General features: G+C 63.9%; 36 protein-coding genes and 1 pseudogene. 9 read left to right on the forward strand and 28 right to left on the reverse strand.

Going from position 1 to position 41,361, the window contains the following annotated elements; translation table 11 throughout:
- Window positions 1-428, reverse strand: a pseudogene (locus VHL31_RS02400) (hypothetical protein); the annotation flags it as partial.
- 102 nt (window positions 429-530) lie between these two features.
- Between VHL31_RS02400 and VHL31_RS02405 the strand changes: the two are divergent.
- Entirely contained in the window at window positions 531-938 is a 408-nt protein-coding gene (locus VHL31_RS02405; RefSeq protein WP_329659605.1) for a hypothetical protein, read from the forward strand.
- A 626-nt stretch (window positions 939-1,564) separates the two neighbouring features.
- Here VHL31_RS02405 and VHL31_RS02410 read toward each other — a convergent pair.
- The 20 genes from VHL31_RS02410 to VHL31_RS02500 all read right to left on the reverse strand — a co-directional run bounded on the left by VHL31_RS02410 (window position 1,565) and on the right by VHL31_RS02500 (window position 25,352).
- A complete protein-coding gene (locus VHL31_RS02410; RefSeq protein WP_329659606.1) occupies window positions 1,565-2,365 on the reverse strand; it encodes a class I SAM-dependent methyltransferase in 801 nt (266 codons plus the stop codon).
- Between the two features lie 40 nt (window positions 2,366-2,405).
- Window positions 2,406-3,011, reverse strand: coding sequence for a WcaF family extracellular polysaccharide biosynthesis acetyltransferase (locus VHL31_RS26585; RefSeq protein ID WP_349262343.1), 606 nt, complete (start codon window positions 3,009-3,011; stop codon window positions 2,406-2,408).
- A gap of 199 nt (window positions 3,012-3,210) precedes the next feature.
- A complete protein-coding gene (locus VHL31_RS02415; protein ID WP_329659607.1) occupies window positions 3,211-4,389 on the reverse strand; it encodes a glycosyltransferase in 1,179 nt (392 codons plus the stop codon).
- A gap of 36 nt (window positions 4,390-4,425) precedes the next feature.
- Window positions 4,426-6,252, reverse strand: a complete 1,827-nt coding sequence (locus VHL31_RS02420) for a hypothetical protein (RefSeq protein ID WP_329659608.1) — start codon at window positions 6,250-6,252, stop codon at window positions 4,426-4,428.
- Window positions 6,253-6,356: 104 nt separating this feature from the next.
- Entirely contained in the window at window positions 6,357-7,667 is a 1,311-nt protein-coding gene (locus VHL31_RS02425) for a hypothetical protein (protein ID WP_329659609.1), read from the reverse strand.
- Window positions 7,668-8,470: 803 nt separating this feature from the next.
- Complete coding sequence (locus tag VHL31_RS02430) at window positions 8,471-9,727, reverse strand: hypothetical protein (RefSeq protein ID WP_329659610.1); 1,257 nt, start codon at window positions 9,725-9,727, stop codon at window positions 8,471-8,473.
- Window positions 9,728-10,222: 495 nt separating this feature from the next.
- Window positions 10,223-11,485, reverse strand: coding sequence for a WcaI family glycosyltransferase (locus VHL31_RS02435; RefSeq protein ID WP_329659611.1), 1,263 nt, complete (start codon window positions 11,483-11,485; stop codon window positions 10,223-10,225).
- Between the two features lie 59 nt (window positions 11,486-11,544).
- Entirely contained in the window at window positions 11,545-13,014 is a 1,470-nt protein-coding gene (locus VHL31_RS02440) for an undecaprenyl-phosphate glucose phosphotransferase (RefSeq protein WP_329659612.1), read from the reverse strand.
- A gap of 416 nt (window positions 13,015-13,430) precedes the next feature.
- On the reverse strand, window positions 13,431-14,279 hold the full coding sequence (locus tag VHL31_RS02445; protein WP_329659613.1) for an alpha/beta hydrolase: 849 nt from the start codon (window positions 14,277-14,279) through the stop codon (window positions 13,431-13,433).
- Window positions 14,276-15,100, reverse strand: a complete 825-nt coding sequence (locus VHL31_RS02450) for a sugar phosphate isomerase/epimerase (RefSeq protein WP_329659614.1) — start codon at window positions 15,098-15,100, stop codon at window positions 14,276-14,278. Before VHL31_RS02450 ends, VHL31_RS02445 begins: the two co-directional genes overlap by 4 nt.
- Window positions 15,100-16,176: a Gfo/Idh/MocA family oxidoreductase gene (locus tag VHL31_RS02455; protein ID WP_329659615.1), complete on the reverse strand. Its 1,077-nt coding sequence runs from the start codon at window positions 16,174-16,176 to the stop codon at window positions 15,100-15,102. The genes VHL31_RS02450 and VHL31_RS02455 overlap by 1 nt, the downstream gene beginning before the upstream one ends.
- A gap of 12 nt (window positions 16,177-16,188) precedes the next feature.
- Window positions 16,189-17,325 carry a sn-glycerol-3-phosphate ABC transporter ATP-binding protein UgpC gene (locus VHL31_RS02460; RefSeq protein WP_329659616.1) on the reverse strand — a complete coding sequence of 379 codons (1,137 nt, stop codon included), beginning with the start codon at window positions 17,323-17,325 and terminating at the stop codon, window positions 16,189-16,191.
- Window positions 17,326-17,330: 5 nt separating this feature from the next.
- Window positions 17,331-18,233, reverse strand: a complete 903-nt coding sequence (locus VHL31_RS02465; protein ID WP_329659617.1) for a carbohydrate ABC transporter permease — start codon at window positions 18,231-18,233, stop codon at window positions 17,331-17,333.
- A complete protein-coding gene (locus VHL31_RS02470; RefSeq protein WP_329659618.1) occupies window positions 18,217-19,107 on the reverse strand; it encodes a sugar ABC transporter permease in 891 nt (296 codons plus the stop codon). Before VHL31_RS02470 ends, VHL31_RS02465 begins: the two co-directional genes overlap by 17 nt.
- Window positions 19,108-19,181: 74 nt before the next feature.
- Window positions 19,182-20,444, reverse strand: coding sequence for an ABC transporter substrate-binding protein (locus tag VHL31_RS02475; protein ID WP_329659619.1), 1,263 nt, complete (start codon window positions 20,442-20,444; stop codon window positions 19,182-19,184).
- Between the two features lie 136 nt (window positions 20,445-20,580).
- On the reverse strand, window positions 20,581-21,780 hold the full coding sequence (locus VHL31_RS02480; protein ID WP_329659620.1) for an ROK family transcriptional regulator: 1,200 nt from the start codon (window positions 21,778-21,780) through the stop codon (window positions 20,581-20,583).
- Window positions 21,777-22,739 (reverse strand): ROK family protein, encoded by a 963-nt coding sequence (locus VHL31_RS02485; protein ID WP_329659621.1) that lies wholly within the window; start codon window positions 22,737-22,739, stop codon window positions 21,777-21,779. The genes VHL31_RS02480 and VHL31_RS02485 overlap by 4 nt, the downstream gene beginning before the upstream one ends.
- Before the next feature lie 7 nt (window positions 22,740-22,746).
- Complete coding sequence (locus VHL31_RS02490) at window positions 22,747-23,454, reverse strand: ribulose-phosphate 3-epimerase (protein ID WP_329659622.1); 708 nt, start codon at window positions 23,452-23,454, stop codon at window positions 22,747-22,749.
- A gap of 78 nt (window positions 23,455-23,532) precedes the next feature.
- On the reverse strand, window positions 23,533-24,312 hold the full coding sequence (locus VHL31_RS02495) for an enoyl-CoA hydratase/isomerase family protein (RefSeq protein WP_329659623.1): 780 nt from the start codon (window positions 24,310-24,312) through the stop codon (window positions 23,533-23,535).
- 14 nt (window positions 24,313-24,326) lie between these two features.
- On the reverse strand, window positions 24,327-25,352 hold the full coding sequence (locus VHL31_RS02500; protein ID WP_329659624.1) for a GSU2403 family nucleotidyltransferase fold protein: 1,026 nt from the start codon (window positions 25,350-25,352) through the stop codon (window positions 24,327-24,329).
- Window positions 25,353-25,493: 141 nt separating this feature from the next.
- Here VHL31_RS02500 and VHL31_RS02505 point away from each other — a divergent pair, with 141 nt between their 5' ends.
- Window positions 25,494-26,657, forward strand: a complete 1,164-nt coding sequence (locus VHL31_RS02505) for a dihydrodipicolinate synthase family protein (protein WP_349262344.1) — start codon at window positions 25,494-25,496, stop codon at window positions 26,655-26,657.
- Here the strand turns inward: VHL31_RS02505 and VHL31_RS02510 are convergent.
- The 3 genes from VHL31_RS02510 to VHL31_RS02520 all read right to left on the reverse strand — a co-directional run bounded on the left by VHL31_RS02510 (window position 26,654) and on the right by VHL31_RS02520 (window position 28,452).
- Entirely contained in the window at window positions 26,654-27,034 is a 381-nt protein-coding gene (locus VHL31_RS02510) for a rhodanese-like domain-containing protein (protein ID WP_329659626.1), read from the reverse strand. The genes VHL31_RS02505 and VHL31_RS02510 overlap by 4 nt on opposite strands.
- Before the next feature lie 172 nt (window positions 27,035-27,206).
- Entirely contained in the window at window positions 27,207-28,034 is an 828-nt protein-coding gene (locus VHL31_RS02515; RefSeq protein ID WP_329659627.1) for a class I SAM-dependent methyltransferase, read from the reverse strand.
- 100 nt (window positions 28,035-28,134) lie between these two features.
- Complete coding sequence (locus VHL31_RS02520) at window positions 28,135-28,452, reverse strand: metalloregulator ArsR/SmtB family transcription factor (RefSeq protein WP_329659628.1); 318 nt, start codon at window positions 28,450-28,452, stop codon at window positions 28,135-28,137.
- 89 nt (window positions 28,453-28,541) lie between these two features.
- On the opposite strand from VHL31_RS02520, the gene VHL31_RS02525 reads away from it, so the two are divergent.
- The gene (locus tag VHL31_RS02525; protein ID WP_329659629.1) at window positions 28,542-29,591 is read left to right on the forward strand and encodes an alkene reductase; all 1,050 of its coding nucleotides are present in this window, start codon (window positions 28,542-28,544) and stop codon (window positions 29,589-29,591) included.
- Window positions 29,592-29,599: 8 nt separating this feature from the next.
- On the opposite strand, the gene VHL31_RS02530 is transcribed toward VHL31_RS02525, so the two are convergent.
- From VHL31_RS02530 to VHL31_RS02545, 4 genes are all read right to left on the reverse strand, one after another.
- Window positions 29,600-30,682 (reverse strand): hypothetical protein, encoded by a 1,083-nt coding sequence (locus tag VHL31_RS02530; RefSeq protein ID WP_329659630.1) that lies wholly within the window; start codon window positions 30,680-30,682, stop codon window positions 29,600-29,602.
- Window positions 30,683-30,692: 10 nt separating this feature from the next.
- Window positions 30,693-32,138 carry an MBOAT family O-acyltransferase gene (locus tag VHL31_RS02535; RefSeq protein ID WP_329659631.1) on the reverse strand — a complete coding sequence of 482 codons (1,446 nt, stop codon included), beginning with the start codon at window positions 32,136-32,138 and terminating at the stop codon, window positions 30,693-30,695.
- Between the two features lie 403 nt (window positions 32,139-32,541).
- On the reverse strand, window positions 32,542-33,459 hold the full coding sequence (locus VHL31_RS02540) for an alpha/beta fold hydrolase (protein WP_414653628.1): 918 nt from the start codon (window positions 33,457-33,459) through the stop codon (window positions 32,542-32,544).
- 51 nt (window positions 33,460-33,510) lie between these two features.
- A complete protein-coding gene (locus VHL31_RS02545) occupies window positions 33,511-34,419 on the reverse strand; it encodes a protein-methionine-sulfoxide reductase heme-binding subunit MsrQ (protein ID WP_329659633.1) in 909 nt (302 codons plus the stop codon).
- 293 nt (window positions 34,420-34,712) lie between these two features.
- Between VHL31_RS02545 and VHL31_RS02550 the strand changes: the two genes are divergently transcribed.
- The 6 genes from VHL31_RS02550 to VHL31_RS02575 all read left to right on the forward strand — a co-directional run.
- Complete coding sequence (locus VHL31_RS02550) at window positions 34,713-36,977, forward strand: DUF3141 domain-containing protein (protein ID WP_329659634.1); 2,265 nt, start codon at window positions 34,713-34,715, stop codon at window positions 36,975-36,977.
- Between the two features lie 22 nt (window positions 36,978-36,999).
- On the forward strand, window positions 37,000-37,431 hold the full coding sequence (locus VHL31_RS02555) for a hypothetical protein (RefSeq protein WP_329659635.1): 432 nt from the start codon (window positions 37,000-37,002) through the stop codon (window positions 37,429-37,431).
- A gap of 23 nt (window positions 37,432-37,454) precedes the next feature.
- Window positions 37,455-38,414 (forward strand): phosphate acetyltransferase, encoded by a 960-nt coding sequence (locus VHL31_RS02560; protein WP_329659636.1) that lies wholly within the window; start codon window positions 37,455-37,457, stop codon window positions 38,412-38,414.
- Window positions 38,411-39,601: an acetate/propionate family kinase gene (locus tag VHL31_RS02565; RefSeq protein WP_329659637.1), complete on the forward strand. Its 1,191-nt coding sequence runs from the start codon at window positions 38,411-38,413 to the stop codon at window positions 39,599-39,601. The genes VHL31_RS02560 and VHL31_RS02565 overlap by 4 nt, the downstream gene beginning before the upstream one ends.
- A gap of 46 nt (window positions 39,602-39,647) precedes the next feature.
- Complete coding sequence (gene fabI / locus VHL31_RS02570) at window positions 39,648-40,427, forward strand: enoyl-ACP reductase FabI (protein ID WP_329659638.1); 780 nt, start codon at window positions 39,648-39,650, stop codon at window positions 40,425-40,427.
- A 37-nt stretch (window positions 40,428-40,464) separates the two neighbouring features.
- A partial coding sequence (locus VHL31_RS02575; RefSeq protein ID WP_329659639.1) for an AI-2E family transporter occupies window positions 40,465-41,361 on the forward strand: 897 nt, incomplete at its 3' end.

The raw sequence follows: 41,361 nt of genomic DNA on the forward strand, positions 1-41,361 counted from the left end.
GCCCGGTCGGCGTCGGCGAGATAGCGCAGGATGGTGGACAGCGAGGTGCGCTGCTTGTCCTGGTCATAGGCGAGGATGCGGATCAGGGGGTGGGGCACGTCCAGCGGGACGTCCGGCGGGTAGAGGCACCAGAACGAGCGCTCCAGCTGCTGGGCGCGCTCGGCGCGCCAAAGGGCGCGGACCATGCGGGCGCAGATCGCGGCCTCCAGGACGCAGGCGGGCTGGAAGCGGTCGTGGATGGCCTCTTCCAGTTGCTCGAAGCTCGCCTTGTCCTCGTTGCCGATGAAGGCGAGCCTGGCGGAGCGCAGGCCGAAGGTGCGGGCGTTCTGGGACGAGCGGGCCTTGCCCTCGGGTGTGGTGGGGCCGGTGGAGCGGCGGCCGTTGGTGCGGGACGCTTCGGCCTGGGCTGGGGTGGGGGAGCGGGGCATGGTGGGGCATCCGGCAAAGGACGATGATCCTGCCACAGGAATACTTGGGATCATGGTCCTTGACAACCGTCATGCGTGCATTAGGAGGTTGGGCATCAACCCATGCGTGATGAGGATCATGCCAAGATGCCCTGCCAGGTCAGCAAGCTGAGCCATGCCTTCTGCGTGCAAGGCGGCAACGAGTGGGCCATGTGGGCCTATGGCGACAACTGCCCGGTGGAGGAGATGCTGATGCCGGGGTTCTTCAGCCCGGCGCATACGCTGCTGCGGGTGGGCGACCTGCTGCTGATGGGCAGCGTGCCGTTGCCGAAGCGCTCGGAGGAGCAGTGCCGGTCGGATGGCGGGCGGAAGCTCTTGGCGATGGTGACGGGGATCGAGAAGGGGATCGTCAGACTCAGGGTGCTGATCGACCTGGGTGGGCCGAAGGACGCGGACCTGGTGCAGGGCGCGGGGCTGGCGGCGATGGTGCAGGGGATGATGGGGATGGGCGGGACGGTGGCGGGGCGGTAATAGCGGGCTTCACCGGCCGTGAGGCGGTAGCAGTGTGCACGCGCAAGCGACCATCGCTGATATGATCGAGCGTGTACGGGCTAACCCACGCACAATCCGAGTGGTGGCGCTACCGTACCCGCCGAAGCCATCGTGCATGCTTTCGACGAGGTGGGGCTGTCGGGTCGTATTTGGCACAAGGTAGTGGTTGGTCACATCAGGCATCAGGCATCAGGCAGACAGGCGCCGGCCATGCCGCAGCACCGTCTCCGCCACGGTTGCTACCCAGTGCTGCCGGTCCTCATCGCCAAGAACGATGGCGGCCTACGCGCTGTCGCGACCAGTGACGTGGTAGAAGGTGTCAGGAAGCTACAGGCGAAGCGGACAGACCGCGCCTTGTATCTTCCAAAGGTGATTGATTCGGCCACATAGGTGTACGGAGCTAAAAGAGGCCACGCCGAAGTCCGTTGATGTGCCATGCAGATCTGGACCAGTTCTACTCAGACGGACGGCAGAGCTGCGGCGGTTTTGGTCGGAATGAACTCCGTTCCGGACAGCGGAAGGTTGGGAATGCAAGATCTGACCTCGTCCTCGCGGAAGATTTGCCCTCAGGCAGCCTGACTAGCTGGGCGCAGAATGAACAACGATCATCGTCCCTGGGGATGTAAGGTGCTGGAATGCAAGACTTGGCCCTCAGGACCTGACTTCTGAATAAACATCAGCAGTACACTCTTCATGATGTCGGGCGCCAGTCTTTGATATGAATCAATCAAACTGAAGAGGATCCTTGATCCTCCATGATAGGCTGGAGAAGGGCTTGAGTAATACAAATAGGTCTTCCACAGGTCTTGCCGAAAGGCGTTCCTAATCGCACGCTCGGTATTCATCCGATAGAACTTGGGAAAGACATCAACTTCCTTGCGAGCAGGCTGTAACTTTGAGAGTACCGTTCCCTCGGCCCTAGAGGGAAGTAATCTTGTCCCCACTGCGAAGTATCCCCACTTATTCGGTGTTCGCGCGCAAAACCAACCACGCGGCTTAAGAATTCGATGAACCTCTGCGGCAAAGGCAGTGGGATCGGCAATGTGTTCAAGAACCCAATCGCTTAGCACAAGATCAAATTGCCCCTCGTCAAATGGTAATGCTTCGGAGGGATCGAACACGACTGCTTCATCGATCAGTGGGTTCTCCAACACGGCCTTGTCGACGTCAGCTCCAATAAATCGAGCTACATTTCCGCGGACCCGCAAAATTTTTGACCGAAAGTCATCTTCAAGCGCGTCAGCCATCTGTCCTCGGCCTGCTCCGAGATCAAGCACAGTCCAATGTGGCATTAGCAACGCCTGGATTCTCAAATAGAACTCCAGTGTACCATCGTCTCGAGCGAAACCTCCGGCACTTACCTCAGGCCGAACACGCTGTAGAAAAGTCTCGGTCTCACTCGCCATTGTTTCATGTGCTCCCGTAGGTTCTTGTTCGAAAACCAAATCAGAAAGAACCTGTCACGTTACTTTCTACATTCGGATCGGACGACTTTGCAGGCGCGGAGCGCGGCCTTACTGGCTCCGCGGGAGTTCCCTTGTGGAGCCAGCCGGCCCGCGCATCTCGCGTCACTGTGCTTCTAGCTGACACGACGGCGCCACGACCAATCGTTACCCCTGGCATAACTGTTACATCAAGCGCCAACCATGCCTCATCTTCTACAACGATAGGCTGCTCTTTGATCGGAAAAGCCAAATCGTGGTAGTCATGACTACCTGTGCAAAGATAGGATCGCTGCGATATCACCGCGTTTCGACCGACTGAGATCATACCGAGATTATACAGTACGACGTCATCTCCAATCCAGGAATGGTCACCAATTACTAGCTTCCAAGGATATGTGACCCTAACGGATGGCCGAAGAAGTACGTTCCGGCCGACCTTCGCGCCGAACGCGCGAAGCAAAAATCGTCTCCATCCATAGAAAACCTGTGGGCTAGGATGAAAAAGGAATGTCTCTATAAACCACCAGAGTTGAACAACCCAGCTCGGACGCCCGCGGAATCCTCTAGGCAACTTGAAGATCTGGAGATTCTGAACTTCGTTCTGCATTACATAACCTAGTAGATTAGGTTTGATCGGCAGTTTGTCTAACTAGGGTGTAATTTATTTACACAAACACCTTAGTTTATAAGGAACAGAAGCGTCAACACTTACTTATAAACCAGGAGAAGCTTGGCAGAATGCGAGCTAGGGCATTCTGTCAGTCCGAACAACGGGTGACCACTGAAGTCTACACGTTGATCTGCTGCTAGTGCCTGTTCCCTGCCGTGCGTACTGCTACCGCCTCGGTGATGACGCGTAGAAGATCATGTGCAGATGCCTCAACGTTGAATTTTTCAAGGAAACACTGACGGGCTCGGCGGGACATGTGGAGCTTCTCCTGCGCAGGAAGGTCGACAAACCGCCGAATCAGCCGTTCCACGCCCTCCAGATCATCATTTTCAACAAAGCCACTTCCTGAGGCATCAACCTCGCGCCAGGTATTGACTTTGTTGGTCACAAGCACTGGAAGCCCACACGACATTGCCTCGGCTACGACGATGCCGAAATTCTCTTGGTGGGAAGGTAAAACAAAAGCACTAGCCCCCCGAAAGGCCCCCCATTTGGCAGGACCTGTAAGCATGCCCGGCCAATGAACCCGTTCCGCTATTCCTAAACTGGATGCAAGTAGCTGCAGCTCCTTCTTCCATCCTACTTGATCTGGACCCGCGATCACTAGATCTACGTTCGCCATCCCGGCAGCACATGCCGCAAACGCACGAACTAGTAAATCACACCCCTTCTTTGGATGGATGCGGCTTAAGAAGAGCAGATAACTTCGCCCGCCGAGATTAGGCAGAAGAGCATGGATCGCACCGCGCTGTAGATCCTCGTCGGTGGGAACGTCAGCAGTGCCATATGCTATCGTCCTCCCGTTATACTGATATCCCCAGAAGGACCCTCGCGCTCTCCGTTGCTCTTCTTCAGTAGTAAACAGCACGGCCTCGGCATCCCGCAGAACGCGACCTTCACACGCGAGCCAAAACGCTTGCTTTACCCACCTTTTGAGAGGGTATGCCCTGTTAAACCACGGGTCCAACATCCCGTGAGTGAATACGAAATAGGGCGTCCGAGCCCCGGCGAGTCCTAGCCATGAACCGACAGAAGCAAAATTCCACAGCCCGTGCACGATTACAGCATCAAACTTAGCTGCCTCCACCCTAAGCCACCTTACAAGTGCCGGGGAAAAACGATACAGGCGCGTCCCAGGCCCTAGCGGATGAACACGGAATGGCTGGTTCTCAACCCAAGGGACGCCAGGCCTGTCGAGAGAAGCTATTTGCGTCTCATGTCCAAGATCCCGAAGGACCACGGAACTCCTAAGCATCCCTTCAACCGGACCACCTTCCGCAGGGTCTAGACTTCGTATTACCCGGAGAATGCGCATCAGGACCTGAACCCCACAGAAGGCTGCACTTGAGACTCACTCGTCGAGCAGACTTAAGTCGACGTCGAGAACCGTTTCGCCAGCTTTCAAAAATATCCTTCCACCTCCGAGCCGCGCGAAGCCTGAGTCCAAATAGAACGAACTCTGATCCAAAGAAATCGGAACTCCATCTGCTGAAACATCTGGAACAAACTCGACCCACCCATCGAACAACTCTACAAGCTTATAGCGCGTTTCTATCTTCGCACCCGTCGTAGCATCGAAAGAAGCAGTGCTAGTTTCTGGATCATAATTCAACCGACGAAGATCTAGTTGATCGCAATACCTAGCAAAATCTTCTTCTAGAGACATTTTCTGTACCTCAAAATAAAGCATAGCGCGGGCCGCGTGGATCTGAACGATCCTAAAATCGTCATCTGACATTGACCAGTCTCCCGATGTCAATGCATCGTCAGGTCCTAGCACCCTAACTCCAACAAATGAGGTTCCCTCCCGCAAACATGCAGTGCCGCCCCGAACAACTGCTTCGTCTACCGACCTCGGAAAACGGCATTTGACGAGCTTTAATAGTTTCGAAGCGTTATGGCTGCGCCTAGCAAAGAAGACATTACTTTTAGGATATCTCCAAGGATCACGATCGGGTATCTCAATCAACATAATCGCCTGATTGGCGACCTGAAAGGTTTCTTGGAACGGTGAGGATCTATCGAAACCCCACAGTCCACTCTCATAGTTCGAGTTCCAATACGGCGAATAGCATTCTACCGAGTTATATTCATCAGATGTACGATAAAATATCCCGAACGTCTGATTATGAAGATTGTAGCCGGTAGGATCAAATTTGCCAGCGCCGCTGCCGATTGCATACCCCTTCGTGACATGCATTCGCCCAAAGAGCTCAGTGAATGTGGACTCACCCCACACAGAGAATGCAGGAATTGATTTCGACACTTCATAGTCATTCTCAGGATAATGAGCAAGCGAAAGTACTGAATGGGGAGGAATCCAAGTCGAAAGCATGACTGGTATCAAATGTGAATGGACTGCCGGCATACTTTGTCCACGTCTCGGTAAACCAAAGTAATACCACAAAACTGCATTGCTTGCGGTTAGGCTGGAGCCATTCATTTGTTCTTCGCGGATTCTGGTGATAGGAGGAAGAATTGTTCCTTCGAACGAGGTGACTTTAAGGCCAATCAACCATGCTATAGCGGAGGCCTGAGTGATGCGCCTTAAGGAACGATCTATAGCAAAATCAATCAAGTTTAACATAGGGTTAAAGTTGAGCATTATGTAACTGGGGGAGAACATTTCGTAGCTCCCTCGCTCCGCGAAGGAACGGTACATTTGCTTAAGACGATCACCCACCAGATTCATGACTTCTTCGGAACTAAAGGTCGAGCCCGACTCGCTATCGTGCCATTCCATATCGGAGAACTTCTGTGCCAGTAGATACAGAGAAGTTCCCTGCATTGCTGCGTGATTGACCGTACCATGCCCAAAGAGCCTGCGGGGTACCGAAAGCCCCTTTTTGAGATTTCTGACGTGCCGTTCATCCAGGCAGTGGGGGAACTGGTAAACGTAACGAACCAAGGGCGGCAGGGCGAAAAACTCCACCGTGTCAAAGCCCTCGGTCCCCTGTCGCCCTGGATCAAGAAGATGCGACATGTAGTCCGGATAGGCCCGTGGTCCGCAGCCATGTAGCGCCGTGTACTTCAGTATCTCGTATGGAGTGACGCGATCGTCAGGGCTATCGACAGCAGGCGCTGCACCGTCGGCGGCGAGACGCTGACGGCGTTCTGTTAGCGCTCGTACTTCAGATTTGTCCCGATCTGCGGGATCTAGTTCAAGGAGATAAGTCATAACGGGCTGTCGTGGCTCGGAGGTTATGGCCATAGCATTAGCTGAACCTGCTAGTCCACAGACAAATAAGGAGGTGCAGACAAAGATTATTATGGGCCTTCGCATTAGACCTGTCTCACATGACGCGGCTGAAACGCAAGTAACAGCATGAACAGAACGGAACCAAGGAACCCGATATTAAAATTGTCCGGTTCGCTAAATTGCATCAGCAAGCTAGCAGCCGCCAGACAGCCCGCCAACGAACCTAGATTATCGTGATGTAGAACCGATTTGCGGATTACATAAACGATCTTTGTTGCAACAGCCGAAACTACCACGAGCCCCATGGGAAGCCCGAAGTCTACAAAATACGTCAGAAAGCCATTGTGTATGACGTAGTCCTGGTAGCGGACACTTCTGAATCCTGCTCCGAAAGCTACGAACTCAGGGAGGCGATCGAAGAACGAGGACCAGACCTCCGTCCGACCGGTGAAGCCGGAAGTCACACCGCGTACAGAGGAAGTAAGCTCAAGAGCATCTGTGAACCAAGTAATGATGTAAGTTGAGTAGCCGCTGAAGAGCACGATCAAGATGCCGATAGCAACCACGCCAGACACAAGAACAGCGGACAGAACGGCTACTCGTCGCTGTCGTGCATTGGTAACAGCAACCATGAAGTATAGGAGGAGAAAGAACACCTCACCGACCAAGATTGTTCTTGTAGAGACGATGAATGAAGCGATAGTGCAACCTAACAGGCCGATTCGCGAAATGCGACGAAGACTCAGTGAGTGAAGTGCAAAAGCAACCCAGGCGAACCGAGCGAAGAAGTTAGGATGTATCCCACCGACCCATCGGTTTTCTGGTAGCCCATTGAGAAGGAGCGCGCCGATCAGGCATCCTGCGACCACGTACGAAACGAGTGCCAGCCCCTTCAGTATCTTTGCCCGTGGCAGGTACCAAGCACATACGAACCCCAAATACACGAACATAGTCAGAACAAGCTGGGCCAGTTGCATTGGGGCGGTCGGAACACTGATGTAGATAAAAAGCCAAGCGACTGAATAGAGAATGATACCTATCACAAAGAGGAATTCGCCATAGGCTTGTCCAAAGAGGCGCGATGATCGACTTGCTATTGTCCCAACGCTGCCAAGAAGCAGAGCGACAGTCCCAGCAAGGGTATAGATCATAGAGATCCGCTCACTGCCGCCAAACACAATCGAGCCTAGCTCGGCATCATATTCAGCAGGAGTGATTGCCGACGGCCATATAATCGCAATACTGTATATTGCTAGCATCAAGCTGAAAGTAACAGCGGGCCAGTTGACCCCACGCGCTGAGCCGACGTGACCGTCAGTTTGGTCCGGGCGGCTAGTACTGATGCCGCAGTTAGCTTGTGGGCCGTGCTTATGCCAGGTCGTCGTAGCTCTCAAGACAGGTTTTCCCAGACGTTTGCTACCAGCTCTGCCAGATCGTTAAAGACGCAGCGCAGTTATTGCTTTGATGTGCTAGAATCCAAGGTAGTCAGATGAGGTTGCGTAACGGGCTTAAGGTAATACTCGCCGAAGTCTGTGTTAGTCGCTCATCCCCTTCTCCCTGACAAAAAATGAAAGAGTGCGGTCAAGCTTCTTAACTGCTGCAGCTGGACATCCACTGTAAAGCCAACCGGGCTCTTGGTGAGCTTTATGTAGAACGGATCCTGCAGCGAGAACACTGTAGTCGGGGAGTCGCGAGCCTTTTAGCAGAATGGCCCCGGTCCCAATAAAGCAGTATCTACCGATCGTTATCGGAGCGGCAGACTGATTGGAGGTACGAAGGTCAATACTGTGGGTAAGTAACTGATGCCACCATCCAGCAACTAAGCTGAATTCCCCGATTGTTATACTATCAGTGCAATCGATTAGGTTTCGATTTAGAACTGCTGCGTGAGCGTTGATGATGAGTGACGGAGACCGCCCCGGCTGGCTGCTGAAGTAGTCTGCCCGCGTCTTTGGGAAACCTGTAACCCAATTCAGGCTGCCAAGCCTCGCATGAGATCCGAGTCGAAGTTCCTCTAATCCCTTCACGATGGTCAGATGCCCAATGTAGCTATGGGGTCCCATCTGTAGCCGTTCTGGCAGAACCAGCGAGAAGCCGATCTTGGCCGTGGGATGAAGACGGTAATGAAAAGCAAACTCCAGCAACATCCGCCGGAGGCTCCATGGTAGCAGGAGAGCGAACACGCCGATAAGGACCCTCACCGTGCCACCATCCTTGTGCAGTCGGAACCTCGGGTCAGCCGCAATGATGCAATCGCTGCTGCAGCGGCGTGCCCCAACACGTCGCCGATCATGATGCCAAGCAGGCCTAGGTGCCCAATGAACATATAGCTTGAGATCATCGTTATCGCAGCGGAGGCTAGTGCGCTGGCAGCAGCTGTCTTGTAGGCCCCAACTGCGAGGAGACCCTGCGTAAGGGTCAGAGGGATAGCGCTAGAGAAGACGATTAGAGAGAAGATGGTAAGGACGACGGCACTTTGTTGTAAATCCCCCTCGAAATAGAAAATCGCGACAGCGCCAGAAGCCGCTAAGCACAAAGAACTAGCCGCGGCAAATAAAAGTCCAGTTCGTTGTGTGATTAATACTTCACGAAGGGGATTGAGCGTTCCGCGCAGACGCCGCATCAGATCTGGAAACTCAGCTCTGCGAATGAACGCAAGGATCTGCGCAAGTGCGATTATGACCTGCTTTACATAGATAAACTGGCCAGTAGCTACCGGCCCAAGGAAGGCGCTCGCCAGTAAAAGCTGCAAACGGTACGTGGCTTGACCCGGAAGAGTGGTCACCAGAACTGCTATACCTTCACGAAACGCACGCCCTATGCCTGCCGTCGTTGGCCTTACGAACTGGATGCGGCAGGCAGCAAGATTGACCGCCAGTAACTGAGCCAACGTTGCTGCGCAGTATCCAGCTAGAAGACCAAATCCGAGTATGTACGGCGCCTGATCTGAAGGCTCGTCCGTGGCTAGCAGCAGCGCGATAGCAGAGGAGAGGTATGCCACAGCCACACTTGCGCCACTAAGGCCGCTAAGACGGAGACCGTCCAGTAGGCCAGCGAAATTAAATGACCAAATAATGAGAGTTGGTGGAAGGAACATTAGATAGGATCTTGTAAACGCGTTTCCGAACTGCAGAGCGTATGTACAGGATACAACAGATAGCGCTAATGCCACACACAGTCGAAGAACGGTTGTCTCCCAATAGACCTGCCAAATACGGCGGTTGTTGTGTTTGTCTCGTGAGACGTTTGCAGCAACTCGAGCAAGTGTCACCAGCGAGCCTGACTCCACAACAATCAAAGCGAAGAGAGCGAGAGAGAACGTGACTCCGAACGCAGCAAGTAGATCAATCTTGTTTGAGATAATGAGCCACGTCTGGGCAAGAAAGATTGACCCTTGACCGAGTACAAAGCTGATAACCAGAATGGTCGCATTGAACTTACTGCTTCGCCCCATGCGTGATACTAGTACATTTGTGGGACTGAAAGCCGCAGTATTCGTCAGTGATGTCGGAGGCAGGGGCATGTAGCTCTTTATGCTTTCGAATAAATATCAGCTGCATTAAGAATATCCTGACAGCGTGAAGCCATGGTGTGGTCGCGAACGTTCCGTTTGCCTGAGCCAAAAGGTAAAGCGTTGCGAGGCATTGATTTACATACTGTCCTTGTGTGACCGCTACCTTTAATAATGCGACGGTGACAACCCCTTTGGCGACTAGCACTGTTGTCGAAGTAGTTCATGTGTCGTTGGGTCTGTCTGACGTTACCTAATAAATTCATGTTGCGCCTCCACCAGCTAGAGCATGTGCGTCAACGTTCTAAGTGCGTTTGATCAAACGGAACAATCTTTGTTTCCAAGAGATGTTTGGGTATCCGTCGCGGAGCTTATGTGCTCATCCGGGAGATCTGCAGCTGACAAGCGGTAGAATGTTGGTGTGTCGCGCCTTGTTGCTCAGTTGGAGGGGGCGCTAGACTGTGGGTAAACATTAGCTTGGACAGAACAATTGCTGCCTGCATCCGCTTCCCGTGATTGGTATAGTAATCTACGAATAGCTTTCGCCATAGAGTGGGTGTCCTCAGGCGGAACGACTTGATGTCTCCCGACAGCAGTTGCAACCTCACAGTCCTCTTCAGCCTGTGCTACAACTGGCTTGCCGGTTGCCAGTATTGGACCGAGTTTACTTGGCATTACAAAGTGTGTAACGCCATGTTTTTGTGGCAGCACATGACAGTCGGCCATTGTGAGTAGTTGGATGAACCGAGCTTCGGGCTGTGGGTCTAGCAGCATGACGTTGTGATGCTCCTGGTGTCTCGCCTCGATGCGAGATCTAGCGGGACCGGCGCCGCACAAGATGAAGCGGACGCGTCTCTCATTCTCAAGTAAACGTGCTACGTCGAGGAGACTTTCAACACCTTGCTTCTCGCCCATCGCGCCTGAATACAGGACGATGAAGGCGTCTAGTGCAAGGCCTAGTTCAGCTCGGAGGTCAGAACTATCGACGGCTTTGTATTTTTCTACCTGAATCCAGTTTGGAAAGATTGCGATACAGCGTTCGTCGCGCCCGAAGGATGACAATGCCTTCCGCATGCGATTGCTGAGAGTTGTCACTCGGTCGAATCTGCTAAGGGTCCATCTGTAGAGGGATGCGGCCAAGCGGGCGGTCCTACCATGGCCAATTAAGCCGACGTTAAGCGCTGCGCCGAGCTCAAGGTCCTGAACATGAAGCCAAGCCTCGGCACCAGCGAGACGCGCTGCAAGAAGACCCGCCGGCGCGGCAAGCGAGGTCGGCTCTACCACGAACAGTGTCTCTGGCCGGTGGCGCAGGGCTGCATACAGAACGGCAGGTGCGCTGGAGAGGGTGAAGGATAAAAGGTGGAGGATGCGGGTTTTTGCGGTCGGCTGGTTGGGAACCCAGATTGGACAGCGGATGATGCGGACTCCCTTCCACAATTCGGTCGACCAGCGCCAGTTCGGGCGGGCCGGATCCAGCTTCCAGTGAGGGTAATAGGGATAAGCTGTTACCACCGTCACATCATGGCCACGAGCGGCAAGGCGTGCCGCCATTTCGCCCGTGTACTTGCCGATGCCGGTCAATTCGGGTGCCATGTTGATGCCGTAAATCAGCCACCGGCCGGACGACTTGGCGGCAGCTCGTGCTTCCACACTAGACAAGACGGCATCGATGGTAGGCACGGTGTTCGAAACCGCGTTCATTCACCCTCATTCTTCGATGACTTGAGGCAGACACGCCGCGCCGTGGCGGCGGCCGGCGTTCAGTAGGCCTTGGTGTCTCGCGTAACCAAGCCAACGGTGCGGAGCATGATCCAAAGATCAAACCCCAACGACCACCGCTCGATATACTCCAGATCGTACCTGATCCGCTGCTCCATCTGGTGGAGATCCTTGATCTCCCCCCGTGCGCCGTTCACCTGGGCCCAGCCGGTGATGCCGGGCTTCACCCGGTGCCGCGCCAGGTACTCGTTCACGACCGCGCCGTAGTGGTCGTCATGGGCCACCGCATGGGGCCGTGGGCCGACGAGGCTCATGTCGCCCAGGACGACGTTGATGAGCTGGGGGAGCTCGTCCAGGGAGGACTTGCGCAGGAAGCGGCCGAGCGGGGTGATGCGGGGGTCGTCCTTGGTGGTGTGGGCGACGAAACCCTGGCCAGGGCGGTCGCAGAGGTCGGTGTACATGGAGCGGAACTTGAAGACGCGGAAGCGCTCGCCGTGGAAGCCCACGCGGTCCTGGCGGAAGAAGACGGGGCCCCTGGAGGACAGCTTCACGGCGATCGCGATCATCGCCAGGAGGGGGGCTACCCCGACGAGGAGGAGGGAGCCGAGGATGCGGTCCTCCAGGGACTTCAGGAGGTATTTGCGCTCGTCCAGCGGGCGTTCCTGCAGGCGCAGGGCGGGGCTGCCGCCGAACCAGGCGACGCCGCGCAAGGGGAGGCCGGCGCCGCCGGCTTCGTCCATGCCGGGGAGGAAGTTGACGGCCACCGGGTGGGTGCGAAGCTTGCCCAGGAGGCCGGCCGTGCGCACGGTGGCGGACCAGGGCAGGGCGAGCACGACCTCCTCGATGCGCGTGGTGCGCAAGAAGCCGTCCAGCCAGGCGGTCTGGTCGCGGCGCAGCGGCTCGTCGAGCGAGACTTCCAGGTAGCCCAGGACATGGACGTCCTGGTCGCCGCCGCGCAGGCGCTCCAGCACGGCCTGGCCGTGGGGACCGTGGCCGATCACCAGGACGCGGCGGAGGAGGAAGCCCACGTCGCGCAGGGCGGCGGCGGCCCGGGCCAAGCCCAAGCGCAGGGCCACCAGCATGGCGGCGGTCATGAGGAACCAGCCGAGCGTCCAGACGCGGGACACGTCGCTGGAGACCTTGGTCAGGAAGAGGACGACCAGGCCCAGCGCCACCGCGCCGGCCCACAAGGCCACGACATAGCGGATCTGGCGGCCGGTGCGGCGGAGCTGGCTCTCCTCGTAGAGGCCGGCCAGGGAGAAGGCGTTGGTGGCGAGCAGGGCCACGCCCAGGATCAGGTAGGTCTCGGTCTCGACGAAGCGGACGACGTCGTGGCGGATGAGCGGGACGATCGAGGCGCCCAGGAAGATGGCCAACAGGTCGCCAAAGCGCAGGACCTGGGTGAGAAGGCTCGGGGAGAGGAGGCGGCGGCCAAGGCGGCGCCGCAGCTTGATGTCCTGCAAAACCCGAAAGCCCTCGGGAACCATTGTATCCATCGCACGTTGAGCCATTGTGTGTTTCCGGACAAGCAGGCCATTGCGCCGAACCACGCCGAAAATCCCGAACACAACAGTATGGCCACGCCCTGTGACGTGAAGGGCGAGGGAACAAGACCTATCGGGGCCACTGGCCACGGACCGGCAAAACAGGCCGATGAACCGTCGCAGCTGCCAGTGGATACCCCATTGCAACTTCCAGTAGTCTACCGGGCGGGCGGCGGATGGCAATATCGCGTCGCAGCAAAAGCCGCGTCGTCAATGTCGCAGGTGTAGAGCTGCTACAGAATGTGCAGCCTGCCCGGAAAATGATGACATTCCGTTCATTGTGACTGTGTGATGACCGGTTCGGGAGACAAGACCAGGGTCAGTCGCCGGCTGGAACAGTTCCAGATTGACCGATAAGCTATTGTAAATTTGCTACCGAGGATTTAGTTGGCCGCCCTGATGAAACCGTGGAGGCTTGAGCGGAACTCGGCGGTGTAGCGGCCGCGGTCGATGGCCTTCGGGGTGATCTCGACCAGACGTGCCTGCGGGATGAGCAGGGCCAGGTCGGCGGCGTGCGCCATGGGATGGATGGCGTCCTGGCCGTGGCCGATCACGAGGGTCGGCATGCTGAGGGTGCCGAGATCGGAGGGCGTGATGCCGGGGCCGTCGGCGGAGATGCGGGTGAGCAGCGCGCTGGTGACGTCCAGGGGCTCGCGCGCGAAGAAGCCGCGCAAGGAGGCCAGGTTGTCCGGGGCGTGGGCGGCGAGGTCGCTGGCGGTGGCGCTGGCTTCGAAGAGGCGGCGGGCCTCGGCCGGGTCGTGCTCGGCCAGGAGGCGGCCTACCAGGGCGTTGGGTGCCATGTTGGCGGGGGCCGAGGCGGTGACCCAGGCGGGGCGGGCCAGGACCAGGGCACGGACGAGGTCCGGGCGGGTGACGGCCAGGCGGCTGGCGATGGCCGCACCCATGGAGATGCCGCCCAGGATGACGGGGCGGCCGACCCGCTCCTCGATGAAGGCGGCGAGGTCGTCGGCGAAGGTGGCGATGGAGAGACGGTCCAGCGGGCCGGGCTCGGAGCGGCCGTGGCCGCGGCATTCCAGGGTCAGGCGGCGGTAGGCGGGGAAGTCTCCCTGGGATCTACCGGCCTCCGGCCTGCTTGAGACGGGCGGGAGCACCTCGGCGACCTGGGGCTCGGCACCGCACAGGCCGTGCTGAAAGACGACGGGCAGGCCTGGACCGCCGTCGTCCCAGCAGTTCAGGGCCAGGCCGTCATGGTCGAAGGTCGTGAAGCTCATGCGGCGAGCCGAGCCTGGAGGAAGGCGGCGACGGCAGGGGCTTCGTGGGCGGCGAGCCCGTGGGTGACCAGCGGGCCGTCGAAGCGGATCCGGCGCAGGCCGGCCAGGTAATGGTCGTAGTCGAGGACGCCGGTGCCGGCGGTGGCGAACGCGCCATCGGGCGTGCGGTCCTTGGCATGCGCCATGGCGATGGCGGGGGCCAGCAGCTCGATGGCCTGGTCGACCAGGCGGTGCTGCTCGGGCAACGGCGCTGTCTCGAACAGGTTGGCCGGGTCCAGGACGATCGCCAGGTGCTGGGAACGGAGCTCGTCCAGGAGGCGGCGGGCCTTGGGCGCGCTGTCGACGACGTTGGCCAGCTCCGGCTCGATGCCCACGGTCAGGCCGAACTCGTCGGCGACCGCGACGGCCGCACGCATGCTGTCCAGGAGGTCGGTCCAGGCGGCAGGCAGGGCGTTGTCCGGGTGGTGGCGCCACTGGTCGTCGGGGTCGCGCGTGCCGGTGCACAGGGTGAGCAGGGGGATGGCCAGCTGGCGGGACGCGTCGGCCAGAACGCGCAGGCGGCGGAGGCCGTCCAGGCGGACCTGCGGGTTGGGGTGGATCATGTTGAAGGTGGCCGACATGGCGCACAAGGCGACGCCGGTGCTGCGGCTGGCCTCGGCGATGGCGGCCACGGTGGCAGCGTCGATCCGGTCGGGCAACGAGGGCAGGCCGCAGCAGGCCATGTTGAACTGGGTGGTGGCGAAGCCCGCGTCCTTCACCTGCTGCAGCACCTGGCGAGGGTCGGTGCCGGGGAAGGTCTTGGCGAAGATGCCGAGCTGCATCAGACGGCTCCGGTCGTGTCGGCGAGGCGAACGGGCTTGCCGGTCTCGACGCTGCGGGCGATGGCGACCATGCCCTGGACGGAGGCCAGGCCGTCGATCACGTCGGCGCCGGTCTGAGGCTTCCCGTGGAGGATCACGTCGGCGAAGCCTTCGAGCTGGCGGCGGTAGAAGTGACCGTCCGCACCCAGCACGCGGCGGGTGGTGGCGTCCTTCTCGTGGAAGATCTCGACGTCGGAGGACTTGTAGTACCAGGGGTTCAAGGTCCTGGCGAAGATCGAGCCGTGCTCGCCATAGATGGTGAAACCCTCGTGCCAGTCGCCGCGGATGGCGACGGTCAGGTCCAGGTGACCGAGCGTGCCGTTGGCGAAGGACACGTCGACGAACCAGCAATAGGCGCCGAAGCGCTCGGACAGGCGGGCACTCACCTCGGTGATCTCGCCGGCGAAGTAGCGGGCGGTGTCGAGCAGGTGGCTGCCATGGGCCAGCATGTAGTAGCGGCGCTTGTCGGCCTTGGGGTCGCCCGAGGGCTTCCTGACGTTCCTGCTGGTGACCATGAGCGGCTGGACGGCGTCGGTCATGGCGTAGCGGTGCGTGCTGTCGCAGTACCAGGCCTTGAGCGCCTGGAGCTCGCCCATCTCGGTGTCGATGAAGGCCTTGGCGGCTTCAAGCCCGGGGTCGAAGCGCTTCATGTGGCCGACCTGGAGGGTCAGGCCGGTTTGCTTCACGAGGTCGGCGAGTTCCCGGGTCTCCTCGATGGTGACGCCCAGCGGCTTTTCGCAGAGGACGTGCTTGCCGGCTTCCAGCGCACGGCGGGCGGCGGGGACGTGGAAGGCGTCGGAGGTGGCAATGATGACGGCTTCCAGCTCGGGGTCGGCCAGCATCCGGTCGTAGTCGTCGTACGAGGTGCGCGGAGCGTAGGTCGCGGCCATGCGCTCGCGCAGGTCGTCGGCGACGTCGCAGATGGCGTAGAGCTCGGCGTTGCGGGCCTTCGTGCAGCTTTCGAAATGGGCGGCCTGGGCGATGGGGCCGCAGCCGAGCACACCCACGCGGAGCAGGCGGTCTTCCTTCTTGGGCATGGTCGGATCCGATCAGGCGGCGCGGGAAAGGGCGGGGGCGGCGTAGATGGCGGTGCCGGTCTGGCGGTCGAACAGGACGGCCTTGCCATAGTCGACGTCGAGGATGCGGGTCTCGCCCTCGCGGACCTGCGCGTCGGCGGGCAGGCGGCCCATGATCTCGACGGTGCCGAGACGCAGGGCCAGGAAGATGTCGGGGCCGGTCGGCTCCAGCACGTCGATGGTGAAGGGCAGGGACTGGACGTCGCGGGCGCGGCCGGTGCCGGGCTCGGCGATCCATTCGGGGCGAAGGCCGAGCGTGACCTTCTGGCCGGGCGTGAGCGCGGACGGATCGGCCGTGGCCGGGATCGGCAGGATGGCGGCGTCGCCCTGCACGCCGTCCAGGCGCAGCGCCGTGCTGTTGCCACGGGCGACGATCTCGCCGTCCAGCAGGTTCATGGCGGGCGAGCCCATGAAGGTCGCGACGAAGCTGTTGGCCGGGCGGTCGTAGATGTCGGCGGGCGTGCCGAACTGCTGGAGGATGCCGTCCTTCATCACCGCGATCCGGGTGGCCATGGTCATGGCCTCGATCTGGTCGTGGGTGACGTAGACGATGGTGGCGCCTAAGCGCGCGTGGAGCTTCTTGATCTCGGTGCGCATCTCGACGCGCAGCTTGGCGTCGAGGTTGGAGAGCGGTTCGTCGAACAGGAAGATCTTGGGCTCGCGCACCAATGCGCGGCCCATGGCGACGCGCTGGCGCTGCCCGCCCGAGAGCTGGGAAGGGCGGCGGTCGAGCAGGTGGCCGATCTTGAGGAGATCGGCCACGCCCGCGATGCGCTTCCTGCGCTCCTCCTTGGGCATGCCGGCCATCTCGAGGGAGAAGCCGATGTTCTCGCCGACCGTCATCGACGGGTAGAGGGCGTAGGACTGGAACACCATGGCGATGTCCCGCTCCTTCGGCTCCAGGTGGTTGACCGCCTTGCCGTCGATCTTGATGGCGCCCGAGGTCGAGGTGTCGAGGCCGGCGATGATGTTGAGCAGGGTGGACTTGCCGCATCCCGAGGGGCCGACCAGGACCAGGAAGTCGCCATGGCCGATGCCGATATGGATGTCCTTCAGGACCTCCACGGTGCCGAAGCGCTTGCCGATATGCTCGATGTCCAGGCTTGCCACGTGCCTTATCCCTTGACCGCGCCAGCCATCAGGCCGCGCAGGAAGAAGCGTCCGAGGAAGAGATAGATCAGGATGGTGGGGGCGGCCGTGATCATCGCCGCGGCCATGTCGACATTGTAGAGCTTCACGCCGGTGGACGTGTTGACGAGGTTGTTCAGCGCCACGGTGATCGGCTGGCTCTGGCCGCCCGCGAACGAGGCACCGAACAGGAAGTCGTTCCAGATGCCGGTGAACTGCCAGATCACCGCGACCACCACGATCGGCCAGGAGACCGGCAGCAGCACGCGGAAGAAGATCTGCCAAAAGCCGGCACCGTCCATGCGCGCGGCCTTCACCAACTCGTCCGGCACCGCCACGTAGAAGTTGCGGAAGAACAGGGTGGTGAAGCAGACGCCGTAGACGACATGGACCAGCACCAGGCCCGCGGTGCTGCCGGCCAGGCCGATCTTGCCCAGCGTGAAGGCCATGGGGATCAGCACGATCTGGAACGGGATGAAGCAGCCGAACATCATGGCACCGAACAGGAGGTCGTCGCCACGGAAGCGCCACTTGGTGAGCACGTAGCCGTTGAGCGCGCCCAGCATCACCGAGATCAGCACGGCCGGTACGACCAGCTTGATCGAGTTGTAGAAATAGCCCTTCAGGCCCGAGCAATCGACGCTGATGCAGGCGCTGCCCCAGGCGGAATACCAGGCGTCCAGCGTCACCGCCATGGGCGGGGCCAGGAGGTTGCCGCCGCGGATCTCGTCCATGGACTTCAAGGAGGTGAAGGCCATGGAGACCAGCGGCATGAGGAACACCGCGGCCATGACGATCAGGATGGCGTAGACGGCGAAGCGGGCGATGTCGAATGCGGCGCCGGAGCGCAGTCGCGGCTCGGCCACGGTGTGCTCAGCCACGGCGCTCATTGCGCAGCTCCGAATAAAGGTAGGGGACGATGATGATCGCAAGCGCGATCAGCATGACCACCGCACTGGCGGCGCCCAGGCCCATCTCGTTGCGGGTGAAGGTGGTCGTGTACATGAAGGTGGAGGGAAGCTCGGTGGCATAGCCCGGCCCGCCCTTGGTCAGCGCCACCACCAGGTCGTAGGACTTGATCGCCAGGTGGGACTCGATGACGAAGGCGGTCAGGAACACCGGGCGCAGGGCCGGGATGATGATGCGTGTATAGATCTTGCGGGTGGGTGCCCCGTCCATGCGGGCGGCACTCAGGATCTCCCCATTGATCCCGCGCAGGCCCGCCAGGAACATCGCCATGACAAAGCCCGTCACCTGCCAGACGCCGGCAATCACCACGGTGTAGATCGCCATGTCGGGCTCGACGAGCCATTTGAAGCTGAAGCTTTCCCAGCCCCAGGACTGCATGACCCGCTCGATGCCCAGGCCCGGGTTGAGCAGCCACTGCCAGATGACGCCAGTCACGATGAAGGACAGCGCCATCGGGTAGAGGAAGACCGTGCGGAACACGGATTCCGCGCGGATCTTCTGGTCGATTAGGATCGCCAGCAAGAGGCCCAGCGCCGTCGCAAGAACGATGTAGAGGCTGGCGAAGATGAAGATGTTCTGGACCGCCACGCTCCAGCGGGGGTTCGAGAACAACCGCTCGTACTGGTCCAGCCCGCTGAAGGCGAAGCGCGGGAACATCTTCGAGCTGGTGAACGACAGGATCACCGAGAACAGCATGAAGCCGTAGACGCCGACCAGCACCATCAGCACGCTGGGTGCCAGCACGAACTTGGGCAGGAGCGACCGCCTGCCCGCGGGATTCTCGGTGGATGCCATCGAAGGCGGCCCGTCTCGTCAAAAAGGCACCAGCCCGGATGCTGGGAGCATCCGGGCTGGCCGGTCAAGTCCGCTTACTGGGCGGCCGCGACTGCGTCGACCAGCGCCTTGGCGGCATCCGCCGAGGACTGGTCGGAGTTGAAGTGGTTGGTCACCACGTCGAAGATCGCACCCTGGATCGCCGGGGGCTGGGCGTGGCCGTGGGCCAGCGAGCCCATCAGCGTGCCCTTTTCCTGGGCAGCCTTGATGTCGGCCATCGACTGCTTGCCGCAGGCGTCGAACTTGTCGCCGGGCACGTCGGTGCGGGCGGGGATCGAGCCCTTGGCCAGGTTGAAGGTCTCCTGGAACGACGGCGACATGGCGGCGGACGCCATGATCAGCTGCGCGGGCTTGCGCTCCTCGCCGACGTCGAACATCGCGAAGAAGTCGGTGTTGAACAGGAACGAGCCTTCGGTGCCCGGTGCGGTCGTGCAGAGGATGTCGACGCCCGGCACCTTGCCGGCCGCGATGATCTCGCCCTTGGCCCAGTCGCCCATGAGCTGCATGGCCGCCTCGCCGTTGATCACCATGGCGGTGGCAAGGTTCCAGTCGCGGCCGGAGAAGTTCGGGTCGACATAGCCGCGGATCTTCCGCATCTGGTCGAACACCTGGACCATGGTGTCCGAGCCCAGCGCTTCCGGATCGGCCTCGATGATGGCCTTCTGGTAGAATTCCGGCCCGCCGATGCCGAGCACGACGTCGTCGAAGATGGTGGTGTCCTGCCAGTTCTGGCCGCCATGGGCGAGCGGCTGGATGCCCTTGGCCTTCAGCGCATCGGCGACCTGGTTGAACTCCTCCCAGGTCTTGGGCGGGGTCAGGCCGTTGTCCTGGAAGATCTTGGCGTTCGACCACAGCCAGTTCGGGCGGTGGATGTTGACCGGCGCGGCGACATAGTGGCCGTCATACTTGGCGAAGGCCTGAAGCGGCTCGGGGATGACGCTGTCCCAGCCTTCCGGCTCCGCGACCTCGGAGAGATCGCCCAGGAAGCCCTCTTCGGCCCAGGCGCGCAGCGACATGCCGAGCAACTGCGCGGCGGTCGGCGGGTTGCCGGAGGTGACGCGGGCACGCAGCGCCGTCATGGCGGCTTCGCCGGCACCACCGGCCACCGGCATGTCCTGCCAGGTGACGCCCTTGCTCTCGAGGTCCTGCTTCAGGACGCCCACCGCCGCGGCCTCGCCGCCGGAAGTCCACCAGTGCATGACCTCGACCGAGCCCTTCGACTGGGCATGGGCAGGCACAACGGCCGCAGCGGACGCCATGACGGCGGCGCAAACCGTGCCGAGCAATAGTTTCTTCATGTGGATCATCTCCCCGAACCAGATGTTCCCGCCCATCGTCCGACCATCAGGCGTGGCATCGGCGGCGGCAACTTGGTTTGTTCTCTGTCCAAACAAAACAGCCATGAACGGCGGCGGGCCGTCAAGGAAAATACGGTCACGAGACCTTCCAGCGTTCGCGGCGCCGGCTGATCAAGTCAAGTGATAGCATTTCCTGATGAAGAAGGCATGCGGCCCCGATGGCCGGCCCGTCCTTCGTGTGCCGCGCCAAGGCCAGGCTCGGCACCTGATAGTCCTCGAAGACATGGCGCCGCAGCGCCTCGTGGACCAGATCGGCCACGAACGGGTAGAGCCTGGCCACCGAACCGCCCAGCACGACATGGCCGGGGTCGATCACGTTCGCCACCGATGCGAGTCCGCGGCCCAGCCAGTAGGCCCAGTGCTCGGCGGCTTCCCAGGCGGCGCGCTGGTTGTCCTGGAGGGCCTGGACGAGGCTGCCGATCGTGGCGCCGCTGCCGCCCGCCTGCCGCCAGCGCTCCAGCACGGCCTCGGCACCGACCAGGTTCTCCCAGCGGCCGGGCGGGTCCAGCCGGTGGATGACGCCCGTCTCGGCCACGACCATGTGGCCGACCTCGCCGGAATAGCCATGGCGGCCGCGGAACAGGCGGCCGCCCGCCACGATGCCGGCACCGATGCCGTAGTCCATGAACAGGCAGAGCAGGTCCTTGGTCTCGTCGGACGGACTGGCATAGATCTCCGCGATGGCGAACGCGTTGGCGTCGTTCTCCGAAAGGACCGGCATCCTATCGCCGAACTCCCCGCGCACCAGCTCGGCGACCGGCACGTTGCGCCACCCGAGGAACGGGCCGGTCAGCAGCACGCCGCGATGATCGTGCAGGCCCGGCACGGTCACGCACAGGCCGCGGATCCGGCTGGCGTCCGGCAGGTCGGCGATCACGGCGCGCACGAGCTGGCAGGCCAGCCGGATCACCTCGTCCGGGCGGTTGCCCTCGATGGCGAAGGTGACGCGGCGGCGGGCGACGATCCTGGCCGACAGGTCCATCCCGACCACGATGACATAGCCGACGCCGATCTCCGCCCCCAGGAAGAAGGCACCCTCCGGCCTGATCGAGATGGCGATCCCCGGACGGCCGGTGCGAACGACCTCGCCACGCTCCGCATCCAGGCGCTCGACCACCAGGCCATCGGCCAGGAGCTGCGAGATCAGGCTGCTCGCGGTGGAGCGGGTCATGTCCAGGGCACGGGCGAGATCGGCCCGGCTCATCGTGCCGTTGTGGTAGAGGACCGAAAGGGCGCGTGCTTCGTTGAGGACCCGGACCGCCTGGGGCGTGGTCACGGCAGCTTGGTTCCCGCAGCAGCAAAGGCCAGCGTCGCGGCACCGGCCAACCCGGCATCGCCACCCAGGGCTGCCGGCACCACCGGCACGGCGCGGAAAGGAGCCATGGCCCGGGCCTGGATTTCCGCGGCGATGCCGCCGGCCATCAGGTCCAGCGCAGAACTGACACCGCCGCCCATGATGACTCGCTCGGGCGAGAACAAATGGAGCAGGGAGACGACGCCGATGCCGAGCCAGCGGGCCTCGCCCGCCAAGATCTCGGTGCCCAGCGGGTCGCCGGCACGGGCGGCCAGCGCCACGTCCTCGGCGGTGACCGGCCGGTCGGTGATGGACTGCATGGAGGAAGCGGCGCCAGCGGCCAGGCGCTCGCGCACGATCCGGCCGAGGGCCGTGCCGGACGCCAGGGCTTCCCAGCAGCCATGGTTGCCGCAGCCGCAGCGCGGCCCGTCGGGCAGCAGCGTCATGTGGCCGACATGGCCGGCCATGCCCATGCGGCCATGCATGATGCGGCCATCCACGATCACACCACCGCCGATCCCGGTGGACACCGTCACGTAGGCCAGGCTCTGGACGCCCCGGCCCGCGCCGAAGCGCCATTCGCCGACGGCGGCGGAGATTGCGTCATTCTCCAGGGTGACGGGCAGGCCGGTCCGCTCGGCCACCAGGTCGCGCAGCGGCACGTTGTTCCAGCCGTCCAGGGTCGGCAGGGTGAACACGGTGCCGGTGAAGGGATCGAGGGGACCGGTGGAGGACAGGCCGATGCCGAGGATGGGCGTGGATCCCGCCGCTGCCCGCACGTCGGCCACGAGCTCGACGATCTGCGCCACGACCTTGTCGGGCCCGCCCCTGGCATCGGTCCTGATCCGCCGGATCTGGCCGAGCCTGCCGTCGGGTCCGGCGAGGGTGGCGCGCAGCGAGGTTCCGCCGAGGTCGACCGCAATGACCTGGGGCGCGGTCATGGCCGCCTCAGAGCCCGCGCGACCAGCGCATGCGCTGGCCCAGGTCCAAAGCGCCGAAGGCGAGCGAGCCCATGACCACGGTGTCGGCACCGGCGGCCCTGAGCTTGGGGACGGTATGCTCGCGGATGCCGCCATCGGCGGCGAGCAGGACCTGATCGCGCCGGCCGACGTCGCGCAGCATCGAGGCTGCCTGCTCCAGCCGGGCGCAGGCGTCGGGGTCGAGATCCTGGCCCTTCACGCCGATGCGGGTGCCCAGCAGGGTCACCATGTCGACAACCGGCAGGAAGGGGGCCAGGGCCGTCAGCTCCGTCTCGACCTTGGCGACCACGCCGGTACGCACGCCCACGGCCTTCATGCGTTCCAGCACGTCCAGGCCCGTCCGGCCGTTCTCCGCATGAACCGAGACCAGGTCGGCACCGGCCTCGGCGAACTGGTCCGCCTGCGACGCCAGCACGTCGTCGGTGGTCATCAGGTGGACGTGGAACGGCGTGTCCGTCAGCTTGCGCAGGCGCGCCACGAGGTCGGGGAAGAACAGCAGGGCCGGCGCGAAGTGACCGTCCGCCACGTCCAGGTGATGGAGGTCGGCATGGCCCTCGGCGCGCTTCACGTCCGCCTCGAGGTTGGCCAGATCGGCGGACCAGAGGGAGAACTCGGCCAGGAGCCGGTTCCTGGGCAGGCCCGCATAGCGTGCCGAACCGATCGTTCCTTGTGCCATCCTGGCCTCCCCAGCGGGCCGGCATGGCCCCGTCTGTTTGTTCGGTTACACTACAAACTCGCCGCCTGTCCAGGTCGATCAGCGGCCGGAAAAGCTGGCGGCGCGCTTGGCCTTGAAGGCAGCAATACCTTCCCGGACGTCGTCGGTTCCGGCAGCGAGCGAACCGGCCAGGCTGTCCAGCGTGCCCGACGCGTCCTCGCCCTCGGCGGCGTTGACGAGCTGCTTGGCGATCCGCAGTGCCAGGGGTGCCCGCTCGGCCATGCCGGCTGCCAGCGCCTGTGCCCGTGCCAGGGACTGGCCGGTCGGCACCAGCTCGTCCACAAGGCCGACGCGCAGCGCTTCGGTGGCGTCGATCGGCTCGGCCGTCAGCACCAGGCGGCGCACGGCCTGAGAACCCGCACGGCGGACGAGGCGCTGGGTCCCGGACCAGCCGGGGATCACGCCGATCCTGGCCTCGGGCAGACCGAACCTGGCATGTGCCTCGGCAATGCGGAGGTCGGCACAGGCGGCCAGTTCCAGCCCGCCGCCCAGCGTAGCACCGTTCAGCGCGGCGATCACCGGCGGGCGCAGCCTTGCCCAGCGATCGAAGATCCGGTTGCCGGCGCGGATCCATCGGTGCCCGAAGGCGTGCGGGTCGAGGCTGCCCCAGTCGGCGATGTCGGCCCCGGCGCAAAACGCCCGCTCGCCCGTGCCGGTCAGGATGACGGCGCGAATGGCGTCCTCCGCATCCAGCTGGTCGGCGATCGTGTGGAGCCGGTCCAGCATGGCGGCGGTGAGCGCGTTCAGCTTGTCCGGCCGGACCAGGGTGACGAGGGCGATGGGGCCGTCGATGGCGAGAGTGATGTCGCCGGTGCTCATGGGGCCGGGCTCCGTCATGGGAGGAGGGTGCGGATGTGGGGAGGCAACCGGTTGAGCGAGCGCTCGATCGCGTCGCGCCAGCTCGGGCCACGTGCACGGGCCTGATCCAGGACGTCCAGCAGGATGTCGATCTGACGTGTCACGGCATGGGCCTCGATCAGGGCTGCCGCTTGCGCCAGGTCCTTCGCCGCCTTCAGCCGGCCCTCTGCCGAGCGGCGAGCGGCGACGATCAGCTTGTGGACGGCATAGCGCTCCGGGGCCGGCACGTTCACGCGGATGCCGGGCCCATGCAGCAGCGTGGTCGGAATCTCCTGGTAGATCAGGAAGTCCAGGAAGCGCAGGGGCTGTCCCTGGGCACCGTTCAGGTCCGGCAGGCGCGTCAGCCGGTCCGCATGCTCCTCAGCACCCTGATGGGGGCTGAGAAACTCGACGCGGAAGCCGCGCTTGTCGACGAAGGCGAAGCTGTCGAGCGGGCTCTTCAGGGACGGTACCGGACGAAAGCTCTTGTCGACCCGCCCGAGCGCCTCGTCGATCGGCGCCGACATGTCCTCGACGGCAATCGCGATCCCGTGGAACTGGGCGATGTCGACGTCCTGCGTAGTCATGTTCGCCGACGGGAGCCGGACGCCCAGGATCGCCGCATAGGCAGGATAGGCTGCCGTTCCGACGAGCACCGCCCGCAGGCGGAACAGGCCGGCTTCGGTCAGGGAGGCCACGATGTCGCCGGTATAGGCATCGACCGACGGCAGGCCGGCGCGCTTGAGCAGGCTGACCAGGCGACGGCGGTCCGCCCGCATCGGTGCAAGCTCGCGGTAGCGTTCGATCCGGGCGTCCAGCTTTTCGTCGGATGGACCCACGTAGCGCGCAACCGGCTTGCCGGCGGCTCGGTCGTAGGAACGGTGATACCAGTAGCGCCGGCCCTTGACCTCGTGCTGGTAGAAGCTGCCGTCCTGCGGCAGGCCCTCGACGAGGCTCGCCTGCGCGGTGCGCTCATCGAGCTCGGCAAACATGGTGACGAGGGCGGGGTCGATCCTATCCATGGCACCAGTTATAGATAGATCTGCAAAACTGTCTATAACTCCTGCTTCCCACGTGCCCTTGTGTATGCGCCGCGCAAGCGGCTTGACCCGAACCGGCGCCAGAAGTAACTCACTGGTTACTTACCGATCAGGGGCTGTCCGATGCAAGCCGTGATGCTTCCCACTGCCGATGGGCGGGCCGAGCCGTTCATGCCGAAGGAAGGCTGCCCCTTCCCGGCGACCGTACAGGGCGGCTTCCCCCGCGTGGCCTATGCGGCGGCGCATGTGGTGGCGGATCCGCGTGCGGCGATCGCTCCGTTCGAAACGGCGGCCGTCGACTGGGAGGCCACGCTGCGCTTTCGTCAGCATCTGTGGGGGCTGGGCTTCAAGATCGCCGAGGCGATGGACACCTCGCAGCGCGGCATGGGGCTGGACTGGAAGCTGGCAGCCGAGCTGATCCGCCGCTCCGTGGCGCTGGCCAAGACCGTGCCGGCAGCGGACCTGGCCTGCGGGGTGGGCACCGACCAGCTGTCGCCCCAGCCGGGCGTGACGCTGGACCAGGTGCGCACGGCCTATCTCGAGCAGCTTGGCGTGGTGGAGCAGGCCAGCGGGCGCGCGATCCTGATGGCGAGCCGAGCGCTGGTGAAGGCGGCGCGTGGGAGGGAGGATTATCTGCGGCTCTATGGCGAGCTGATCGGCCAGGCGACGGACAAGGTCGTCCTCCATTGGCTGGGGCCGATGTTCGACCCGCAACTGGAGGGCTACTGGGGAAGCCACGACCTGGACGAGGCCCAGGACACGCTCCTGGAGCTGATCCATGCCCATGCGGCGCGGATCGACGGCGTGAAGATGTCGCTGCTCGACAAGGAACGCGAAGTCCGCTTTCGCGCGGCCCTGCCGGACGGGGTGAAGTGCTTCACCGGCGACGACTTCAACTATGCCGAGCTGATCGAAGGCGACGCGGCCCGGCACAGCCATGCGCTGCTCGGCATCTTCGACCCGATCGCCAGGCATGCGTCGGCGGCGCTGACTGCCCTTGGCGAGGGTCGCGTCGAGGACTACCGGCGCATTCTCACCCCGACGGTCGCCCTGTCGCGAAGGATCTTCGAGGCGCCGACCCGTTTCTACAAGTCGGGCGTGGTGTTCCTAGCTTGGCTGGACGGGCACCAGGACCATTTCGCGATGGTCGGCGGGCAGCAGGCCGCCCGTTCGGCCATCCACTATGCCGACGTGTTCCGCCTGGCATCCGAGGCGCGCGTGCTGGCCGACCCGGAGATGGCGGCACGGCGCATGCGGACGCTGATGGCAACGTTCGGCGTGAGCTAGGCCGGCTCGACCTTGCCGCCGCTCTCGGCCCAGTCCTTGAACCCGCCCAGGTTACGCACGTCCCGGTAGCCCATGTCCTTCAGCGCCTTGCCGGCCAGTGCCGCGCGACCGCCTGAAGCGCAGTAGAGGATGACCGTCTTGTCGCGGTCGAAGGCCGGGTCGTGGTAGGGCGATTCCGGGTCGGCGCGAAACTCCAGCATCCCTCGTGAGACATGCTTGGCACCGGCGACCTTGCCGCTCGCCTGGACCTCCGGCGCGTCCCGTACGTCGACTACCAGCGCGTTGCCCTTCGCGATAACGGCAGCAGCATCGTCCGGCGTGATCTTCGGCACGGCGGCCTGCGCGCCTGCCAGCATTTCCTTGACCGATGTCGGCATGGTCGTTCTCCCGTGAACTCGTGGATATCAGCACCGTATAGGTGCGCCTGCGGCCGTAGCCGGTCAACACGACCGCCTGTGACGGACGTCACAGGTCATGGATTTCTCCGGCGAGAGGAGCGGCCTGCCGGTCTATCCGTCGCAAGCGTAGCAGCGCAGGAGCGGCGACCGTTCAGGCAGCCCGCGCGATCATCTGAATCGGCGCGATCGTGCCCTGCTGCAGCACCGTCATGACATTGCCCAGCCGTTCGCGCGAGGCGGGTCCGATCAGCGTGTGCAGGCTGAGCGGCTGCGGGCCATGGGCGGCGGCCTGCTCCTGCATCTGGCGCCAGCGCTCGAGCGTGAACGCCCGGCGGTTCGCCTCCTGCTCGACGGTGAAGCCGGCAGCCGTCAGCAGCGTGCGGTAGGTGTCGGGCGTCTCGACGAAGCTCGTGTCCGGCGTCTGGGCCCACGGCATCGGGTAGGGGATCTCGTCGCCGGTCATCCGCATGACGTCGTAGATGCCGAAGCATGCCCCGGACTTGAGGACCCGCCGGACCTCGCCGAACAGCCCGGCCTTGTCGGCGATGTTCATGCCGACATGGATCAGGGTGGCGGCGTCGAAGCTGCCGTCCTGGAACGGCAGGTCGAGGGCGCTGGCCTGCCGGAACCGGACGCGGCCGGACAGTCCGCATCGATGGGTCAGGCTGCTGGCGACCCGCACATACTCCTCGCTGAGGTCGATGCCGGTGACATGCGTCCCGTGCGCGTCGGCGAAGAAACGGGCGGGCCCGCCGATGCCGGCGCCGATGTCGAGCAACTGGAGGTCGGCCGTCAGGTCCATGTCCACGGCTAGTGCGGCGGTCGCCGCCCGCCAACCCAGATGGAACTCGTCCGCCCCGGAAAGATCCGACGGGGCCAGCTTCTCGATGGCCTTGCCGCCGGCCTTCAGGGCGTCGAGGATCGCCTGCTCTAGGTTCCCGTGGCTGTAGTGCCGCGCCACCTCGTGTTCCACGTCCATTGCGATGCTCCCGGCCGTCCATGACGGACACCATCGGCGGAGGATAAGCGATTGAGGGACAAGGCAACAGGTAGTCGGTTCGGACGAGGCCGAAGGCGGGTCAGGCGGCCGGGGAGGTCTGCCCCGCCAGCCGCAGCACGTGGGCGAGCAGCCCCGGAAAGCGGTCCTCCAGTTCCGGCCGCAGTGTCAAAAAGCAGCGCGTGCCGTCCATCCGGCTGGCGATGATCCCTGCCTCGCGCAGCACCTTGAGATGATGGCTGAGGGTGGACTTCACGACCGGCAGCTCGAAGGCGCCGCAACTGCGCGGCTCGCCGTCCGCCAGCGTCGCCACGATCGACAGCCGCACAGGGTCCGACAGCGCCCCCAGCACTTCCGTCAGGCCGATCCCATCGATCGGCGGGTGGTGTGGTTGTTTCATGCCTCCCAGCCTATTATGTTCGTTATTCATCGAAAATCGAATTATCAGATCCGGTTCCGCGCGAACCGATTAGCATCATGGAGTCGTCGATGCCGAGCCTGTTCGACCCGATCACGATCGGTGATCTCAGCCTTCCCAACCGGGTCTTCATGGCGCCGCTCACCCGTTCGCGGTCGAGCGAGGGCCGGGTGCCGAATGCGCTGATGCGCGACTACTATGTGCAGCGGGCCTCCGCCGGCCTGATCCTGACCGAGGCGACCTCGGTCACACCCGCCGGCGTCGGCTACGTGGACACGCCCGGCATCTGGTCCAGCGAGCAGGTCGAGGGGTGGAAGCAGATCACCGCCGCGGTCCATGCCGCAGGCGGCCATATCTTCCTGCAGCTCTGGCATGTCGGCCGGATCTCCGACCCGATCTTCCTGGACGGCCAGCTGCCGGTGGCACCCAGTGCCGTGACTCCCAAGGGCCATGTCAGCCTGGTGCGGCCGCAGCGTCCCTACGTGACCCCGCGCGCGCTTCAGACGGACGAGATCCCCGGCATCATCGAGGCCTATCGCCGGGGTGCCGAGAACGCGCAGGCGGCCGGTTTCGACGGCGTCGAACTCCACGGTGCCAATGGCTATCTGCTCGACCAGTTCCTGCAGGACAGCACCAACCATCGCACCGACCAGTATGGCGGCAGCCGGGAGAACCGCGCGCGGCTGATGCTGGAAGCCACCGATGCCGTCATCTCGGTCTGGGGTGCCGACCGGGTGGGCATGCACCTGGCCCCGCGCGGCGACAGCCACGACATGGGCGACAGCGACTTGGCTGCCACGTTCGGCTATGTCGCGAAGGAACTGGGCCGGCGCGGCCTGGCCTTCATCTGTGCCCGCGAATCGCTGGGCGAGCGGCGTCTCGGGCCAGAGCTGAAGGCGGCGTTCGGCGGCGTCTATGTCGCCAACGAGAATTTCGACCAGGCGGCCGCGGAGGACGTGCTGGCCAAGGGCGAGGCGGATGCGGTGGCCTTCGGCAAGGCCTTCATCGCCAATCCCGACCTGCCCAGGCGCCTTGCCGAGCGGGTGGCCCTCAATGCCTGGGACAGCAGCACGTTCTATGCGGGTGGCGCCAAGGGCTACACCGACTACCCGGCCCTCTGAGACAGCCGTCACGGTGGGCCGATCAGACCGCTCTTCGCCAGGATGGCGGCGATCCGGTCGTGGGTGGCGGCCGTGAAGTGGTGGTCGCAGGGAAATGACAGGGCAGCCAGGTCCGCGCCATCGGCCAACAGCGCCGTCGGCAGCACCAGGCTGTCCAGCCCCAGCCTGTTCGTCCGGCGCGTCCATTCCTCGAACAGGAGCGGGTCGCGATACCAGACCAGGGGCAGGTAGCTGCCGCCATGCTGCTCCACCAGTCGGCGTGTCTGATGGACGGCCCCCAGCAGGTTCGTCCATGCCGATTCCTGCGGCTGCCCGACCTCGCTCTCTTCCGGCTCCTCCGCTCCGTCCGCCCGGGCCTCGGTGGCTGCAGCGGGTGCGCCCGCCATCAGGTTGCGCAGCCTGCGCAGCGCACGCCGGATGGGCACGAGGGCGCGGCGGGTATAGGAATAGAGCTGGAAGCTCGAGAACAGTTCGCGGAACTGCTCGCCCCAGCCGAAGGGCCCGGGCGGGATCAGGCGATAATGGTCGAGATCGTTCCCATCGGGAAAGACCAGGCGGGCGCGGGGCCGCTGGCCCGGTTGCGCCTGGCGCGGGTTGGCCTCGTACACGTCACTGTCGAGGTTGATCAGCTGAACGACCCAGCCGACCTCGTCCATGTCCACGAGATTCTTCAGGACCAGGAACTGCAGGTCGGTGCCGCTGCCGCCCAGGCCATAGTTCAGGACCTCGACCCGGTCGCCCAGCAGCGCCTGCAGGCGCTGGTGGAGCACCAGGTCGTCCTGGACCATGATGGCCTCGATCTGGCTGTCGCCGATGACGATCGCCTTCCTGCCTGTGACCTTCTTTCGCGACGGGCGCAGGCCCTGCGCGTCGAAACTGTAGGGAACGGAGTAGCAGGGCGAAAAGGCTTCCCCTTGATAGTTGGGCTTGTGCCAGAAGCCGAGCGCAGGGTGGTAGGTGACCGGCGAGACGCCAACCCTGAAGGGCGGCAGCCGCAGGAAGCCCTCGAACAGCAGCAGGGCCATGACGACCACCAGTGGGAGGCGCCACAGCCATGCCAGCATGGTGCGCAGCCGCGACCGTCCCGGCATCGGGGCGGGCTCAGAAGTTGAAGTAGAGGAAGGCGGCATCGAGATTGAACAATTGCTGGTGGTGCATGACGAGGAGCGCCCAGACGGCGGCGACGGGGCGTGCGAGTGGCAAGGACAGCCAGCGGACCTTGATCAGGTCCTTCGCTTCGGCGCCATAGAGGCAGAGCGCGTAGGCGGCCAGGATGGCCATGAGCAGGAACGGCTCGAACTCGGCGACACTGCCGGCGGACGGGTCCGTCATGCCCTTGAGCATAAGCCAGGCGCCGTCGAGGGTGGTGGCACGGAAGAAGACCCGGACCACGACCACCGCGAGCATGGTGAGCAGGTGGCCTGCCACCCGTCCCCAAGGCGCCAGGGGATGGGCCTTCAGGTTCATGCCGCCGGTCGATGCACGCCAGGCATGGGCAATCAGCAGGTAGACGCCGTTAAGGCCGCCCCAGATCACGAAGTTCCATGATGCCCCGTGCCAGAGGCCGCCCAGCAGCATGGTGATCATCAGGTTGACGTAGCGGCGGACCTTGCCGTGCCGGTTGCCGCCCAGCGGGATGTAGAGGTAGTTGCGCAGGAAGCTGGACAGCGACATGTGCCAGCGCTGCCAGAAATCGATGATGCTGGTGGACCGGTAGGGATTGTCGAAATTGTCGGGGATTCGGATTCCGAACAACAGGCCGAGGCCGATCGCCATGTCGGAATAGCCGGAGAAGTCGAAGTAGAGCTGGAATGTATAGGCAATGGCGCTCTGCCAGCTCTCGATGAACCCGACGGCCTGCTGGCCGTCCGCCACGTCGAACGCCGGGTCGACATAATAGGACAGCGTGTCGGCGATGCCGATCTTCTTGATCAGCCCGATCAGGAAGATGCCGAACCCGAGGTTGAGGTCGCTCGCAGTCGGGCGGGCGAAGGACCAGCGGTCGAACTGCGGGCCGATCTGCCGGTAGAGGATGATCGGCCCGGCGATCAGATGCGGGAAGAAGGTCACCGACAGCGCGAAGCGCGGCAGGTTCCGCTCCGCCTCGACATCACCGCGCCAGACATCGACCACATAGGCGATCTGCTGGAAGGTGAAGAAGGAAATGCCGAGCGGCAGCAGGATGCCTTCGAGGCGGATCCAGTCGCCGGCCACGAGCGCCGCGTTCTCAGTGACGAACATGCCGTACTTGAAGAAGCCGATCGATGCGAGATCGACCGCGACGGTCAGGGCCAGGATCCATTTCCTGGCTGGCTTCCGGTCGGCGATGAGCAGGCCCATCGACCAGTTGAACAGGACCGAGCCAACCAGCAGAAGCAGGCTGGGCGGGTGCCAGTAGGCATAGAAGACCAGGGACGCGCCCAGGACGAGCCAGATGCGTGCCTTGACCCGCTGATGCGCCGGCGCGTCGAACCTTCCAAGCAGAAGGAAGAATGCTAGCGTGACCGGCAGGAATCCGAGCGTGAATGGAAGTGAGCTAAACAGCAAAGGGAAACTCCCTCTGCGCCATAGCATGAATTGTGTGCAGAATAGCACATATAAATGTTCGCAAAGCACCTTCGAATGTACCGGCCTCAAGGCCGTGTGAATCGATATTATTTTTGCGGGTGCTGAGGGTTCGTGGAAGCTAGAGCTTCGTTATTGGTTGCGTCAAGCTGACGGGTACAGCGGCTGGCGAACGCGACCGACATTTTTTCGCGCCGGTGTCAGTGCACCAGTGAGTGGACCCTTCCGTTCCAAAGGCTGACGCACCCGGAACATGGACGACCGGTAATCTGTCTGCAATATGTCGTTTGGGCATATTGATGATCCGGGCAGCCGGTGTGACCGGTCTGCCGCGCATGTTTCTCGACTGGCCGGTCCGGGCCCGTCCCAAGGAGATCGGCTCCGCTCAGGCGACCGCCTCGCTGAACCATGCCGAAATCTCGGCCGCCGCGCGGTCCGGGTCCTCGCGGTGCGGGAAGTGGCCCAGGCCGTCCAGCGGTGCTACGTCCAGGTCGGCGAACGTCTCGTGCAGCCGGTCGGTCCACTCGACCTCGAGGACCGGGTCGAGCGCGCCCCAGCGCACGCAGGCCGGGACCGTGATCGGGGGCAGGCCCGGCGCTTCGCCCCGCATGGCGGCGAGGCGGGCGGCATTGGCGCTGAGATACCAGTCGAAACCGCCCTGCAGGTTGCCAGGCTTGAGAAAATTGTCGACCCAGGTCTCCAGCACATCGCCGTCGAAGGCGGCCGGATTGCCGGCGGCCCAGTGGCGGAGCATGTGGCCGAGATAGATCCGGCAGGCCTCGCGCGAGGAGCCGATCAGCTCGGCGGCCCAGGGCTTCTGGTGGAAGGATTGGTACCAGATCTCCCTGAGATGCCCAGGCTCGGCCCAGCGGGCGCCGATGCCGGGGTAGGGGCAGTCGAAGAAGAACAGGCTGGTCAGCCGCTCGCGATGCCGCCGGGCGAAGGACTGGGTGACGACGGCGCCGACATCGTGGCTCACGATCCCGACGTGATCGAGGGTCAGATGGTCCAGCAGCGCCAGCAGGTCTGCCGCATGCAGATCAGGGCCGACCTGATCGGACGGTCCCTCATCCGTCTTCGGACTCTCGCCGAAGCCGCGCAGGTCAGGGGCGATCAGGTCGAACCGGTCCGCCAGGCGTTCCATGACCGGCTCCCAGGTGAGCCAGAACTCCGGCCAGCCATGGAGCAGCACGAGCGGCTGGCCCGTGCCGGTTCGGGCGTAGTGCAGCTTCGCCCCGTTCGCCTCGTGCACGCCGTGCCAGATATGGTGAGCCACCGCCGTCCCTCCGATCGCGTGGCCCATGGCGGTCCGGCCATCGGCGCCCGGTCGCGACAGCGACACTATGGCGGCCGGTCATCCCGTTGGCGACAGGGGCCTGGCACCTGATGGGCCGGCGGCGCGGAAGGCCCGCTGGCCCGGTCGTTTCTGCCTGCTCCTGCGCAGGTCCCCGATCACGGCCAGCAGCGCAGTGCCCAAGCCAGTCGCCAGCACCCACCAGGCCGACCTGATGGAGTAGGCGAACTTCAGGTTGGCCGCCAGCACGGCGCCGGCAGGGGCGCCGCGGTACAGGCCATACCAGGCAGCCTCGATCAGGGCGCAGAGCAGTGCGGAAGCGACTGCCAGGACGACGAGGCGCCAGACCACGGGCTCGTAGCGGCGGATCATCAGGCGGTAGCCCATCAGGAACAGGAAGAAGCCGGTCAGCAGGACCGGCTCGGTGACGTCGACCTTCGACTGGATGAAGAAGTGGACCAGGGCCAGCACGGCCAGGACATACACGGACTGATGCAGCTTGGGCCACCACCGTCCCATCCGCCTGACCATCGCATCCGTCGAGGTGACGCCCAGCGCCGTCAGCCCCAGCAGGGCGACGAAGCCGATCGTCAGGTAGAAGCGCAGGATGATCTCGGAAGCCACCTTGCCGAGGTCGAGGTTCTGGTCGGCCACGTAGAGCAGGAGATGGACCAGCGCATAGACCAGTGCTGCGACCCCGATCGTCCGCCGGACCAGCATCAGCCGCGGCCAGTTCAGGATCCGGCGCAGCGGGCTGATGCAGAGCGAGACCAGCAGCAGGCGGACCGCCCAGTTGCCGCTCTGGTGGATCGCCTCCTCGAGCGGCCGGGGCTGGAGCCCCGTGGTCGCCCAGAGCCAGACCACCCAGGCGGCCGGCAGGCAGACCAGCGCCAGGGTGGCGAGCTTGAGGGAGGACAGCTGCCCGGAGCGATCCAGCCAGGGCAGCTTCAGCGTCGGTTGCTTGGCCATGCCGGACAATACGCTACGTCCACCGCCAGGGTTTCAAGAGCTCGCCATCTCGGCGTGCATGATTTCGCCATGCGCCATGCCATGATAATATCAGAAAAAGGGTGTTGATCAGGATCAATGACGCAGGTTGCGCCTGCGCCTAGCTCGACGTGAATGGCGCAGGCAGGACGTGCACGCGGCCGGCGAGGAGACCTCACCGAAGCGGGCAGGACCAGCTTCGTCGGGGACCATACATGACTTGGCCCGTCACCGGCACAGTCTTGCGCGCGGGCGGACAAGGAGAGTGGGGGAACATGTCCGAACAAGCGGCCGCAACGCGCCAGGGCCAGCCACGCGACCCGTGGGCCGACCTTGTCGACTACTGGATCGATCGGTGCGAGCGGGGCGTCCTGTTCGCCGACGTGCTGCGCCAGCGCGGCAACCAGTACCACGAGCACATGGCCGAGCAGGTGCCGCATGTGCTGTCGTTCGAGGCGGCCCTGGTCGCCGACGGCCGCAAGCTGGAGCGCCCCGTCAATTACGGGCTGGTGCGGATCGAGCCGCCTCAAGGGACGGTGATCGACCCGAAGAAGCGCCCGTTCGTGGTGGCCGACCCGCGCGCCGGCCACGGACCCGGGATCGGCGGCTTCAAGGCGGACAGCGAGATCGGCGTGGCGCTGCGCGCCGGCCATCCCTGCTACTTCATCGGCTTCCTGCCGAACCCGATGCCGGGCCAGACCGTCGAAGACGTGATGAAGGCCGAAGCGTCGTTCCTGGAAAAGGTGATCGAGCTTCACCCCGAGGCAGACGGCAAGCCGGCAGTGGTCGGCAACTGCCAGGCGGGCTGGCAGATCATGATGACGGCTGCCATCCGGCCAGACCTGTTCGGGCCGATTATCATCGCCGGCGCACCGCTGTCCTACTGGGCGGGCAGGCGCGGCCAGAACCCGATGCGCTATACGGGCGGGATGCTCGGCGGCAGCTGGCTGACGGCCCTGGCCGGCGATCTCGGGCATGGCATCTTCGACGGCGCCTGGCTGGTCCAGAACTTCGAGAGCCTGAACCCGGCCAATACCTGGTGGGGCAAGTCGTACAACCTGTATGCCAAGATCGATACCGAGGCGCAGCGCTACCTGGGCTTCGAGAAATGGTGGGGCGGCCATGTCCTGCTGAACGCCCAGGAGATGCAGTACATCGCCGACAAGCTGTTCGTCGGCAACAGGCTGGCGACGGCCGAACTGGTCACCAGCGACAATGACCGGATCGACCTGCGCAAGATCCGCTCGCCGATCATCGTGTTCTGCTCGAAGGGCGACAACATCACGCCGCCGCCGCAGGCGCTTGGCTGGATCACCGACCTGTATCGGGACGTGAACGACATCCGGGCGCACGGCCAGACGATCGTCTACTGCGTCCACGAGAGCATCGGCCATCTCGGCATCTTCGTGTCCGGCAGCGTCGCGAAGAAGGAGCATGACGAGTTCGCCTCCAATATCGACTTCATCGACGTGCTGCCGCCCGGCCTCTACGAGGCGGTGCTGACGCCGCGCAGCGAGGCGGGCAGCGACGAGGCCGGGCTGATCGCCGGGGATTATCTGGTCCGGTTCGTCGCGCGCAGCATCGACGACGTGAAGAGCATCGTGGCTCCCGATCCCGAGGACGAGCGCCGCTTTGCGGCGGTCGACCGGATCTCGCAGATCAATCTCGGCCTTTACCGCACGTTCATGCAGCCATGGGTCCAGGCCATGGTCAGCGCGCCGGCCGCCGACTGGATGCGGCAGATGCACCCTCAGCGGCTGAAGTACGAGCTGTTCTCGGACAATAATCCCTGGCTGGCTCTTCTCGAGGACACAGCCGAGCAGATCAGGCAGAACCGGCATCCGGCAGCGCCGGGCAACCCGTTCATCCAGGCAGAGTGCAAGGTGAGCGAGAACATCGAATCGGCGCTGAACGCGGCGGGGAAGCTGCGCGACAGGCTGGTCGAGGAGAGCTTCCTGGCGATCTACGGCTCGCCGTTCCTGCAGTCCCTGGTCGGGCTGGGCGACAAGGACACGCCGCCCCGGCAGCGGCCGGGGGAAGACCCGGAAGACCGTGCCTTCGTGCAGGCCAGGATCGCGGATCTTCGCGGCCGCATCGCCCAGGGCGGGCCGCGCGAAGCCTGGGTGCGTGCGCTGATCTTCATCCGCCTGCCCGGCGCGGCTGCGGACGAGCGCGCGTTCAATCTGCTGCGGCGGATCCGCGAAGAGCGTGGCGGCAACATGACGGTGAGCCAGTTCAAGGCCTTGGTCCGCGACCAGTTCCTGATGCTGCTGATCGCACAGGACGAGGCGATCGCCGCCTTGCCGACGCTGCTGGCAGGCGTGCCTGCGGAGCAGCGGGACGAAGCGCTGGCCGAGCTGCGGCGGACCATCCTGGCAACCGGGCTGCTCGACGAGGAGGGACAGCGGCGGCTGGCCAGGGTCGAGAGCATCTTCGGCAAGACGATCCCGCGATCCGCCGTTCAGGCCGCCAACGCTTCGAGCGCCGGCCCGGCAGAGGCCACGCCGCTTCGGCCGCGCGCCAGGCGGCGCGCTTCTTGATCTTTGGTCGAGGGAGAGAAGAATGACGAGCATGATGAGCGCGAAGGACCTTCGCCAGATCGCCGACGATATCGAGACGAAACGGATGCAGGAGATCCTGGAGCGGAAGAAGAAGACGGAGCAGCACGAGCGGGAGCTGCATGACAGCTTCATGAAGTTCGAGGAGATCCCGCCGGACGCCCTGGACCGGCTGAAGCGGGCCGTGCGCAACGCGGCCGAGCAGGAGAAGTCGGAGATCCTCGTGCTGCGGTTTCCGTCCGACTTCTGCCTGGACAGCGGCCGTGCCATCAATAATTTCGACGACAATTGGCCGGCGACACTGCAGGGCAAGGCCAAGATCGCCATGGAATTCTACCAGGAGCACCTCAAGCCCCTCGGCTACACCATGCGCGCCGAGATCCTGTCGTTCCCGAACGGTATGCCGGGCGATGTCGGGCTCTATCTCTGCTGGTAACCGGTAGAGGAGGAGAGCGGCCGATGATCGAACCAGGCGCACGGGCGGAGCGGACGCATGAGAAGTACGATGCGCTGATCGAGGTTGCCGCGAAGATCCCGCCGATCCCGTGCGCAGTCGTGCATCCCTGCGATGCGACGTCGCTGGCTGCCGCGGTGGAGGCGGCGGATGCGGGCATCATCTGGCCGACCCTGGTCGGGCCGGAGCGGAAGATCAGGGCGGCCGCCGCGGCATGCCGCCTCGATCTCGGCCGGTTCAGGCTGGTGGATGTCCCGCACAGCCATGCCGCGGCGGCCAAGGGCGTCGAGCTGGTCCGCGACGGCAGCGTGCAACTGCTGATGAAGGGGAGCCTTCACACCGACGAGCTGATGCACGAGGTGGTCGCCAAGGAAGGCGGGATCCGGACCGAGCGGCGGATCAGCCACGTGTTCATCATGGACGTGCCGACCTACCCGGAACCTCTGTTCATCACCGATGCGGCGATCAACATCTTCCCGGACCTGGAGACCAAGGCGGATATCGTCCGCAACGTCATCGACCTTCATCTGGCGCTGGGGCTCGGGACCCCGCGCGTCGCGATCCTCTCGGCGGTCGAGACGGTAAACGGCAAGATACCCAGCACGATCGATGCAGCGGCCTTGTGCAAGATGGCTGACCGCGGACAGATCGTAGGCGGGCTGCTCGACGGTCCGCTGGCGCTGGACAATGCGATCGGTCCCGAGGCCGCGAGGATCAAGGGCATCGGCGGCAGCGTCGCCGGCCGCGCACAGGTCCTGGTCGTGCCGGACCTCGAGGCAGGAAACATGCTGGCCAAGAACCTGTCGTTCCTGGCGGATGCCGACGCGGCGGGGATCGTGCTGGGGGCCAGGGTACCGATCATCCTCAACAGCCGGGCCGACAGCCTGCGCACCCGGATGGCCTCCTGCGCCATCGCCGCGCTCTATGCGAACCATCTGGCACGCGTCCGGCCGGTCGGCGGATGAGGGATACCATCCTGGTCATCAATGCCGGCAGCTCGAGCATCAAGTTCCAGCTGTTCGGCCTGGGATCCGGCGACGCGCTGGACCGGCGCTTCAAGGGCCAGATCGAAGGCATCGGCGGCAGCCGGCCGCGCCTGGAGGTCAAGGACGCCAGCGGCAAGGTCACCTGCGATCAGGTCTACGGGCCAGAGCAGGCTGCGGACGTGAAGGGCGCCCAGGACCTGCTGGGCGGCTGGCTGGTGCAGCAGATCGACGAACTCCCGATCGCGGTCGGCCACCGGGTCGTCCATGGCGGGCCGGACTTCGTCCAGCCGATGCTGGTCGACGACACGCTGCTCGACCGGCTGGAGGCGCTGGTCCCGCTGGCCCCGCTGCACCAGCCGAACAACCTGGCGCCGATCCGCTCCATCCGGGACAGGCGGCCGGAGCTGCCGCAGGTGGCCTGCTTCGATACCGCGTTTCACCGCAGCCATCCGGCGGTGGCGGATCACTTCGCCGTCCCGGAGGAACTCTATCGGGAAGGCGTGCGTCGCTACGGCTTCCACGGGCTCTCCTACGAGTACATCGCAACGCGCCTGCCGGCGGTGGCGCCGGCCATCGCGCGCGGGCGGGTGGTCGTGGCGCATCTGGGCTCGGGCTGCTCGGCCTGTGCGATGGCAGGCGGCCGGAGCATCGACAGCACCATGGGGTTCACGGCCCTGGATGGCCTGCCGATGGGCACGCGCCCCGGCCAGCTGGACGCGGGCGTCGTGCTCTATCTGATGCAGCAGGGGAAGGATGCGCGGGCGATCGAGCATTTCCTCTATCATGAATGCGGGCTGAAGGGGCTCTCAGGGCTCAGCAACGACGTGCGGGACCTGCTGGCCAGCGACGATCCGCGGGCGAAGCTGGCGCTCGACTATTTCGGCTACCGGACGGCCCAGGCGATCGCGGCGCTGGCATCGAGCATGGGCGGCCTGGACGGCATCGTGTTCACGGCGGGCATCGGCGAGCATGCCGCGCCCGTCCGTGCCGACATTTGCCGCCGCTGCCGGTGGATGGGCGTGGATCTCGACGAAGAACGCAAGGCCGACACCCTGCCACGTATCACCACAGAGGCCAGTGCCGTGCCCGTCTTCGTCGTCCCGACCAACGAGGAATGGATGATCGCGCGCCACACCCTCGCCGTCGTCCGGGCGAAGCAGGCGTGAGCCGCCCTCGTTCCAGCGGGCCTGAAGACCGGGAAAGGACGTGCGCATGATCACCAACCCGATCATCAGTCTTCAGGGCCGTCATGGCCTCGTCACCGGCATCGCGAACGACAGCTCGATCGCCTGGGGCTGTGCCAAGGCCTTCCGAGCGCTGGGGGCGGATCTTGCCGTGACCTACCTGAACGAGAAGGCTCGGCCCCATGTCGAGCCGCTGGCCCGCGAGCTCGACGCGGCGATCCTGATGCCGCTGGATGTCCGCGTCGACGGACAGGTCGAGGCCGTGTTCGACCGGATGGCGGCCGAGTGGGGGCAGCTGGATTTCCTCCTGCACTCGATCGCGTTCGCGCCCAAGGACGACCTGCACGGCCGCGTCGTCGACTGTTCGAAGGAAGGCTTCCTCGCGGCGATGGACGTTTCCTGCTGGTCATTCATCCGCATGGCCAAGCTGGCCGAGCCGATGATGAAGAACGGCGGCAGCCTGTTCTGTATGACCTATTACGGCTCGCAGATGGTGGTCGAGAACTACAACCTGATGGGCCCGGTCAAGGCCGCGCTGGAGGCGTCGACCCGCTACCTCGCGGCCGAGCTTGGCCCCAAGGGGATCCGGGTGCATGCGATCTCGCCAGGGCCGCTGAAAACCCGGGCGGCATCGGGGATCGCCGAGTTCGACGAGCTCCTGGACAAGGCGCAGGAGAAGGCGCCGATGCGGTCGCGGGTCTCGATCGAGGATGTCGGGCGCGCCACCGCCTACCTCGCCACCGATGCAGCCCGGCTGATCACAGGCGAGACGCTTTACATCGACGGGGGATACCACATCATCGACTGAGGCCAGGTCGGGCGGCGGATCGAGGGATGGGGGCGGCATGAGGAGTTTGCAGGCCGAGGATGCCGGGCCGGCCGTGGCGACTGCGTCCGGTCCTGCCGCCGCCGTTCCGACCACCGTGACGGTCGAGACGTCACCGTCCGCGGTGCATGCAGCCGACCTGTCGCTGGCACGGGCGGCCGTCGAGACGGTCGTGCGGGTCGGGCTGATGCTGGCCCTGGCCGGCTGGTGTCTGTGGATCACCCGGCCGTTCATCTTCGCGCTGATCTGGGGAATCATCATCGCGGTCGCGATCAACCCGGGCTTCCAGCGGTTGAAGGCGCTCCTGGGCGGCCGTGGCGGCTTGGCGGCCGCGTTGATGGCGTCATCGATCCTGGTCGTGCTGGTCTGGCCGGTGAGCATGCTCACCAGTTCCCTGATTGCCAACCTGAGCGAGCTGGCGATCCGGCTGATGGATGGCAGCCTCCGCCTGCCGCCGCCGCCCGCAGGCGCCGAGCAATGGCCGTTGATCGGGCCGAAGATCGAGCAGCTCTGGACGATGGGGTCGGCTGGCCTCGGCTCGGTCGTGGAGGAGATCCAGCCGCAGTTGCGCGTCGCCGCCGGATGGCTCCTCTCGGTGGTGGCTGACCTGGGCCTGGGCCTGCTCCACTTCGTGGCCGCCATGATCATCGCCGGCATCCTGCTGGCCCACGCCGAGGGAGGCCATCGGCTGGCCTCGGACCTGGCGACCCGGCTGGTGGGCGCGCGCGGCCCGGGACTGGCGGCCTTGGCGGAGCGCACCATCCGCGGCGTCGCCCGCGGCGTCATCGGCACCGCCCTGGTCCAGTCGGCCGCGGCCGGCGTGGGCTTCATGGTGGCCGGCGTGCCATGGGCTGCCTTGCTGGTCCTGCTCTGCTTCCTGCTTTGCCTCGTCCAGATCGGGCCGGCGCCGGTGCTG

The organism is Geminicoccus sp. (assembly GCF_036263595.1).
In the GTDB taxonomy this organism is placed as follows: domain Bacteria; phylum Pseudomonadota; class Alphaproteobacteria; order Geminicoccales; family Geminicoccaceae; genus Geminicoccus.

Excerpts from the sequence above, each read along its gene's own strand:
- VHL31_RS02405 (WP_329659605.1), top strand. The coding sequence starts at position 531 with ATGCGTGATGAGGATCATGCCAAGATGCCCTGCCAGGTCAGCAAGCTG.
- VHL31_RS02410 (WP_329659606.1), bottom strand. The coding sequence starts at position 2,365 with ATGGCGAGTGAGACCGAGACTTTTCTACAGCGTGTTCGGCCTGAGGTA.
- VHL31_RS26585 (WP_349262343.1), bottom strand. The coding sequence starts at position 3,011 with ATGCAGAACGAAGTTCAGAATCTCCAGATCTTCAAGTTGCCTAGAGGA.
- VHL31_RS02415 (WP_329659607.1), bottom strand. The coding sequence starts at position 4,389 with ATGCGCATTCTCCGGGTAATACGAAGTCTAGACCCTGCGGAAGGTGGT.
- VHL31_RS02420 (WP_329659608.1), bottom strand. The coding sequence starts at position 6,252 with ATGACTTATCTCCTTGAACTAGATCCCGCAGATCGGGACAAATCTGAA.
- VHL31_RS02430 (WP_329659610.1), bottom strand. The coding sequence starts at position 9,727 with ATGGGGCGAAGCAGTAAGTTCAATGCGACCATTCTGGTTATCAGCTTT.
- VHL31_RS02435 (WP_329659611.1), bottom strand. The coding sequence starts at position 11,485 with ATGAACGCGGTTTCGAACACCGTGCCTACCATCGATGCCGTCTTGTCT.
- VHL31_RS02440 (WP_329659612.1), bottom strand. The coding sequence starts at position 13,014 with ATGGCTCAACGTGCGATGGATACAATGGTTCCCGAGGGCTTTCGGGTT.
- VHL31_RS02445 (WP_329659613.1), bottom strand. The coding sequence starts at position 14,279 with ATGAGCTTCACGACCTTCGACCATGACGGCCTGGCCCTGAACTGCTGG.
- VHL31_RS02450 (WP_329659614.1), bottom strand. The coding sequence starts at position 15,100 with ATGCAGCTCGGCATCTTCGCCAAGACCTTCCCCGGCACCGACCCTCGC.
- VHL31_RS02455 (WP_329659615.1), bottom strand. The coding sequence starts at position 16,176 with ATGCCCAAGAAGGAAGACCGCCTGCTCCGCGTGGGTGTGCTCGGCTGC.
- VHL31_RS02465 (WP_329659617.1), bottom strand. The coding sequence starts at position 18,233 with ATGAGCGCCGTGGCTGAGCACACCGTGGCCGAGCCGCGACTGCGCTCC.
- VHL31_RS02470 (WP_329659618.1), bottom strand. The coding sequence starts at position 19,107 with ATGGCATCCACCGAGAATCCCGCGGGCAGGCGGTCGCTCCTGCCCAAG.
- VHL31_RS02475 (WP_329659619.1), bottom strand. The coding sequence starts at position 20,444 with ATGAAGAAACTATTGCTCGGCACGGTTTGCGCCGCCGTCATGGCGTCC.
- VHL31_RS02485 (WP_329659621.1), bottom strand. The coding sequence starts at position 22,739 with ATGACCGCGCCCCAGGTCATTGCGGTCGACCTCGGCGGAACCTCGCTG.
- VHL31_RS02490 (WP_329659622.1), bottom strand. The coding sequence starts at position 23,454 with ATGGCACAAGGAACGATCGGTTCGGCACGCTATGCGGGCCTGCCCAGG.
- VHL31_RS02495 (WP_329659623.1), bottom strand. The coding sequence starts at position 24,312 with ATGAGCACCGGCGACATCACTCTCGCCATCGACGGCCCCATCGCCCTC.
- VHL31_RS02500 (WP_329659624.1), bottom strand. The coding sequence starts at position 25,352 with ATGGATAGGATCGACCCCGCCCTCGTCACCATGTTTGCCGAGCTCGAT.
- VHL31_RS02505 (WP_349262344.1), top strand. The coding sequence starts at position 25,494 with ATGCAAGCCGTGATGCTTCCCACTGCCGATGGGCGGGCCGAGCCGTTC.
- VHL31_RS02510 (WP_329659626.1), bottom strand. The coding sequence starts at position 27,034 with ATGCCGACATCGGTCAAGGAAATGCTGGCAGGCGCGCAGGCCGCCGTG.
- VHL31_RS02515 (WP_329659627.1), bottom strand. The coding sequence starts at position 28,034 with ATGGACGTGGAACACGAGGTGGCGCGGCACTACAGCCACGGGAACCTA.
- VHL31_RS02520 (WP_329659628.1), bottom strand. The coding sequence starts at position 28,452 with ATGAAACAACCACACCACCCGCCGATCGATGGGATCGGCCTGACGGAA.
- VHL31_RS02525 (WP_329659629.1), top strand. The coding sequence starts at position 28,542 with ATGCCGAGCCTGTTCGACCCGATCACGATCGGTGATCTCAGCCTTCCC.
- VHL31_RS02530 (WP_329659630.1), bottom strand. The coding sequence starts at position 30,682 with ATGCCGGGACGGTCGCGGCTGCGCACCATGCTGGCATGGCTGTGGCGC.
- VHL31_RS02540 (WP_414653628.1), bottom strand. The coding sequence starts at position 33,459 with ATGGGCCACGCGATCGGAGGGACGGCGGTGGCTCACCATATCTGGCAC.
- VHL31_RS02545 (WP_329659633.1), bottom strand. The coding sequence starts at position 34,419 with ATGGCCAAGCAACCGACGCTGAAGCTGCCCTGGCTGGATCGCTCCGGG.
- VHL31_RS02550 (WP_329659634.1), top strand. The coding sequence starts at position 34,713 with ATGTCCGAACAAGCGGCCGCAACGCGCCAGGGCCAGCCACGCGACCCG.
- VHL31_RS02555 (WP_329659635.1), top strand. The coding sequence starts at position 37,000 with ATGACGAGCATGATGAGCGCGAAGGACCTTCGCCAGATCGCCGACGAT.
- VHL31_RS02560 (WP_329659636.1), top strand. The coding sequence starts at position 37,455 with ATGATCGAACCAGGCGCACGGGCGGAGCGGACGCATGAGAAGTACGAT.
- VHL31_RS02565 (WP_329659637.1), top strand. The coding sequence starts at position 38,411 with ATGAGGGATACCATCCTGGTCATCAATGCCGGCAGCTCGAGCATCAAG.
- fabI (WP_329659638.1), top strand. The coding sequence starts at position 39,648 with ATGATCACCAACCCGATCATCAGTCTTCAGGGCCGTCATGGCCTCGTC.